Raw genomic sequence first — 55690 nt, 5'->3', positions numbered from 1 at the left:
TCGCACCGTGGCCTGGGCCTGCCCGGCGTCTCCGCCCGGGCGGTCGAAGGGCTGTTCGCCCCCAGCGTCGCTGGGAAAGCCGCCGGGAAGGTCACTCATGGTGGGTACCGCCTTGTTCATATGGATGTGATGGACAGGCCATTCTCCCCTGACCTGGCCTCATCACCCCGGCATCGGGCGCAGGTTGAAAAGGCGAGTGGTGGTCTTGGGGGGAATGGCCAAGGATCTGCGGGCACTGTTCAGTTCCAGCGACCGGCAGTTGGAGGCCGCGGAGGCATTCACCCACCGGCAGGGGCAGTGGACGGTGGTCCAAAAAGCGCTCAGCGAGCACATCGCCCGTGTGACGGCTTCTGCCATCGATGCATGGGACCTGGAGGCGCTGCGCCCCAACCTCCTGGTGTTCCAGCGTCGGCGGGATCGGGAAGAGCACGCTGTCACGCACGCTCGAAACCGCACTCAGCAAGGCGGGGCAGCGCCCGGCCCGGTGGGGTGAGCCCGCCTGGCCCGCCCGCCCGACGCTGCTGCTGCTGCCGGTCCGTATCGGCTTCACCCGCTCCGCCAGCACCGACTTCGAGCCCGTGATCCTGACCCTCCGCCTCGCCCTGGCCACCCACGCCAAACGGCCGCTGCCCGCTTCGACATTGCGCTGCACCGCTACTGGGAACACCAGCACCCGGGCGAACCACTGGAAGAGTATCTGCGCCGCGGCGGCCTCGCTGCGCGGTTCGGCCGGGCAATGCCGCAGCAGATGCAGTCCGTACTCGCCGGCGTCGCCCAGGCCCTCCTGCTGCCCGACACCGTCGGAACAGCCACCGGCCAGCTCACCGGCGTCCTGGCCGCCGCGCTACGCAAGCACCGTCAGACGATACGGGCCCTGGCCGGCTGCGCCCGCCTCGCCGACCTGCTGAAGGCCGAGCCCGACATCGACGCCCTGCCCTACTACCCGCACCTGCCGGCCCGGGAACTCGCCCGTCTCCCCTCCGACCAGGCCGTTGTCCGGCTCCCGCACCCACCGCAACCTGGAACACCTCCTGCAGCCGCTGGCGTGGCTGATGCCGAGGGTCTTCTTCATCATCACCGCCGCAACCGCCTGCAGTGGGCCGACCCGGAGGGCGACCGCTGCGGTGGCGGGGTCGGGTCCGTCACTTGATGCCTGTCGTGGCGATCCCCTGGACGATCTCCCGCTGGAAGACCAGGAAGACCGCGACGAGCGGGATGAAGCCGAGGACCGAGGAGGCCATGACCTCGGCGTACTGGGGACTAGTGGGGTCCACCAGTGAGGCGAGGCCCACAGGGATGGTCTGGGACTTGGTCTGGCTGAGGACCAGCAGCGGCCACAGGAACGAGTTCCAGGAGCCGATGAAGGTGAGAATCGCGACCGTGGACACCGCCGGGCGGCAGATCGGCATGCAGACGGTGGCGTAGACCCGCCACCAGCTCGCGCCGTCGATGCGGGCCGCCTCGATCAGCGCCGTGGGGATGCCGCGGAAGAAGGAGTGGAAGACGAACACCGAGATCGGTGCCGCGACTGACGGCAGGACCAGTGCCCAGAATGTGCCGAGCAGGTGGAACGACCGGTACTCGATGAACTGGGGCAGCACCAGCGCCTCGGTCGGCAGCATCAGTCCGGCCGTGACGACTGCCATGACCAGGCCCCGGCCGCGGAAGCGCAGGAAAGCCAGCGCGAATCCGGCCATCGAGCAGAAGGCCACCGTGAAGATCACGGCGAGCACCGAGATCACCAGGCTGTTGAGGTACCAGGTGCCGATCGGATGGTTGTCCCAGGCGGTCGAGTACGCGTCCAGCGACCAGCCGCCGGCGAAGATCGACGTGGGGCTCTGGGTGATGGACGCGTCGTCGCGCAGCGAGGTGATCAGTGCCCAGACGAAGGGCACCAGCCAGATCAGGGCGAACAGGGTCAGGCACACGGCGCAGAGCCGGTTGAAGAGCTTGGCGCCGTCGACCGCGCCCTTCGGCTCGGCGGGCTGCGGCTGGGTGATGGTGGTCATGGGTCCTCCGCTCAGGCCGCGCTGCTGGTCGCGCGACGGCGCCGCAGCCCGTACCAGGCCGCCGAGATGGCGACGATGATGACGAAATACACCATGGTGGCGGCAGCGCCGTAGCCACCCCGGTAGGCGGTGAAGCCGGTGTCGTAGATGTACTCGATGACCGGTCGGGTGGATTGGTTGGGTCCGCCGCCGAGCAACTGGTAGATCTGGTCGAACACCTTCAGCGAGGCGAGAATCTGAAGGATCAGCACCAGGCTGGTGGTCCGGCCGAGCAGCGGCACCGTGATGTGGCGGATCTGCTGCCAGGGGCTCGCGCCGTCGATCGCCGCCGCCTCGCAGACGTCCGCGGGGACGTCCTGGATCGCGGCGGTGTAAAGGACGAAGTTGAAGCCGAACGTCCACCACACGGTCATCAGCACGACGGCGGTCCAGCCGCCCGAGGTGCTGCCGATGAAGTCCGGCACCGGCAGTCCGACGGCATCGAAGACCTTCGGTATGAGGCCGATCTGCGGGGTGTACATCCACAGGAAGACCAGGGTGACCACAGAGGACGGCACGACGTACGGCACAAAGAAGGCGATGCGGTAGAAGAGACGGCCGCGGCGTATGCGCGAGGCCAGGATGGCGACGCCCAGCGCGAGGATCACCAGCGGGGGCGTGGTCAGCAGCGTGAAGAGCACCGAGTGCCACATGCTCTCCCAGAAGAGGGAGTCGGTGACCACCTCGCGATAGTTCGACAGGCCGACGAAGTCCCCGAGGCCGCTCTTGACGGTGGTGGTGTTGAAGAAGCTCAGCACCACGCCGACGAGCAGCGGCCCGACCAGGAACAGCAGGTAGATCACGAGGAAGGGGGCGGTTAGCAGCCTGCCTGCCCGGCGTTCGGAACGGGTAGGCCGGTCGGCGGCGAGGCCCGTGGGGGATGCGGCGGGTGCCGGTCGCGTCGAGACGACGGTCGTCATGGTGACTGCCTCCTACTTCATCGTGACCGGCGGTCGGGACGTGGTGTACCGCTTCAGAGCGGAGCGCATCGCGGCCACCATGCCCTTGGGCGTGATCCGCCCGGCGAGCGCCTCGATGACCGTCCCGCCGATCACGCCCTGGAAGTCCGATCCGGCGCCGGTGTACCAGGCCACCGGGTCGTACTGGGCGTCGAACGCCGCCTGCACGTAGTTGCGCTGCGGCGACTGGCCGAGGAACGCCTTGCTGTGCTGCGTCGGCAGCCAGGCCGGGATGTGCCCGCCCTCGGCCCACACCGCGCTGCTGTCGAGCAGGCTCTTGACGAACTTCGCCGCGTTGTGGGTGCGGGTCTCGTTGCCGCGGTCGTTGCGCGGCAGGATCAGCGCGTGCGAGTCGGCGTACGCCACCGGCTTCGAGCCGAGCAGCGCCGGGAACGGCACCACGTTGAACTTCAGGTTCTTGACCTGCCGGTACGCCGGGATCTGCCACTCGCCGTCGAAGAGGAAGCCGGCCTTGCCCGTGCTGAAGAGGGCGTTGGCGCCGGCACCGGTGAGGTTCTTCGGCATCAGGTTTGGACCGGTCAGGCTCTGCATGAAGGCGACCGTCTCCTGCATCGCCTCGTCGTCGATGGCGATCTTCGTCCCGGAGTCGGTGACGATCGGGCCAGCGAGGCCGGAGTAGATCATGCTGAAGAAGCGCCAGGCCGTGGACGGGTCGGCGGTGATCGACATGACCGCGCCGAACTGGGCGCCACCCGCGTCCTTCATCGCCTTCACCGCGTCGACGAAGTCCTCCTTGCCCTTGAGGGGCACGAGACCGTCGCCGGCGGAGTTCAGCAGGCCCGCCTTGCGGGCGATGTCCACGTTGTAATAGAGGACGAAGGGGTGCGTGTCCAGCGGGACCGCGTACGCCGTGCCGTCCACGGTGGCCTTCTTCCAGGCCGCCGGGGTGAACTTGTCCTGGGTGACACCCAGCTCCCCGAGGGGGGGTCCGCTCGATCGGCTCCAGCAGGCCGGAGGCGGCCAGCAGCGGAAGCCGTGAGAGGTGGGTGATGCCGACGTCCGGCGGCGTGCCGCTCGCGGTGGCCAGTGCCAGCTTCGTGTAGTACGGATTGCCCCAGCCCAGGATGGTCGCCTCGACGGTCGTTCCCGGGTTGGCCTTCTGGAACGCCTTCTCCATCAGAACCATGTTGGCGCCGTCACCACCGGTGAAGAGGTTCCAGAAGATGACATCCGCAGTGTTCGGCTGCGAGCCCGTCAGGCCGGACGCGAGCGGGGAGGAGCACGCCGCGAGCCCTCCGGTTAGGGCAAGGCCACCGCTGAGGGCAAGAAACCGTCGGCGCGCCATCGCTCCGCTCATAGGGGTATTCACCTCGTTAATTCGATGTGAACTCGATGGCGCAGACCTTCGCACACGTTTTGCAACGATGCAATAGATCGATGGGAAGAAGTCCGCCGGGCCACTGCCGCGACCCCGCCGACCCGTCTCCCGCGACCTCGCCGAGCCCGGTTCCGCAGTGGCGCAGGGCGTGGTTCCGGGGCGGCGCACGCGCCTCGCCACGCCGGTCAAGGCTGGGACCACACTGCCTCACACCCTCACAAATCAGGCACCCTCGGGACGCGTGCGCGCCGCGCCCGACGCGCCGGACCCACCCTGCACCTGCCGGGCCGTCGTCCACCGCGACAGGCGTCACATCGCGCGCCGGGCCCCGGCTTACTCCTGCGCGGGCGCACGGAGCGAGGACTCCCGGACGACCAGCCGGTACGGCGCGGCCTCCCGCGGGGCCGCCACAACCGCTCCCGCCTGCGCGTCCTCGCCCGACACGGCCTCCTCGGACCCTCCGGGGGGCTGCATCTGCTCCTCCAGCAGGGCCAGCGAACGCTCGGCGATGGCGTCAAGGTCAGGGGCGATGGAGGTGAGCGGCGGGTGGGTGTAGGCCGACTCCTGGATGGCGTCGATACCGACGACGGCGACGTCCTCGGGTACCCGCACCCCGGAGGCGTCCAGGGCCCGCAGCGCGCCGACGGCGAGCGCGTCGTTGAAGGCGAAGATGGCGTCGGGCAGCGGGCCGTCGCCCTCCAGCAGCTCCCGCACGGCCGCGTAGCCCTGGTCCCTGGTCCAGTTCTCGACCGGTACGACCAGCCAGTTCACCCGCCGCACCCGGGCAGCCGACATCGCCTGCTCGTACCCCTCGGTGCGCTGGCGGCCGTTCTCGCTGCCGTTGCGGCCGAGCGCGACGATCCAGCGGCAGCCTTGCTCCAGCAGGTGCTCGACCGCGGTGCGGGCGGCCTCCACGTTGTCGATGCCGACCCGCGGGAACTGGTCGCCGACACTGTGCTCACCCAGCATGACCAGCGGAAAGTCCGGCCTCTTGGCGGCGATGTCACTCGCCGGCAGGGTCAGGGCGCTCAGCAGCACACCGTCGGCGACATTGGTCAGGCCGCCCTCAAGGATCCGCCGCTCCACCTCACTGTCGCCCGCGGTCGACTCGACGAGCACCGTGATGCCGCGCCGGCCTGCGGCCCGGATCACGGCCTGGGCCAGCTCGGCGAAGTAGGGCTCGGCGACGAACGGAACCGCAAGGGCGATGAAGCCCGTGCGGCCCGAGCGCAGGCCGCGGGCCAGGTAGTCCATGCGGTAGGCCAGCTCGTCGAGCGAGCGCTGCACCTTGGCGCGGGTGTCGGGGCTCACATGCGAGTAGCCGTTGACCACGTTCGACACCGTCCGCACCGACACCCCGGCGTGCTCGGCCACGTCCCGCATCCGCACCTTGGCCACTGGGGCCTCCTTCCCGTCGTGTCGGCACTCAGAGCCTGCCGGGTGGCCTCGATCGGGCGCCCGACAGGCTCTCAGAGTCTGCCGCACCGGGGAGCCCCGGCTCACCGTCGCATCTCACCAGGACCTTGCATCGATGCAAACGATCACTCATGATGACAGGACTTCGATGTGGAAAAGCCTATGCCGGGAATTCCGGAAAAGGCAGGAGGAGGATCCGTGAGAGCGAGCAAGCAGGACGGGACGTATCCAAGGCCGATCCTGCAGCGGGAGCGGTGGCACAGCTTCGACGGTGTGTGGGAGTTCGGGTACGACGACGCCCGCGAGGGCGAGCGCGACGCGTGGTTCTCCGAGGAGGCGACGGGTGCGTTCGACCGGGAGATCACCGTCCCGTTCCCGCCCGAGGCCCCCGCCTCCGGCATCGGTGAGACCGCTCCGCACGCGGTGGTCTGGTATCGCCGCCGCATACCCCACGAGGTTCTCGCCGTCAGCGGCGGCGACCGGGCGCTGGTGCACTTCGGAGCCGTCGACCACCGGGCCAAGGTCTGGCTGGACGGCCGGCTGGTGGCCGAGCACGTGGGCGGCCAGACGCCGTTCACCGCCGATGTGACCGATGCGCTGCGCCCCGGCGCCGCTGAGCACGTGCTTGTCGTCCGCGCCGAGGACGACCCGGCCGACCTGGCACAGCCGCGCGGCAAGCAGGACTGGCAGGACCGGCCGCACGCGGTTTGGTACGAACGGACCACCGGCATCTGGCAGACCGTGTGGACCGAGACCGTCGCGGATCTGCACGTCACCGACCTGGCCTGGATCCCCGACCCGGCGCGTGGCGTCGAGGCCGAGATCACCCTGGCCTCGGTGCCGGCCGCTCCGGTGAGCGTGGAGATCGTGCTGAGCCATGACGGCGAGGTGCTCGCCGAGTCCACCTCCGCGGTACGCACCTCGCGCAGCCGCATCGACCTCGTCGTCCCCGCCCTGCGCAGCGGCATCGACCGCGAGGACCTGCTGTGGAGCCCCGAGCGGCCCACGCTGATCGACGCGCGGGTGACCGTCCGTGACGCCGCCACCTCCGAGGTGCTCGACACCGTCGTCAGCTACGTCGGCCTGCGCAGCGCCGGCGTCGGCCGGGGCGCCTTCCTGCTCAACGACCGCCCCTACTACGTGCGTTCGGTGCTCAACCAGGGCTACCGCCCCGACACCCTGATCGCGAACTCCGGCACCGCGGAGCTGCGCCGCGAGGTCGAGCTGATCAAGGCGATGGGCTTCAACGCGGTCCGTATCCACCAGAAGGCCGAGGACCCGCGCTTCCTGTACTGGGCCGACCGGCTCGGCCTGCTGGTGTGGGGCGAGACCGGGGCCGCGTACGAGTACGGCGCCGAGGCCGTGGAGCTGCTCACCCGTGAGTGGCTGGACATGGTGCGGCGCGACCGCAGCCACCCCTCGATCGTCACCTGGGTACCGGTCAATGAGAGCTGGGGCTGCTCCGACATCGCGAACGACCCGGCGCAGCATGCCTACACGGTCGCGCTCGCGAACCTCACCCGCGCCCTGGACCCGACCCGCCCGGTCATGTCCAACGAGGGCTGGGAGCACACCGACAGCGACATCATGGGTGTGCACGACTACTCCTCCGACCCCGAGCTGCTCGCCCGCCGCTACGGCGACGCCGCCGGGTTCGAGGCGCTGCTGGCCTCGCCGGGCCCGGCCGGGCGGACCCTCTCGCTCGACGCGCGGCAGACGGAGCGCTACCGCGCCGGTGAAGCCCCGCTGATGGTCACTGAGTTCGGCGGTCTGTCCGTGGGCGCCGAGGAGGACGAGTTCTCCTACACGCGGACCAGCTCCGACACGCAGTACGCCGCCCTGCTCGGCGACATCTTCGGGGTGCTGCACACGAGCCCGATCGTCGCGGGCTTCTGCTACACGCAGTTCATGGACACCGCCCAGGAGACCAACGGCCTCCTCTACACGGACGGTTCGCCGAAGCTCCCACTGGAGGCGATTCGCCGCATCGTCACCGGCACCGAGCCCGCCTCCGAGGAGAAGCCCGAGTCCCCTGCCCTGGCGGGAGTGTCATGAATTCATGGATCTGGCGCGTAGTCGGTGGTAGCTGTGGGTGAGGGCATGCCCTGATCGGGTGTGGCTGATGTGGTTCCCCTTGTCGGGATTGTGTTTTCGGGGTTGTCCGCGCTGGCGGTGGAAGATGTGGCGGACGGCGGTGATGTGGTCCTGGTGTCGGCGCGGACGCGGAGCGGCCCGGTGCCGTGCCCGGCGTGCGGGACGCCGACGGAGAAGATCCATGTTCCCGTGCACCGAGGTGATCCGCGCGGGCTGCGCGTACGGCACGTACGGCAGGAGCTTGGTCTTGTCCTCCCAGTAGTACACGGCCGGACCATCGACATCGCCCGCCATGTGGCCTGTGCGGGCGCCGAGCCGGCAGAGTTCGCCCGCGCCGTCTGTCCCTACTCGAACGCTGAACACAGCCCCTGGCCCCAGATGTACCGCCGCTACTACAGACTGGTCACTGACCACCTGTGCACAAGGGTGCGGGAACAAGCACGTCGCCAGCACGAAGTACACGGTGAACCGGGCAGACAGCAGACGCCGGCGTTTCTCTGAACGGCCGGCTCCCCCGACCACTCGGTCCACCAGTTCAGGCGGACACGACTGGGTCAGCACACCCAGGCCCAATCGCTCCAGACGGGGTATCAGCACACCGGATCAACCGGCTGGCAGCCTCAAGAGCAACGGCATCGCATGCGTACGACAGGGGGCGAACAGCCATACCGGACCCGGGGGCCAGGCGCCCCGTCGCGGGGCCACAAGAAAGGCGCAACGGGGACGCACAGTGCCCGCATGCGTTCACATCGGCTGCTTGCGTCCCCAGAGGAAGACGAACACCGTAAGGGCGGCGGAGAGGGCGAGGAGGATGCCGGCCCCGAGCCACTGCATGGTGGGCATCTGGGAGATCGGCAGATAGTCCGTGGCGTAGCCGACGACGTGCTTGGCCTCCAGGCACGAGGTGTGGGCGGGCCCCTCGGTCCTGCTGAGGCAGGTCGTCCAGTCCAGGCGCTGCCCGGAGCTCGTACGGAAGGAGGTTCCCTGGCCCATCTGCACCGCGGCTGCCGGCAGTTTGGGTTGGGGCGCGTCGGGGGCGACGCCCTGGTTAGTGGTGGCGGTCAGGACGTGTCCGAGGTTCAGCCGGAAGCGGTCCCACACGGCCAGGACGGCGGCGACGATGCCGAAGGTGACCACCATCGACACCAGAGTGCGGCGCAGCACCAGGCCCACCGCCGCGCCTACCGAGAAGGCGAGGAGGGTGAAGGCCACGGGGACGATGCCCGTGGTGTCGAAGAACGCGCTGCTTCCCCAGCTCAGCTCCTCCACGCGGCCTTTGACGGGGGCCCACCACCAGCCGAGCACGGCGGAGAGCGCGGCGGTGAGTGCGGTGAGCACGGCACCGGTCAGCCCGAGCTTGGCCGTGAGCCAGCGTGTCCGGCTGACGGATTGGGCGGTGACCAGCCGGGCGGTGCCGGTCTCCAGGTCGCCGGCCAGCAGCGGGGCGCCGACGAAGACGCCGATCAGCAGGGGAAGGTATCCGAGGTAGGTGCCGAACTGGAACATGTGGTCGGCGTGCGGCCCGATTCCGGACTGCCAGCCGGACCTCGGATGCGGCCAGCCCTGGGCGGTCAAGTAGTCCATCATCTGCCCGCGCCCATAGGTCACGGCGGCCACGGCGACGACAGTGACTGCGATGAGGGTCCGGAAGGCGGCCCGGTGCTGGCGCCAGACCAGCCAGAGCATCCCGCCGGGCCGGGCCGGGCCGCGCCGGACGGTCTGCCGGGCCTGCGGGGTGCCGTGCGTGACGTTGTAGGTGCTCATGCGGCCGTGTCCTTGTGGAAGGTGTTCGGGTGGGTCGGGTTGCCGGGGATGGTGTCGTGGATGTCGCCGACCCGGGCGCTGGGGCAGATCAGGGCCGGCGCCTCGGGTGAGCGCAGGTAGGCGAGCAGCAGGTCCTCCAGCGTGGGAATCTGGACCTGTCGGTCGCCGGTGACGGCGACCGGTTCGCTCAGCCGTACCAGTGCGGTGGCCCGGCCCGCGTCACGGCGGGACTCGATGACAAGGTGATTGCCGGCCGCCGGCGGGAGACCGCCTGGGCCGCCGGTGAGCAGGGCGTGCGCGGCCAGCAGTTCGCCGGTCTCGCCGGCCAGGCGGAGCGTGCCGCCCGCGATGGCGAGCAAGTAGTCGCAGAGGCTCTCCAACTCGGCGAGCATGTGCGAGGAGATCAGCACCGTGGTGCCGTGTGCGGCTGCCTCCTCGGCCAGTACGGTCGCCAACTGCTCGCGAACCAGGGGGTCGAGGTCGGACATCGGCTCGTCGAGGACGAGCAGGTCGGGGCGCTTGCCGAAGGCCAGGGCGAAGGCGACACGGGTGCGCTGCCCGCCGGAGAGCGTACCGGTCCGCGCGGTCAACGGGATGTCGCCGGCCCGGACGATGGCCTCGGCCGTCCGCTGGTCCCAGCTCGGGTTCAGGCTGGCGCCCAGGCGCAGGGTCTCGGCCACGGTAAAGCGGCGGAACAGCGGCTTGTCCTGTGAGAGGAAGGCAGTTCGCAGACTCCCGTCCGATGAATGCGGCGACGCGCCGAACACCCGCAGGTGCCCGGTGGTCGGGCGCGCCATGCCGGTCACGAGGCTCATCAGTGTGCTCTTTCCGGCGCCGTTGGGGCCGACGAGCCCGCAGATCCTTCCAGCCGGCAGTCGGAAGGAGCAGTCCGTCAGCACCCAGCCGCGCCGGTACTTCCGGCCCAGCCCACGGGCTTCGATCGCCGGCTCGTTCCACGCGCTCGGCTTGTTCGCACCAGTCAGCTCGGTCAACTCGTCTTTCCTGTTCATATGGGGGCCTGTTGGGGGGCGCCGGAGGGTCAGAAGACGGCAGTCGCCATACGCCCACCTGCGGCGGCCGACCCTGCGAGCGGGGGCCGGGCCACCCTCGGCTCGATGCCGAAGGGAACGCCGGTCATGAGATGCTCCTGGTCGTGATGGACAACGGAACCGGAACCCTCCCGGCAGATACGACTCTGCCCGGCCGCCCCGCGGCGCGGATCCGGCGAAAGGCAGATCCCGTGCGGCCCGCTATGACTTTCGGCCGAGCGGCGGCCTCTGCCTCCTGGTGGGCGGGCACGCGGCACCTGCTGCGCCGGCTCGGATGGCTGGTGTGGATGGCAGGGCTGTGCGCGGCCCTGGTTCTCGACCACCTGGGCGCATTGCTCGGCGATCAGGGACTCAAACTGGTCAAGCTGTGCTTCGCCCTGGTGGCTGTGGCCGCCGTCGTAGTGTCACCCCTGCTCAGCGCTCGGGTGTTGCCGGCGGTCGCGGGTCTGGTCGGGGCGGCGTCGCTGGCGTTCTCGCTCGCCATGCGCGTCTGCGCCTCGCCCGATTGGGTCGCCCAGTACGCCTACGGTTTCACCGAACCGGTCGCGCTGATGTGGCTGATGATGCTCGTCCCACTGCGCGGACAGCGGGGGCGGATGACGTGGACCGCGCCTCCGGTGCTGTGGACGGCGATCGTGCTTCGGCCGGTCTCGATCGGCTTCGGGAGCGTGCAGATGGCCATCATCCTCGCGCTGTTCCTGGCTGTGTGCTCGACGGCGATCCTCGGCGCCTCCGTCGCGTGGCGGCTGGTCATGGTGGATCGCCGACGCCGGGCGTCGACGCTGCGGCTGGAGCAGCGCACCGAGTTCGCCCGGGACCTGCACGACTTCGTCGCCCACCACGTGACCGGCATCGTGGTCCAGGCACAGGGCGCCCTGGCGATCGCGGATCGGCGGCCGGAGCTGGTACGGCCCGCGCTGGAACGGATCGAGCAGGCCGGGGCCGAGGCGGTGACCTCCATGCGGCACATGGTGGGCATGCTGCGCGACGCCGACGGGCAACCGGCTCTGGCACCGCTGGCCGGGATCGCCGAGGTCCATGCGCTGGTCGAGGGCTTCGCCGGGGTCGGCGGCGCGCAGGCCCGGCTCGACACCGAAGGCGCCTTCGACGACCTGCCGGTGGAGGTGACCACCACCGCCCACCGCGTGGTGATGGAGGCCCTCACCAACGTCCGCAGACACGCCCACCGCTGCACCCGGGTGACCGTGCACATGTCCCGGTCCGCCGATGCCGTCACCGTACGCGTCACCGACGACGGACGACCACGCCAGACCGGCGGCGGCGGCTTCGGCCTGCGCGGACTCGCCGAACGGGTCGGCCTGATCGGTGGCCGCGTCGAGGCGGGTCCGGTCACGGGCGGCGGCTGGGGTGTCGAGGCCACGCTTCCCGCCGCGCCCGCCGGAGCGGGCCGATGACCATCCGGGTACTGATAGCCGACGACCAGGCCATGGTCCGCGCCGGCTTGTCGATGATCCTCGCCGCCGAGGACGACATCGACGTCGTCGCCGAGGCCGCCGACGGCCTTCAGGCCGTGGAACTCGCCCGGCGCCACACTCCCGACGTCGTACTCATGGACATCCGGATGCCCCGCCTCGACGGCCTCGACGCGCTGCGTCGCCTTGTCCGCCCCGGCACCGTCAACCCGCCGAAAGTCGTCATCGCCACCACCTTCGACGACGACGAGTACGTCCACCGCGCTCTGGCCGACGGCGCCTGCGGATTCCTGATCAAGGACTCCGGCCCCGCCCTGCTGGTCGAGGCGATCCGGGCCGCCGCCTCCGGCGAGGCCCTGGTCAGTCCCTCCATCACGGTACGACTGCTGCGCCAGCTCCATGGCAACACGACCGCCGCGAGCGTCCGCCACAGGTCACGGCACAGCGCCCTGTCGGCCCGCGAGCTGGACCTCGTACGCCTTGTCGCCCGGGGACTGACCAACGCGGAGATCGCCGCCGAACTGTCCATCTCCGTGGGCACCGTCAAGACCCACCTCGGCAACGTGCAGACCAAACTACCCGCCCGCAACCGCGTCGAGATCGCCGCCTGGGCCTGGGAATCCGGCCTCCTCGACCGGACATGATGTCCCGGACATGATGTCAACGTCCTGGCCGTCCTCAGCGCGCAGCACGGCATGTCCCCGATCCAGTCCCCGATCCAGTCCGCGGTCCTCCCGCGGTGCATCGGTCGGCAGCGTGAAGGGTGGCTGCGCGCCACGCACCAGAAGATCACCGACAAGTTGGGCGTGGAGCGGTCGAACGTCACCCGGGCCATCAGCCGTCTGGAGCACTGGCACCTGATCCAGCGCGTCGACAATGGGCTGATCTTCGTGCACCCGATGCTCGGGTTCGAGGGCAACGGAGACGTCCGGCGCGAGATCGTGGACGCGCTGCGCGACAAGGAGACCGGGAAGCTGCCCGGGGACGTCTTCCCCGCTCAAGCGCAAGGCAGCAGGCACCGCGTGGCAGCCCGACGGGCACGTCTTCGCCACTGCGCAGGGTGGATCAATCGATCCGACCAACCTCACCCGCTGTCGGCGTACACGTGAACGTGGCTCTGGCAAGATTTTCGTAGCCGGAGATCATCTCAGTGACACGGTCGGCCGGTCCGCAAAGCGGGCAGCCTGTGACTGTGCTCTCTTGAACTGGCCAGTGTCTTACCGCAGTTGGCTGATGTACTGGTGATCTCGGTCGAGGTCTCCGATGCTGTGGTGGCGGTCGACGCCCGCACCAGATCAGCCGAGCCAGCGGGATGTCCGGGATGCGGTCGGCTCAGCACGTGGTGCCACAGCCGGTATGTACGGAGCCTCGCCGGCATCACTCTCGCAGGGCGACCGCTGCGCATCGACTCGTCCGTACGCCGTCCGTACCGCGAGAACACGACTTGCCCGAAGGTGACCTTCGCCGAACAGGTACCGGGTCTGACCGTGCACTGCGAAGATCCTGCATGAGGAACCCCAGACCAAGGGCTGCCCCGGCCACTACCAGCGCGTGAAAATGGCCGTCGCGCCTCTGCGGCGGGACCTGCCGCTGGACGAACCGTGCGAGCGGCCGCCCTCCAACGGCCGCCCTCCCCGCGCGAAGCCGCCCGCTGGATCACCACCCACCCGGGCCGTCGCAGCCCTCATATCAGCGACCGTCTGCCCCGGCTTCCCGACCAGTGCCCCGAGCACGAACCCAGCCCCCCCCACTCGGTCTTCGAGAAGCCCTCTGCGGGGCCTCAGCTGAACGCTCACTGCGACTCGGGCGGATCTGCCTCCGGCAGAAAGGCGGCGATCTGCTCGGGTGTATAGCCGATCTCGGCCAGCACCTGCGCGGTATCCTCGCCCAGTTCCGGGCAGTGCCGTCGCACGTTGCCGGGGGCCCCGGAGAAGCGTACGGGGTTGGCGATCACACGGTAGGGGCCCTCGTGCGGGTGCTCCTGGACGGTGAGGTTGTGGCCGGAAGCCCAGTAGGGGTGTTCGCCCATGCGGTCCAGGTTCATGACGGGCGAGAAGGGGATGCTGTGTTTGCTGCAGAATGCCTCCCACTCGGCGGTGGTGTGGCCGGCCGTGTACCGCCCGATCGCCTCGTACAGCTCGGGCAGCCGTTCTTGGAAGACCTCGGGGGTGAAACGGTCCTTCATCCCGGGATGGCCGACGTAGTCGAAGAAGTCGGCCGCGTTGCGCGGGGTGTAGGGGAGAATACAGGCGTAGCCGTCCTTGGTGGGGAAGGCGGTGTGTCCGGGCTCCAGTGAGCGGGGGAAACCCACCGGCCCGGCAGGGGGTTCGAAGGCGCGGCCGCCTATGTGCTCGACGAGGGTGAAGGCGAACATGGTGTCGGCCATGGGCACTTCCACATGTTGTCCCCGCCCGGTCCGCAGGCGTCCGATGTAGGCGGCCAGCACAGCGTAGGCGATGGTCAGTCCACACACCTTGTCGGCCATGGTGGTGGGGACGTAGCTGGGCTGGCCGGTGGTGCGTTGCATCAGGTCGACCATGCCGCTCGCCGCCTGGATGACCTCGTCGTAGGCGGCGTAGTCGGCGGCAGGCGAGTCGGAGCGGAAGCCCTGGGCGTTGCAGTAGACGAGTTGGGGATTGGCCTCTGCCAGATCCCCGTGGGTCAGACCAAGCTTGCGCAGCGCGCGCGGCCGCATGTTGGTGACGAGGATGTCCGCGGTGCCGATCAGATCCAGCGCGGCCTGCTTGCCGCGGTCGCTCTTGAGGTCCAGGACGATGCTGCGCTTGTTGCGGTTGATGTTGAGGGCCAGCGCGCCGATGCCGTCGGCATCCCGCCTGTGCACACGGCGCATGATGTCGCCCTCCGGGGACTCGATCTTGACCACGTCGGCGCCCAGGTCGCCGAGGATCTGGCAGGCGTAGGGCCCCATGATGACGCTGGCGAGGTCGATGACACGCACACCCTGTAGGACAGGCAGTCCTACGGGCGGCACGTTGGTGGTGGTCACGGCTGTCTCCTTGCGAGTGGCGGCGGCCGACGAGAAGGGCCCGTGCGGGACCGGCAGTGCACGGGCAGATGGTCAGACAAAGGCGCTGATACCGGTGACAGCGCGCCCGACGATCAGCGAGTTCATGTCGCGGGTGCCCTCGTAGGAGTAGAGGGCTTCGGCGTCGGCAAAGTAGCGGGCCACGTCGTACTCAAGCAGGATGCCGTTGCCGCCGAACAGTTCGCGTGCCCAGGCAACGGTCTCGCGCATGCGACTGGTGCAGAACATCTTCGCCAGCGCCGCGTGCGCGTCGCTGAGACGGCCCTCGGCCTGCAGCCCGGCCATGCGGACCAGCATCCCCTGGCAGGCGGTGATGTTGCCGAGCATGCGGGACAACAGGTCCTGCATGAGTTGGAAGCTGCCGATCGGCCTGCCGAACTGCTCTCGCCGCACCGCGTACGCGCGGGCCGCCTCGTAGGCTCCGATTGCGCACCCGGTGGCGCTCCAGGCCACACCACCCCGGGTAGCCTTCAGTACGCGGGCGGTGTCGCGGAAGGAGTTGGCACGCTGCAGGTGGTTCTCCTCTGGCACGTGGACGTCGTCCAGGATGATGTGGGCGTTCTGCACACCGCGCAGCGCGATCTTGCCCGCCAGCTTCTTCGGCGTGAACCCGGGGGTGCCTTTCTCCACGACGAAGCCCTTGACCTGCCCGTCGGCCTCGTCCCGGGCCCAGATGACCACCAGGTCGGCGAAGGTGGCGTTGCCGATCCACTTCTTCTCGCCGCTCAGGACCCAGCCGTCGCCCTCACGCCGGGCGGTCGTAGTCAGACCGCCCGCGGTGTCGGAGCCGGCCAGCGGCTCGGTCAGTCCGAACGCGCCGATCTTCTCCCACCGCACCATCGACGGCAGCCACCGCTCCTTCTGCTCGTCCGACCCGCACTCGCGGATAGAGCCCATGCCCAGGCCCCCGTGGACACCGACGAAAGTGGCGAACGACGGGTCCACCCGGGACATCTCCATGCCGATCAGACCGGTCAGCAGGTAGCTTCGGGGAGCCACGCTCTGGTCATCAGCCCAGGTGCCGGTGATGTCGAGGTCCCGGATGGCCTCCTTGAGGCCGAGAGGGCTCTCCGCCCGCTCCCACAACTCGTTGGCATGCGGCCGGACCGCCTCGGCCAGGAACTCCCTGACACGTTCCAGCTTCTTGCGCTCGTCCGCGTCAAGCAGATCCTTGACGTAGAAGAAGTCGCCTTCCACAGCGGCCGGTTCGATCTTCTGCGGGCGCATGGACACAGCAGTCTCCTTTGCGGGACGAGGAGAAGACCAGGCGGCGTCACGACTGATCCGGCGACTGAGGCCGTGCATGGCCAGGCGCACGGCCTACAGTGACTATGCGTGGCTTCGCGCATCCGCGACCGCGTCGGCACGATCACCTCAGCGTTGTGTAGCCGCCCGACGTCCATGGATCAACGCCCCCTATGGGGGCAACGAAACCAGTATCACCATTTTCCGGCACAGCCTTGAGCCGGGCAACCGCTTGTCCCAGCGGTGATCAGCGGCACCGCGTTTGCCTCGGGAGCCGGGGACTTTCCCACGGCTTTGTCGCCGAGTAGCCGAGGGGATTCGCACCCCTGCCCTCACAGATCCGTACGTGACGATCTCTCGTCATACGCCTCTTGTCGTTCTGGTCACCAGCCACGGGGCGCGTGGGTGGTCCAGACCCACTGAGGTCATTTCATCTTGAAGTCGCTGGTGGTGGGGCTGGTGTGGGGTTTGGCTGCGGTGCTCGTGCCGGTCGGAGGCGTGATCGGTAGGAGGTGGTCGTCTGTCAGCGGTGGCCCTCGGTGTTCGTCAGTACGAGGAACGCCCGCGGCAGCATGGTCGCGTGTCGGGCGTTCATGCGGACCTTGGTGAGGACCCGCAAGTTGTCGGGTCGGCGAAGCCGTGCTCGTTCGCCGCTCGCTCGCGGCTGACCAGCCGGTTCGCCTCCTTCTGGGCTGCGGTGAGCGGATGGCCGCGGGCCGCCCGCGGGCAGGTAGGAACGGCCTGGCCATACGGGCCGACGGCCAAGGCGACTTCGGATATTGACACCGGCGACGCCGCTGCCCATTACCTGGGTCACCGCGGATTCTGCGCCCCCGCGCAGCTCCCGGCGCCCAGTCAGAAGGTCACATCCAGGACACCCCGTCACATCCACGTGCACCAGCCGCTACAGAACCCGCAGCGATCAAGTCGACTGCCAACTTGGTTGAAACATCCGCGGGTTGGTCTGCGCACGTGATGAAGCTCCCGATAGGGCCAGCCTGCCCTCGACCTGTCTACCCGGCACCACCTGCGGCTCCTGACCGGCCGGCTGGCCGCGCGTCGGGCGGCGCACGGGACTCGGCAGCGTCGACTCTCCGCCAGCCGTCACGCGCCGCCTGGTACTGACACACTTGCGTCTCGGGCGCACCCACTGCTGGGTCCTCAATGGATGTACACGTAGCGGCGGCGTACATGCCTGGTGGGTGGTGCGGGCCTGCCCCAGATCCAGGGGCGGCGCGGGTGTTGAGCTGGTCGGTGGCGACGCGGGTCGCGTGGGTGATGTGGCCGGGGTCGCCGAAAGAGCGGCCGGCCGGGGCGGTCTTGCGGAAGGTGCGCCACGAGCCTTCCTGGAGGTTGAGCCAGCAGGCGCCGACCGGGATGAAGACGTGCTTGATGCGTGGGTGGTCCGCCAGCCAGGTGCGGGTGGACACACTGTTGTGCGAGGACAGGTTGTCCGTGACCACATAGATGTCCCCGATGGGGTCGGCTTCCTCGACCAGTTGAAGGAACTGCTGGTAGAAGGCACTGTTGCGGGAGGCGGCAGTCATCGGGACGGCTTGACCGTCACGGATGCGTAAGGTGCCGTAGACCCAGGTCTTCTCCGGTCCGCGGGAGTAGTCGATCTCGTTCTTGATGCGGTGTCCGTCCGGCGGCCGGCCCGGTGCCGGCGGGAAGGTACGCGGGATCACCGGGCCGGGCTCGTCGGCGCAGACCACCGTCGCGCCGTCGACGATCCGTGTCTTTTTCCCTCGAAGTCCGGATTCGAAGTCCGGATTCGAAGTCCGGATTCGAAGTCCGGATCCTTCGAGCGGGTCCACGAGCGCGTGCGCCGCCGGCGCACCCCCTCGGCCGGCAGGCTTCGCCGCACCTGGGAGCGGCTGACCTCGATGCCCAGGTCCCTGGCCGCGGCAGTCAGCGTGTCCAGGGTCCGCTCCGGGGGACCGGACTCGTCCGAAGCCCACATCCCGTTCGGCGGCTGCACCTCCAGCCGGCCCGGCGGCGTCAGTCTGACCAGGCCGACAGTCTTCGAGCGTTCGACCTCGGTGATCCGGCGTCCACGGCCCTGCCCGCCCAGATCCTCCAGCCCCTGCACACCCGACCGGTTGAAGCGGTGCAGCCAGCGGCGCACCGTCCTCTGACTGCACCGCAGTTCGCCGGCGATCTGTGGAACCAGCCACCCATCCCAGCTCAGCTCCACCATCCGGCACCGCTCCACCACAGCCTTCGGCGCCTTTCGCGCCGACGCCAGACGGTGGACCACCGCTTGATCGCCCTCGTCACAGCCCGGCCGTGCCCTCAGCGCCATGACCCAGCACCAGCCCCCGAGCACCCGCAACCACCCCGCTACCAGCACCTATACCCACCGAAACCGGAACCCAGCACTACCAGTCCGCCACCGAACCAGTCTGCGGGTGACGGTCTTCCCGGTCTCGCTCACGAGTTGCCGGCCTCACCCGGCAGGGCGTGAAGCGTCCGGCGCGGGCATCAGGCGGCGCAGCAGGGACTCCTCCAGCTCGATCAGGATCGCCTCGCTGCCGGCGAAGGGATGGGGCAGGGTCCGCCACAGGGCCAGTTGGCCGTGCAGGGCGGTCAACAGATGAATGCCCAGGACGTCGGCTTCGTCACGGTGATGGGGGCTGACCACGGTCAGGTAAGTGTCCACGGCGTCGGTCCACGCCTGGTACACCGTGTCGAGGGGATGGCCGGTAATGGTCCGGTCCTTGGGTTCGTATTCCAGGCTGAACATCAGCCGGTACCGGCTGGGCTTGTCGATCGCGAACCGTCGGTAGGCGGCAACGGTGGCGCGCAGCCGCTCCCAGGGGTCGGCATCGGCGGCTGCCGCGGCCGCCCCGGCCTCATGCATCGCCGTCGCCAGCGCACGGTAGGCGTCAGCGAGTACCGCCCAGACCAGGTCGGTCTTGTCCTTGAAGTGCAAGTAGACGCTGGGTGCGGCGATCCCGACCTCACGGGCGACTCCCCGCAGCGACAACGCCTTCTCGCGGCCGGTCTCCTCCAGGATGCGGGTGGCCGCATCGAGGATCTCCTGCCGCAGGCGGTCTCCCTCGCCCCGGGCATTGTGGACCCGCTGGGGCTGCCCCTGCCTTTCCACTGCCTCTCCCCTCTCGCTTTCTGCGCGTAGCCGCCTGGTCTCGGCCTGTCTGCTGCAGCCATTTTCGATCAGATCCGCAGGATCAGTCACCTCTTCATCGACTAACAATGTTAGGCTAACGCGCAATCACCTAACGGTGTTATGCGATGTGACGAGGAGCTGCCATGTCTTCATCTCTGCCGCCATACGTGCTCGGCCGCCCCGCAGACGCGCCTCTCGACCCCCCGCCCCTGTTTACGCAGCTGCGCGAGGGGCGCCCGGTCACCCGGGTCTCCCTGTGGGAGGGGAAGCTCAGCCCCTGGCTGGTGACCCGCTGGCAGGACGCCCGGGCGGTTCTGGGGAGCGACGCGTTCAGTTCCAACCCGGAGCTCCCTGGCGCGCCCAACTTCCGGGAGGGCGCCTCGCGGGGCCCCCGAGGCTTCTTCCTGAGCTACGACGATCCCATCCACGCGTCCATGCGGCGCACCTTGACCCGGGAGTTCATGGTCAGGCGGGTAGACGCGCTGCGCCCTGCGGTCGCCCGACTGACCGACGAGCTCCTGACCGACATGACCGATCTGGTCGGCTCCGTCGACTTCGTGGAACACTTCTCGCTGCCGCTGCCCTGGCTGGTCATCTGCGAACTCCTCGGCGTCCCCTACAGCGATCACCCGTTCTTCCAGGCGCAGTCGAAGATCTTCGTCGACTTGAAAGCCACGGCTGAGCAGACCGTCCAGGCCCGCCAGGCACTCACCGCCTACCTTCTGGAACTGGTGCGGGCCAAGCGCGTCACCCCCGGGGACGACGTGATCACCCGGCTCGCCCAGCAGGCCGACGCCGGTGTCATCACCGACCAGGACGCGGCCGACATGGGAGCTTTCCTGCTGTTGGCCGGGCACGAGACCACCGCCAACATGATCGCTCTCAGCGTGGTCACTCTGCTGCACCACCCCGACCAGATCCCGTACGTCCTCGGCGGACCGGACCAGGTTGCGGGCGCGGTGGAGGAACTCCTGCGCTACTTGTCCATCGTGCACGGCGGGCTGCGCCGCACAGCCGTCGAGGACGTCCCCATCGCGGGCGTCACCATTCGCGCGGGCGAGGGCGTGATCGTCCCCGTCCACGTCGCCAACCGCGACCCCGGGGTCTTCACCACCCCGGACGGCCTCGACCTGGAGCGCGCCAACGCCCGCCAGCACCTCGCCTTCGGCTACGGCGTCCATCAGTGCCTGGGCCAGCCCCTGGCCCGCGCCGAACTGCAGGTCGCCCTGCCGGAGATCTTCCGCCGGCTGCCCGACCTGAAGATCGCCGTGCCCATGAAGGACATCACCTTCAAGCAGGACACCGTCGTCTACGGCGTCCGCGAACTGCCCGTCACCTGGTGACCCGGGCCACCTAATCACCCGCCAAGAGCAGGAAAGAGGAACCGTTATGCAGGTAGAAGTCGACGTCCCCAAGTGCGTCGCCTCGGGCCAGTGCGTGCTGCTCGCCCCCGACGTGTTCGACCAGCGGGAGGAGGACGGCCTGGTCGTCCTCCTCGACGACACCCCGCCGGTGGAACTCCGCGACGCCGTCCGTGAATCCGCCACCGTATGCCCGGCGGCCGCGATCCGGCTGGTGGAGTCGTGAGCGCGACCGTGACCGGCGCACCGGAGCGCGTCGTGATCGTCGGCGCCTCCGCTGCCGGCCTCGCCGCCGCGGAGACGCTGCGCCGGTCGTGCCACACCGGCGCTATCACTCTCATCGGTGACGAACCCACCGCCCCCTACGACCGGCCGCCCCTGTCCAAGGAGATCCTCTCCGGCGCCTGGGATCCCGAACGGCTGCCCCTGCGAACCCCGGCCGACCTCGACGCCCTCGAACTGGAGACCCGCCTCGGCCGGAAGGCCGACCGACTGAACCTCGTCGAACGAACGGTACGGCTGTCGGATGGTGAGTTGGTGCCGTACGACGGGCTGATCGTGGCCACTGGGGTCCGCCCCCGGCGCCTGCCCGGCACACCGGCCCACGTACTGCGCACCCTGGATGACGCCTTGGCTCTCAGGGACCGGCTCGGGCGCGGGCGCAGGCTCGTCGTGGTCGGCGCCGGCTTCCTCGGCGCCGAAGCCACCGCCGTAGCAGCCGGCCTGGGCACTCACGTCACCCTCCTCGAACCAGCCCCGGTCCCCTTGGCCCACGCGGTCGGCGAGGACGTCGGCCGCGTCCTGGCCGAGGCCCACCTGGACCACGGCGTGGATCTGCGCACCGGGGCCAGGGTCACCGAGGTCGTTGCAGGCGGCGTACGGCTCGACGACGGCACTGTGGTCGAAGGCGACGCCGTTCTGGTGGCCATCGGCTCCCGGCCCAACGTTGACTGGCTGGCCGGCAGCGGGCTCACGGTGCAAGACGGTCTGGTCTGCGACGAGTTCTGCGCCGCCGCGCCAGGGGTCTACGGCGCCGGTGACGTCGCCCGCTGGCACAACCCCCTCTTCGACACCTCGATGCGGATCGAACACCGCACCAACGCCGCCGAGCAGGGCATGGCCGTCGCCCGCAACCTGCTCGGTGCACGCCAGCCGTTCGCACCCGCCCCCTACTTCTGGTCCGACCAGTGGGACATGAAAATCCGCGCCTACGGCTTCCTGCGCGGCCATGACGAGGTAAGGATCGTCGAAGGCAGCCTGAAAGAACGCCAGTTCACCGCCCTGTACCGAACCGGCGACCGACTCACCGGCGTCCTGTCCGTCGGCATGCCGCCCAAGACCATCCGCCCCTGGCAGCAGGCCATCACCGCCCGCGCCTCTTGGGGCAACGCCACTTCCACGCTCCACCCATCCGCCGCAGGAGCAGCGCCATGACCGGCGCCACCGGACTGGAAGGACAGCTCGATCACGGCAAGGAGAACGCGATGGACGAATCACAGCCTGCACCCCGTACCGGCACCGTCGTCGGCGTGCTGGCCCTCGCCAGCATTGTCGCCTCGCTGATGCAGACTCTGATCGTTCCGCTGATCGGCCAGCTGCCGACATTGCTGCACACCAGCGCGGGCAACGCCTCCTGGACCGTCACCGCCACGCTGCTGGCCGCCGCCGTCACCACACCCGCGATCGGGCGTCTGGCCGACCTCTACGGCAAGAAGCCGATGCTGCTCGTCAGCACGGTTCCCCTCGTCGCGGGCTCGGTCGTGTGCGCGACGGCGGGCTCACTGGCACCGATGATCATTGGTCGTGGCCTGCAGGGAATCGGCGCCGCCGTGGTCCCGATCGGCATCAGCACCCTGCGCGACCTGATGCCGCCCGAGAAGCTCGGCTCCGCGATCGCGCTGATCAGCTCCTCACTCGGCATCGGCGGCGCGCTCGGCCTGCCGATTTCCGCGGCCGTCGCCCAGCACACCGACTGGCACGTCCTGTTCTGGGTCGCCGGCGCGCTCAGCGTCCTGGTCTGCGCGCTGATCTGGGCCCTCATACCGTCCGTCCCGACCCGCGCCGGCGGCAGCTTCGACGTCCCCGGTGCGCTCGGCCTGGGCGCCGGCCTGGTCTGCCTGCTCGTGGCCATCTCCAAGGGCGCCGACTGGGGCTGGGGCAGCGGCACCATCCTCGGGCTGCTCGCCACCGCCGTGATCGTGCTGCTCGCCTGGTCCTGGTGGGAGCTGCGCTCGGCCTCCCCGCTGGTCGACCTGCGGGTCACCGCGCGCGGCCAGGTCCTGCTGACCAACGCCGCCTCCATCGTGGTCGGCTTCGCCATGTACGCCTCGGCTCTGATCTCCCCTCAGTTGCTCCAGTTGCCCAAGGCCACCGGCTACGGCCTCGGTCAGTCCATGCAGGCTGCCGGCCTGTGGATGGCCCCGGCGGGCCTGATGATGATGCTGGTTTCCCCACTCGGTGCGAAGCTCTCCGCGGCAAGGACCCCCAGAACGACGCTCGTCGTCGGCAGCCTCGTCATCGCCGCCGGATACGGCTCGTCGATCGCCCTGATGAACTCGGTCTGGGGCCTGCTGGCCGTCTCCGTCGTCATCAACAGCGGCGTGGCACTCGCCTACGGCGCGATGCCCGCACTGATCATGGGGGCCGTGCCGCTGTCCGACACAGGCTCTGCGAACAGCTTCAACACCCTGATGCGCTCCATCGGCTCCACACTGTCCGCGGCCGTCGTCGGCGTCGTCCTCTCGCACATGACGACCCGGTCGGGCTCGCACGTCCTCCCCTCTCTGAACGGATTCCGCACCGGCATGCTCATCGGCTGCGGCGTCGCCGTGGTGGCCGCGGCCGTCGCGGCCTGCATCCCCCTGCACAGGGCCACCACGAGCGCGGGCACCAACAAGGCCGCTGAGCCCAAGTCAGCCGACGCCCAGGTCGGCGAGGCCCACTGACGTCAGGGCACCACCAGCGCGATCAACACGAGGAGCACCACCGGATCCGACGGCAACCACCGTCGCTACAGGTCGGAGCCCCATCAATGTCGGTAACGGCGTGGTGCGATGCTCGGGGGAAATCCCAAGGACTTCCGTTCCATCCGGAAGTTCCCGGCAAGGGGAAGACCGGACGGGGGAAGGCAAGTGAACTCCCGATGAAGGCATAGGCGGCGCCCTCGGGGGCGGTGGTGCCGGCGGCCGCTGTCTGCAGGGCGGTGGTGCCGACGGCCGCGGTCTGCGGGGCGACCTGGCCGTCGTCGAACAACAGAGGCGGCAGCTGTGTACCGGGTTGCAGGCAGTAGCCGCTTGCAGGTTCCCTGACGGTCAGGATCGGGTAGTCGAGCGCGCGCAGCCGACCGGCGTCGCGATACACAGCCCGGGTGGTGGTGTCGAGGCGCTCGGCGAGGTCCTCGCCGGGCCAGTCGCGGCGGGTCTGCAGTAGGGAGAGGACCGCAAGCAGCCAGCAGAAAGCCGTCTGCGCCGAAGCACGGGAGGTAACCGCGCTCCTGGGCCAGGACACCCCGCACATCCACCTGCGCGCCGACAGCTGACGACCCAGCCAGCCGTCTCCGGCCTGACCGACGGGTGCTCCGCTCGGAAACTTGAGTGAGTAGTCACTCTCTTATAGGGTGGAGGGCATGGCCAGACCGCGCAGTGAAGAACGACGAAACACGATCCTGTCGGCGGCGACCCGGGTCATCGCATCCCAGGGCCTTGGTGCGTCGACGGCAGTGATGGCCAAGGAGGCCGGTGTCTCCAACGGCTCGCTGTTCGTCTACTTCGATACGAAAACAGCACTGCTGAACGAGCTCTATGTAGCGCTGAAGACCGAGATGGGACAGACGGCAGTCGCTGGACTGCCGACCGAAAGTGATCCCCGCGAGCAACTGCGCCACATGTGGACGCAGTGGGCACGCTGGGCGACAGCCCACCCGCACAAGCGGCGGGCGCTGGCCCAGCTTCAGGTGGCGGACGACATCACCGCCGAGAGCCATCAAGCGGCACACGCGGCCATGGCCGGCATCGCGCATTTGCTGGAGCAGTGCCGCGCCGACGGGCCGCGCAAGGACGTGCCGCTGGGCTTCCTGCTGCCTCTCATCAACGCGATAGCGGAGGCGACGATCGACGCGATGATCCGCGAGCCCGACTCGGCCGAAGCCCGCAGCCAGGTCACCTTCGACGCCATGTGGCAGATCCTGACCGGCTCCGGCGCCACGGATACGGCCTGATCAGGCAACCCCTCACGACAAGGAAACCGACACCATGAACAGCACCAGCCCCGCCGCCAAGGCGTGGATCGTCACCGGGCCGACCTCCGGCATCGGCCACCGCACCGCGCTCGAACTCGCCCAGCACGGCACCGTCGTGCTGGTCGGCCGCAGCCCGGACAAGCTCAGGGAGGTCGAAGCCGAGATAAACGCCCTCCCCCAGGGCCATGCGGTCACAGTCGTCTGCGACTTCTCCGATCTGGCGAGTGTGCGGCGCGCCGCCGCCCAGATCGCCACGCTCGACCTTCCGGTTGCCGGCCTGCTGAACAACGCAGGCATCTCACCGATGGGCCCCGCATCCACCGCGCAGGGCTGGGACCTGGCCTTCACCACCAACCACCTTGGCCCCTTCGCCCTCACGGAAGCCCTCATCCCGCACCTGCCCGACGGCGTAAACGTGGTCTTCACCTGCTCGGCCGTCGAGGACCCCAAACGCAAACCCGCGACCATGGCCGGCTTCCGCGGGGGACGCTACATCTCGGCCGAGGCGTGCCTGAGGGGTGAATGGCAACCCGGCGGAGCGACCCGCCCCGGCCTGGACGCGTACGCCACCTCCAAACAGTGCAACCTGGCCACCGTGCTGGCATTCGCCCGCGAGATGCCCCGGCTGCGCTTCAACGCGGTCGAACCGGGCCTCAACCCGGGCACCGGCCTGGCCCGGGACGCCGGGGCCGTCACGCGGTTCGCGGCGAAGTACGTGGCCCAGCCGCTGGCGCCGTTCATCAAGTACTGGAGCACCCCCAAGCGCGCCGCCCGGATGATCACCGGTGTCCTGACCGACGCCTCAGGCGCCACCGGCGTGTACTACGACGAGAACGGCAAGCCGATGCTCGGCTCCGACCAGGTCCGCGACGCTGCGTTCAGCGCCCGTGTCGTCGCCGAGACCCGCGCCCTGCTGGCCGAGCTCTCCCGCCAGCCCGCCTGAGCACTCCTCCCTCCAGCGCATCCGCAGGTGGTCGGCCGCCGAAGCTCAGTCACTCGGAGTTGCTGTGCCTCGCGGTCATGCAGGCGATGCTCTGCTCTGAAAGGCCAGCTCGACCTGGAACAACACGGGAGACGGCGGGAGCGGGACCGGCTGACTGTGCCGCAGGGGCTGGCCGCCCTGTCTCTGGACGCGCTCGCCTCGTCGCCTACGGGCCGGAGGCGATCGTGGTGGTGCTGGCGGTGGCCGGCGGCCAGGGCCTGGGTTTCACACTGCCGGTCACGCTGGCGATCGTGGTGCTGCTGGCGGCACTGACGTTCTCCTACCGGCAGGTGATCGCCGCGTTCCCGAACGGGGCCTTGCGTACGCGGTCGCGGGGCGCCATCTGGGCCAGCGGCTCAGCCTGGTCGCCGCGCCCTCGCTGATCATCGACTACCTGTTGAACGTGGCGGTGCCGGTCTCCGCCGGCGTGGCCGCGCTCACCTCTTCCTTCCCCGCCCTGTACGTGCCCGGGTGCCGCTGTGCGTGATCGTCTGGGTCTGATCACGGCGGTCGACCTCTACGGCGTCGCCGGGTCCGCCAAGGTGATGATCGCTCCCACGGCCGTGTTCATCATGGCGATCGCGGCCGTTGTCGTGGCCGGCCTGGTGCGTCCGACACCGACCGTGCCGCCCACCCATCAGACGGCCTCCGCGCCTCCACTGTCGGCGCCCTACTGCTGCACGCGTTCGCCTCGGGCTGCTCGGCCCTGACCGGTGTGGAGGCCATCGCCAACGCCGTCCCCACCCTCCGCACTCCGCGAGTCCAGCGAGTCCAGCGCACCGTGGGCGCTCTCGGCGCGCTGCTCGGGGCCATGCTCATCGGGCTGTCGCCGCTCATCGGCACGTTTCACGTCGGCCCGAACAGCACCAAGACCGTACTGGCACAGCTGACCGAGGCGTCCCTGGGCCACAACGCGGGCTTCTACGTGGTGCAGTTCGCCACCATGGTGCTGCTCGCGGTCGCGGCCGACACCTCCTTCGGCGGCATGCCGGTCCTGGCCTCCGTGCTGGCGCGCGACAACCGTCTGCCGCACATCTTCGGGCTGCGCGCCGACCGGAAGGTCTACCGCTACGGCGTCATCGTGCTGGCCGTCGCCGCCTTGGTCCTTCTGGTCGTGGCCGAGGGCGACACGCAGAAACCGGTACCGGTCTTCGCCATCGGCATGTTCATCGGCTTCACCCTCTCCCAGGCCGGCATGGTCCGGCACTGACACCTCGACCGGAGTCCGGGCTGGTACCGGCGCGCGGCCGTCAACGGACTGGGCGCGCTCCTGACCGCCGCCCGGGCCCTGGCAGCGACTGCTGCAGAACCAGCGCGGTGCCGTCCTCGACCGCGCCATCCGCCGCCACACCGACGCCGGCATCTGCCGCCTGCGCTTCCCCATCCACCTCAGCCACTGACCCCCAAGAAATGTTCATGAGCTGGGACAGCACCAGCGCCCACTTGCCGAGGTGGGGCGCGTTCCCGGACTCTGGCGGGCTGTGGGTTTCAGGTCGTTCTACTGGTCGTGATCTCCTTCATGGTCAGGTGAGATTCGAGGCGAAGTACGGCGGGCAGGCCGCTGAGCTTTCCGGTGATGAAGGCTTCATAGGCGGCGTGGTCGGCGACCGCGACGCGGATGAAGTAGTCGGGGCGCCCGTACATGCGGCGGAACTCGATGACTTCCTCGTAGGAGACCACGGTGTCCTCGAACTCCTGGAAGCTCTTGCGGTCCTGGGCGTAGATCTCGACGTCGATGAGGACCTCCAGGCCACGGCCCAGGGCCTGGGGGTTGATGACGGCCCGGTACCCGGTGATGACCCCGGCCTCTTCCAGCCGTTTGACCCGGCGCAGACAGGGCGGCGGGGTCAGACCAACCCGCTTGGCCAGATCGACGTTGGTCAGCCTCCCGTTCTGACTCAGATGAAACAGAATGTCACGATCAATGGAATCCAGAGTAATTTCATTGCCCATTGCTTGATCATATGCTGAAAAGTGGCAACCATATGAGACGCAATTCCTCCTAAAATTTCACGCATGGACATGACCCCCGCCGTCACCGAGGATCGGCCTCGGCCCGCGGCCGCCCCATCGCCCACGACACGTTCCGAGGCGCGCGCGGCGTTGAAGGACTCCGCCGGGGTGGGCCTGGGATTCCTCCCGCTCGGGCTCGCCTACGGCACGCTGGTGACGCAGTCGGGCCTGGACTGGTGGTGGGCGGGGCTGTCCGCGGCGCTCGTCTTCGGCGGCTCGTTCGAGTTCCTGCTCATCGGCATGGTCACCGCCTCCGCCCCGCTCGCGGCCATCGCGGTCTCCGCGCTCCTGGTGAACGTCCGGCATGTCTTCTACACGCTGTCCTTCCCCCTGCACCGCGTACGCGGCCGTCTCGGCAAGGCGTACAGCACCTACGCGATGTGCGACGAGGCATACGCGCTGACCACCGGCGAGCAGGCCCGCACCTGGTCCAGCCGCCGCGTCCTGTGGCTGCAGTTCCACCTGCACCTGTACTGGGCCGGCAGCTCCACCGCCGGAGCGCTTCTCGGCTCCCTCGTCCCCGACAGCGTCACCGGCCTGGACTTCGCTCTGACCGCCCTGTTCACCGTCCTCGCCCTCGACGCCGTCCGGGACCTGCGAGGCGACATACCCACCCCCGTCCTGGCTTTGCTCAGCGCCCTGGCTGCTCGGCTCCTTTTCCCCGGCCAGGTGCTCTTGACCGCCTTCGCCCTGTTCACCGCGGCCCTCCTGGCCCGCCACCTCACTGCGTCCCGAAAGTCCCGCCATGCCTGACACCAGCTACACCATCGCCGCCGTCCTCGTCGCCGCCGCCGTCACCTGGGCCCTGCGCGCCCTGCCCTTCGCCGCCCTCACGCCTCTGCGCGAAAGCGGCACCGTCCAGTACCTCAGCACCCGGATGCCCGCCGGCGTCATGGTGATCCTGGTCGTCTACTGCCTCCGCGACCTGCCGGTGACCGAGGCCCGCGCCACAGCGCCGCTCGCGGCCCTGGCCGTCACCATCGGCCTGCACCTGTGGCGCCGCAACGCGCTGCTGAGCATCCTCGGCGGCACCGCCACCCACGTGATCCTCGCCAGCACGCTCTTCGCCCGCTGAACCTGCCTGACGCCGAGCCGGACACTGTCGGTTCTCGTGACCAAAGCCACCCGGCCCCGCCCCGCCTCGATGTCCTCGCCAAGCGATGCTGGTCGCGGCCACCATCACCTACAACGTCACCGAGGCGATCGTCGCGATCACCGCCGGGACGACCGCCTCCTCCACCCCCTGACCGGCTTCGGCCTGGACTCCCAGCTTCGATGGGCCTCAGCCGGGGGGTGCAGGGTAGTGGGGCCGGCGGACCGCATTGTTCCTCCGGCCCGTGTCACCGCTGGGCGGTATGCGGTCGGCCACGTGGGCGAGGCCGCGACCGGGGGTATGAGGGCGACTACCTGGACCGGCGTCTGATCGAGGAGTTCAGCGGGCCACCGGTGTCTGTCCTGGCACGGCTCGGGCAGTCAGTGCGCGTCCGCGGGGACGGGCGCGAGCCGGTAGGTGCCCTGATGGGTGAGGACATGGCCGGCTGTGGGCGGTGCGAAGTGGGTGCCCAGGACGAGAGTGTCCGTGTCGGCGAGTGAGCCGAGCAGTGTGCGGCGCGAGGCCTCGGACTGCTGCGGGTCGATGTCGACGCATGCACCGATGGCGGGGTGGGCGAGCTGAACGGGGTGGTGGATGCAGTCGCCGGTGATCAGAGCTCTCCGGCCGCCGCTGGTCAGCACGACGGCGACGTGGCCCGGAGTGTGGCCGGGTGTGGGGAGCAGGCGCAGGCCCGGGGCGAGGTCGACGCCTGCGGCGGGGACGTCGAGGAGATCGAGCAGCCCCGCCTCCTCGACCGGTATCACGGAGTCCCGGAACATCTGCTCGCGCGCCTCCTCCATGTCGTACCCGGCCCAGAACTCCCTCTCAGTGCGGGAGGTGAGGTAGCGGGCCCGGGGGAAGGTGGGAACCCATTCGCCCTCCACCTTCTGTGTGTTCCAGCCGGCGTGGTCGGCGTGCAGGTGGGTGAGGATGACCAGGTCGACCTCGTCCGGGGGGAATCCGGCGGCGGTGAGGCGCTGGAGGTAGTCGGTGTCCAGGTCGTGCCAGGCGGGGTTGGCGCGCTGCTTGCCGTTGCCGATGCCGGTGTCCACCAGGACGCGCAGTCCGTCGAGGGTGAAGGCGAAGCTGTGGCTGTCGAGGTGCAGGATGCCGGAGTCGTCGGCGAATTGGGGGCGCAGCCAGTCCTGCCGGGTGACGAGGTCCGGGGTCGCGTCGGGCAGCAGCCACGCTCCGGTCGCGGGCGGGAGCGGAACCTCGTCGATGCGGTGGACGGTGACGTCGCCCACGGTCCAGGAAGGGGCGGCGGTCGGGTCGGTGGCCGGTGCGGTGTTCATGATCAGTCGTTCCCTCGGGTCCCGTTACGGAAGGTCATGGTGTGCACTGTGGGCTGCCCGGCGCCGCGACGCGGCGAGTGCCGGCAGGGCCGCGACGGCGAGCAGCGCGGTGGCGACGGCATAGGCGTGGGCTGCGGTGCGCAGCCCGTAGTGCTGGGTGGCGGCGCCCGCGGCGATGGCGGGCAGACTCATGGAGAGGTAGCTGAGGACGTAGTAGGCGGCCAAGGTCGCGGCACGGTCCTGCGCGTCGAGTGAGGCGAGTGTCATGCGCAGCGCCCCTTGGGAGACGGCGCCGAAGGCGATCCCGGCCAGGGCCGCGCCGCCGTAGACAGCAGGCAGGCCGGCTCCGTGCAGACCGCTCAGCGTCAAGGCCGTGGCGGGGACGACGGCCAGGCTGCCGCCGCCGGCGGCAGCGTGCGGCGCTGTGCGCCGCAGAGTCCACACGGTGAGCGCGGCCGCGGCGGTGAGCGTGAAGAAGACCATTCCGCCGGCTGCTTGCGGGGCGCCGGGGGCCACGAGGCGTACGAGCGCCGGCCCGAGGGAGGAGTAGAAGCCGCCCAGGGCCCAGATGGCGACGACGCCGGTGCCGGCCGCCAGCAGGGCGCGGCGTGCCGATGGTGGCACGGCGAGTTGAGGGCGCAGGGAGCGCAGGCCGCCGGGGTGCGGGTGCGCCGTCTCCGTGGTGAACGTGACCGCGGCCGCCTGGGCTGCGAAGAGGACCGCGAGCACGACGTAGACGGTGACCGTGGGGGCGGGTGCGAAGCGGACGAATAGGGTGGCGGTCAGGACGCCCGCGGCCATGCCCGCCACCGGGGCGATGGTGTTCGTCAGGGCGGCTCGGTCTGGCCGCCGGGGGTCGGCCAGGTCGAGGAGGGCCGCGCCCGCGGCGCTGGTGGCCGCGCCGGTGGCCGCACCCTGAAGGACCCGGGCGGCGATCAGCACACCGGCGCCGCCCGCCGAGGCCAGCAGCACCATGGCGGCGGCCTCCATCAGCAGGGCGCCCACCAGGACCGGGCGTCGCCCCAGGTGGTCGGAGAGCGCTCCGGTGGTGAGCAGGGCCAGCAGCAGCGTCAGGGAGTAGGCGCTGAAGACCACGGTGATGGTGAGCGCGTTCAGATGCCAGGCGTCCTGGTAGTGGGCGTAGAGCGGTGTGGGTGCACTGGATGCCGCGAGGAGGGCGGCCAGGACAGAGGCGTGCAGGACGAAGGGCGCCGCGCGGTCGGACGTGGAGGCGCGGACTGCTTGGGAGGAGCACTGCGCGGGTGCTCGTGGTGTGACGGCGGGCATGGGGCTCCTCATGCGCTAAACGCTACGGGTTTGCTTTAATTCACCGTAGCCCTTGCAGTGCGCTAACGCAAACCTTTAGCTTTTGAGGCTGGTGGGTGCACCTCGCCGCTTCCGTTCGAGGAGAGAAGCCCACATGTCCGCCGCAGAACTCACCCCGCCGGAGGCGGCCCGCTGGGCCGCCCGCGCCGGGCTTCAACTGCCTGCCGACCGCCACGCCGCGGTCGCGGCCGTCGCCCATCACATCCACTCCGTCGTCGCGGTCCTGCGGGAGCTGGACTTCGGCGACACCTCGCCCGCCCCCGCCTACCGCGCCGGACAGGACAAGCACGATGCAGCCGTATGAACTGACCCTGACCGCAGCCGCCGACGCGATCCGGGAACGGCAGCTGTCCCCCGTCGAGCTGGCGGACTCCGTGCTTCAGCGCATCACTCAGGTGGAGCCGCATCTTCAGGCCTACGTCACCGTCACCGCCGAGCGCACCCACCGGGCCGCGCGTGAAGCCGAACACGACATCGCGAACGATCACTACCGCGGCCCGTTGCACGGCATCCCCATGGGCCTGAAGGACCTGATAGATGTCGCCGGCACAGCCACATCGGCCAGCTCCCGGTCAGGGCCGACCACCGCGCGCAGACCCATCGACCAGCTCCAGCCCTCGGCGCACACCTCGCAGAGGTCGAGATCCCGATGACGCGCTACATCCAAGCCACCCAGTGGGGCCTGATGGTGGCCGAGGCCACCGCCTACCATCAGGGCACCCTGCGCGCGGTCCCCGAGCTCTACCAGGACGACGTCCGCATCCCCCTGGAGGCCGGCCGATCGGCATGCAACTCCTCGGGCGACCGCTTGAGGAGAACGTCCTCCTACGGGTCGGCCACGCCTACGAGCAGACCCAGCCGGCCCGCGGCCTCGCGCACGCGACGTGAACGAATTACGGGACCCGGCCGCATCACTGCGGCAGGGTCGACGCCCGACGGCTCTGACGCAGCCGTCGGGCACTGGCTCGCGGCGTCTTCGGGGCCGAGGGGACAGAACGGGGCAGCGTCATGGAGGTCTCGTCCTTGCGAGCGTGTACCGAAGCGACGCTGAAGTGGACGCCGCGCGAAGAGAAGGCCGTCGGGTGGTGCCCCGTTGGGCACACCATGGTGTACGGATCACCAGACGCAATGATTTTGCTTTAAGCTGGGTGCCATGAGCAGGCAGATGGTACGCCCCGGCGGGCGAAGCGCCCGGGTCCAGGCATCGGTGCACGCCGCCGTACGCGAACTCGCCTCGGAGGTCGGCCGGGACGCGCTGACGGTACCGATGATCGCCCTACGTGCGGGCGTGACACCATCGACGGTCTACCGCCGCTGGGGTGATCTGCAGGAGCTGCTGTCGGACGTAGCGGTCGAACGTCTGCGGCCCGAGACCGCGCCCGGGGACCACGGTGCCCTGCCACCCGACCTGACGGCCTGGGCCGAGCAGTTCCTCGACGAGATGTCCTCCTCCGCCGGCCGCGCCTACATCCGCGACGCCCTGCTCGGCGACCCCGACGGCGGCAACGCCGGGCAGTGCTCCGCCTACGCCGCCGAACAGATCGACGTCATCCTCACCCGCGCAACCGAACGCGGGGAGGAGACGCCCGGCGTCGAGACGGTCATGGATCACGTCGTCGCTCCCCTGATGTACCGCATCCTCTTTCGCCCGGACGGACTCGACGCCGCGTACGCGCGTCGGCTCGTGAAAGGAATCCTCGGCCCGACCGGCCGATAGCCACGAGAAGCCGCACGATCGGTGACCAGACGAGTCGGTCGTTGAGCAGGTAGTGCGGCACGGCGTTGGCGAGATCGGGACAGGGGACAGCGCAGCGCGCCGACGGAGCCGCACGCGGAAGGTACGCGACACCGCCATCGGCCCGTCGTCGAGAGGACGGACGTCGCGACCGCCCTCAGGGCAGCGGCAGGATCTCCGGCCCCGGGCGCTTTCCTCGGGTGTACTCCGGAATCAGCACCGGTACGGCGCTTCGGGCGCCCCTGATTCACGCTCGGCCCCAGCATGTTGATGCCTCACCATCCTGGCCTTTGGCCTGGATGGTGACCCGCCCGGCTCCCGGGCCGGTGTGGCCGGTCTGGCGGCCGGATTGCGTCAGCTGTCCGCCGCGGCGTCAGCTCCCTCGGGACCGGTGGAGAGCCGGTAGAAAGCAGCGGCGTTGCCCCAGAGCACGGCGTCGAGGTGTTCCTCGCCGACAGTCTCGGCGACGAGGTTGAAGTCCTCGTCCACGAAGGGACGGCGAGCGCGGGTAGAGGGCAGGTCGGTGCCGACCATCAGCGCGGCGGGGTTGGTCTTCACGATGGCGGTCATGACTTCGGCAGGGTCGAGGTCGACGCGCCCGAACCCCGTGGCCTTGACTTTCACGCCTTTCTCCACCAGCCGCAGCAGGTTCCGGAGTCCGTCGCGGTGCAGGCCGAGGTGATCGATGCTGACCGCGGGCAGCGCCGCCAGGGTGCTCGCCAGGTCGGGAAGAGTCCGTGCGTCGATATAGAGCTCGATGTGCCACCCGGCCACGTCGTGGACACGGCGCGCGAGACGGTCCAGTTCGTCCAGGGTGGCCGATCCGCCGCGGCGCACGTTGAAACGGACAGCCCTCACCCCTGCGGCATCGAGTTCGGTGATCTCCTCGTCCGTGACGGTGGCCGGCACCTGCGTGACCCCGGCGTAGGTGGGGCCAAGCCGGGCCAGGGCGTCTCGCAGATAGCTCTGGTCGAAGCCCTGGAAAGAGCCCGAGACCACCGCTCCGCCGCGGATGCCGAGGCCGGTGACACGCTCGCGGTACTGGTCGACGGAGAACGCGGCGGGCCGGTAGCCATCGTTCTCGATCAGCGGGAACCGTGGGTCAATGATGTGCAGGTGGGCATCGAAGACAGGGTGCTGAGGGGCGCGGTTGCTCATGCCTGTCCCTCCCTGCCGGCCGTGCGGGCGGACATCTTCGTCTTGGACCGGTCATGGTCGGTCCTCGCGTGCTGGTGCGGTCGCATTCAGTGCTCCGTGTTCTCGTCGTCTTCTGGTGTGCTGGTGCCGGGTGGGGAAGTGGTGCGGCCGGGTGGCCACGTCGAGCCGGGCCGCGGCCGATCTGGTGCCGCGCTCGACGTCGCGGTCACCGCTGACGACTACGCGGGCGTTCGCGCCGTCAATCGCCAAAGCAGGTCCGAGCCTAGTTCTTCGGCGTCGGCGAGGCCGTCGACCTCCCGCCCAGCGCAGCCACGGCGAACTACTCGCCGCTTGGCGCGCGGTGGCTTCGGAAGAAGGCGGTGGCCGCAGCCGAGGCCCGAGCGAACTCGGTGGTGTACGGGGCGAAGTGTCCGCCGGGTATCGTCACCGGCTGCTTCGGTTCCAGCGCCCGATTGCAGGCAGCGCGCGATGTCGGTAAGGGCGACGGTGTCCCGCTCACCGACGATCATCAGCAGCGGTGTCGGGGAGATGCGGTCGATGAAGACGCCCGGCTCGTACATGCGTGCGTTACGGGCGAAGCGGACGGTGACGTAGTTCCCACACCTTCCTCACCGAACAGCGGCTGGCCCCAATAGCTCACACACCGGCCTCACCCTTTACCAGACCCTCGACGCCCTACAAGACGTTCTGAACTGCCGGACCGGCCTGTGCACAACATGCCACCAGCCCCTGCCCCGCCCCCGGGCAATTGCTAGACGTCTTAGATATAGGGACTGGTCACGCCCGCAGCCCGTCCACCGCCGTGTCGATCGCAGCCAGCGCCGCGCTCCGATCAAGACCCGCCCTCGATACAAGCGACAGGCCCTGGACGATGTAGAGCAGGAGCTGTGCCTGGGCCTCGGGGGAGGAGTCGGCCGTGACCTCGCCGGCGGCCTGGGCACGGCGGAGCGCGTCGGTGACGATCTCGATGAACCGGCGGTACGAGCGGGTCACGACCTCCGTGGCCTCACTGTCCTGGGGGACGAGTTCGGCGGTGGTGTTGCCAACCAGGCAGCCGTGCGGCACGCCCACGTCGGAGATCAGTTCGTCCAGCCGCGCCGGGTGGGTCAGGATCTCACGCAGGGCCGGCAGGAGCGGGGCGGTGTCGAGCGCGGTGGTCAGGTGCCGCTCGTACACCTCCCAGTAGAGCCTGACGGCGTCCAGGTAGAAGCGGCGCTTGTCACCGAACGTTCCATAGAGGCTGCCGCGCTCGACGGCCAGCGCGTCGACCAGGTCTTGGACCGACGTCGCCCCGTATCCCCGCGACCAGAACAGTTCGAGTGCGCGCGCCAGCGTCTGTTCCTTGTCGAACTCGCGGGGGCGTCCGGTTCGTGCCACGCGACCAAGAATACGACTTCTTGACTCAACGTTCAAGAAGTCATAGCTTCTGTCGCGTTACTTCTTGAACGAACGCACAGAAGTCGCTCGGCCAACAGCCGGCGTGAAGGGCGAAGATATGGAATTCGCAGGCAAGACGGCGCTCGTCACCGGGTCCGGCGCGTTCGGCGGGCTGATGGCCGCGGGCGGCGGCGGCAGCATCAGCTCCACCGCGGCCGGCCTCGGCATGCCGGGCATGGCCGTCTACGGCGCCACCAAGGCGGCGCTCGAATCACTGACCCGCACCTGGGCGGCGGAGTTCGCCGAGTCGAACGTGCGGGTCAACGCCGTGGCCCCAGGACCGATGCGCTCCTCCAAGGTGGTCGCGACGATGGGCCCGGACATGGGCGGCATGGGTCTGACCACCGCGCTCAAGCGCGCGTCGGACCCGGCCGAAGTGGCTCAGGTGGTCGCCTTCCTCGCCGGTGACCGCGCAAGCTACGTAACCGGAGCGATCGTGGCCGCCGATGGCGGCCGGACCGCGATCTGAGGAGATCAGAACAGTGAATCGTCTTGCAGGCAAGCACGCACTGATCACCGGAGGAACGAGCGGCATCGGCCTGGAAACGGCCCGCCAGTTCCTCGCCGAAGGCGCGACCGTCGCCATCACCGGCCGCTCCCGGGAAAGGCTGGACGAGGCAGCCCGGCAACTGGAAGGCCCTCTGCTGACCATCGCCAGCGACGCCGGCGACGTACCGGGCCAGGCAGCACTCGCGGCACGGCTGCGGGCGGAGTGGCCGAAGCTCGACGTCCTGATGAGCAACGCCGCCGACGTCACCCACCTACCGCTCGACGCATGGACCGAGGAGGCGTTCGACAGGCTCGTCGCGACCAATCTCAAGTCGCCGTTCTTCCTGATCAGGGACCTGCTGCCGCTCTTCTCGCAGCAGTCCTCGGTCATCCTCGTCGGTTCGGTCTCCGCGTACATAGGACACGAGAACGCGACGGTCTACGGCGCGGCCAAGGCGGGGCTGCTCTCCTACACGCGCGGCCTGACCTACGAGCTGAAGGACCGGGGCATCCGCGTCAACGGACTGAGCCCAGGCCCGACCGTCACCAACGCGTTCGCCCCTCTCGGCCCCGAACGCCAGGCCGCCCTCTATGAGGAACTCCGGCAGACCGTACCCCTCCACCGCCTGGGAACCGCCACGGAGCTGGCGAAAGCGGCCGTATACCTCGCCTCGGACGAGTCCGCTTACACTGCGGGCACGGTGCTGCGAGTTGATGGGGGGATCGGGGAGCTGGCGTACTAGGGTGCGTTTCAGAAGTGGATCTTGATGTGTCGAGATCCGCTTTGTGGGGAGGCACGATCTGGCGTATGCGCAGTGGGCGAAGCTGGAACCGCTGCTCCCGGTCGGGAGGAAGCACAAGCGGCGGACCGTTCGGCCGTACGGTTCTCACTCAGGCTGCCGGATGACGGCCGTACGTTCCGGCTCGCCGCGGCGCCCACCGTCCGTCCGCCGGTTCTCGCAGCCATCGCGGCAGTCGGTGCTCCGGACCTGTCGGGCCGCGTGCGCCTCGTGTACAAACGGCAGGGGACCGGACCAGAACACGGGGAGGGCGACATCATGCCGGAGGTTCACTTAGCGGCTCGTAGCGACCGTTTCGACGAGGACGACGACCGCTGGCAGAGTCAGGTGCTGCTGCTGTACAGAGCGCTCGACGACGCGGCCGGACCGGTGGAGCGCCGCTCCGAGCCGATCCCGGGGGCCAAGGGGGCGCTCTCCGAGGCGGTGCTTCACCTCACCGGTCCCGGGATCGCCGCGGGCGTCGTGACGGCGCTCGCCGCGTGGTTGAGGCGTGACCGGGGACGGAGCGTGTGTCTCACCTGGACCGTGGACGGCCGTCGTGGCGAGTTCACCGTGACGGGTGCCTCCATCGACAACGACGTCCTCCGCGGCGCGCTGGAGCACGGCCTGCGCGCGGCAGCGGGGGAGGGCATGGAGCCCGCCGAGTCCGCCGAGTCCGCCGAGTCCGCCGAGCGCACCGAATCCGCAGGTTCCGGGGAGTCCGCAGAGGTCGTGGGGTCCGCTGGGGCTCCGGGGTCCGCAGGTGGCGCGGTCATCGGTGAGCAGGCCGGACGGAACGGTGTCCTGGGTGGCTGAACCGGGGAGGGCCTATCGCGCGCTACTGATCGGGAACTCCGAGTTCCCCGGCGACCCCGGCCTACTGCGCACCCTCCTGGGACCGCCGACGGACGTCCCCCTGCTGGCCGCGGCTCTTACCGACCCCGACACCGGCCTGCACCGGGCCGATGCCGTGCGGACGGTCCTGGAGGAGGACGCCCAGCACATCCGGGACGTACTGGAGGAGTTCTTCGACAGCGCGCTCGCGCACGAGCAACTCTTCCTCTACTACAGCGGGCACGGTCTCCTGGACCTCCGCAACAGGCTGCGCCTGTGCGCGCGCGACACCACGGCCGGACGTCTCCAGTCCCGTGCGGTGGGCCTTGAGTTCGTCGACGGCCTGATCGAGGGATGCGCGGCACGGTCGATCGTCGTCATCCTGGACTGCTGTTTCAGCGGTGCCGCCGCCGTGAAGGGGCAGGACCCGGCGGCCCAGTTGGCGGGGCACGGCCGGTTCGTGATGACGAGTTCCAGCCATGGGGACACCTCCGCCGACGCCGAGACGGCGGGTACGGCGAGCCCCTTCACCCGGCAACTGGTCGCCGGGCTGAGAACCGGCGCCCCGGGCCGGGACGGCCTGGTCACGGCGTACGACATCTACCGGTACGTCCACGGCCGGCTGCGGTCCTCCGGGCAGGTTCCGCACATGAAGACGGAGGGCGGGGTCGGTGCCATTCCGCTCGCGCGGCGTCCGCCGCGCCCGGCGGCGGACGCCGCGGGCGATCAGGCGGGCGATCAGGCGGGCGCGGGCGACGGCACCGCCCTCCTCGACGTACGGCCCGTCTTCACGACCGTCGACGGACGGCAGGACCGGCTCGCCACCTACACCGACTTCAGCGGCGTCCTGTACGTCCGCCTCCCCTGGCGCAACGCGCTCCTGACCACCCATCGCGAGGACATCGCCGCGGCGGGCGAGCACACACCCGTGGTCGCCGAGCTGTACCGGTACGCAGACGTCACCTGGCGTGACATCCACGCCCGGGCATCGGGCCGCAAGGAGGCGGAGCTGCGGGCCGACACCTCGGGCGGCGGCGTATCGTTCACCCTGCCCGACGAGCTGGGCACCGTGGAGTGGCAGGAGCCGCAGGTACGCGCCTTCGGGCGGGCCAGTGCCCAGGGGCGCTGGCCGGGCACACCGCGCGCGCAGAGCCCCACCCCCGAGGAGTACCGGGCCGACAGCGGCTACCGGCGTCTGAGAGCGTCCGCCCGACGGGGCCTGCTGTGGTCGGTGGCGCTCATCCCCGAGACGCTGGCGAACAACGCCCTGGACGGCCTGGCCTGGTACGAACGCGTCGGCGGGGGAGCCCTCACGCTGACCATGGTCGTCTCGGTCGTCCTGGCGCTCTGGTATCTCCGGAACGCCTGGAGGTTTCTCCGGATACGCGGCATGCTGCGCAGCTCAGGGCTGTACGCCATCCCGATGGTGATGGAAACGGGGATGGTGGCGGAGGACGTCGCCGACGGCTTCAGCGTGACGACTGTGCACAAGCCGTGGGCCTGGCTGCGGTACGAAAGCACATCCCTGGAGCCGTTGCGGACCAGGGACGAACTCGGCCGGGCCCCGCACCAGGAGGAAGCGACCGAGTGGCCCGCGCTCGCGGTACTTCTCCAGTCCTTCCACGGCCAGGACATCACCCGGCGGGCCAAGGGCGCAGACGCGCCGGACGGGTCGGCCATCGAACACGTCAAGGTCATCGGCACTCCGAGACCCGGACGCTGGGTGGTCATCCACACCGCGAACGGCATGCTCTGGCCACGCGCCAAAGCCCGGTGAACTCCTCCCGCGACGCGCCATGACGGCGTGGGCGTGCGGGGTTCCTGTTCTCCGCGGATCCGTCCCTGCCAGGGACGGCCACGGAACTGACCCCACGTCATGGGAACCCTGCACATCCTGGACGCCCTGCTGAACCTCGACGGCGGGGTGAAGCCGGAGATGGTGGCGACCGACAACGCCTCGTACTCCGACATGGTGTTCGGCCTGTTCAAGATCCTCGGCTACAACTTCAGCCCACGGTTCCGCGACCTGGACGACCAGCGGTTCTGGCGGGCCACCATGCCCGGCGTCGAGACCGGCACGTACGGCCCGGTGGAGGACCCGGCCCGCAACCGAGTGAACCTGAACAAGGTGATCACGCACTGGCCGGACATGCTGAAGGTCGCCGGTTCCCTGGTCACCAACCAGGTCCGCGCCTACGACCTGCTGCGCATGTTCGGCCGCGACAGCCGCCCGACCCCGCTCGGGGCGGCGTTCGCGGAGTACGGGCGGATCGCGAAGACCGAGCACCTGCTGCGGGTCGTCGACCCGGTGGACGACACCTACCGGCGGCAGATGAACCGGCAGCTCACCGTGCAGGAGTCCCGCCGCAAGCTGGCGAGGGACGTGTGCCACGGCAAGCGCGGCACCATCCACCAGGCGTACCGCGATGGCATGGAGGACCAGCTCGGCGCGCTCGGCCTGGTCCTCAACGCCATCGTGCTCTGGACCACCCGCTACATCGACGCCGCCATCGCCCAGCTGAAAGTCGAGGGCCACGAGATCCGGGACGAGGACATCGCCCGGCTCTCCCCCGCTCAAGCACCGCAACCTGAACCGGCTCGGCCGCTACAGCTTCACCGCCTCGACCCCGGCCGTCGGCGCCCTGCGCCCACTGCGCGACCCGGATGCCCCAGAGCTGGACGAGGACGAGACCGGCGCGGAATGAATCCGGCTCGGCCCGGGACAGGCTCGCCCGGTCGGTCAGAGGAGGACGCCGCCGGAGACCTCGATGCGCTGGGCCGTCATCCAGCGCAGGCCCTCCGACGCCAGCGTGGCGATGGCGTCGCCGATCTCCTCGGGTTCGCCGACACGGCCGAGCGCGGTCTGCCCGGCCAGACCCTGGCGCATACCGACGTCATCCCGCATGGCACCGCCGTTGAAGTCGGTGGCGGTCGGCCCCGGGGCAATGGAGTTGACCCGGATACCTCGGGGGCCAAGCTCTGCGGCCAGAGTGCGGCTCAGAGCCTCGACGGCGGCCTTCGAAGCGGAGTAGACCGACGTCGCGGGACTGGTGTGGCGAGTCAACGACGACGAGACGTTGATGACCCGGGCGCCCTGCGCCAGCAGCGGCACAAGCGACTGGATGAGGAAGAACGTGCCCCGCACGTTCGTGCCGAACACCGTGTCGAAGTCGTCGGCCGTGACAGCTTCCAGCGGACCGAAAACGCCAACCCCCGCGTTGTTGACCACGATATCGAGCCGCGAGGCCCCCCAGCGTTCAAGCAGTGCGCTCAGCTCGGAAGTGAGGGCTCCGAAAGAGGAGATGTCGCTGATATCGAGACGCATGACAGCGGCAGTCCCACCCGCGGCGTGCACGTGCCGTGCCGTCTCCTCGACCCCAGCCACATCACCGCGATGAGTGACCACGACCCGCACCCCGCGCGCCGCCAGCGCGAGAGCTGTACTCCGGCCCAGGCCACGGTTCGCACCGGTCACCAAAGCGATCCTGTCGGCTGTCATCAGCTGCTCCCTCATCGCACGGCACCAGAGAGACATCGGGCACCACCATCAGATGCGAGTCGACTGACTCGCCTTTCCATCGCAGCGTAGGCACACCAAAAGAGGCGAGTCAAGTGACTCGCCTCAGATCTGGTGCATACTGCACGCATGGCAGCAGAGCTCTCCGCACACCACCGCCGTCTCGCCCAGCAGAAGCGTGAGGCGATCATCTCCGCAGCCACGGACCTCTTCCTGAACCGCGGCTACGACGGAACCTCTCTCGCCCGCATCGCCGAAGGGGCGGCCGTCTCGAAGTCCACCCTGTTCAAGCAGTTCCCCACCAAGGCAGCCCTCTTCGAGGCCATCGTCACCGAGTCCTGGCAGCGTGACACCGCGGACACTGTCGCGCGGCCTCAGGCCGGAGACCTGCGTTGCGGCCTGACCTCCATCGGCCACCGCTACGCCGACCTGATCGGCCGGCCCGGTATGACGGCCCTGTTCCGCATCGTCATTGCCGAGCTGCCCCGCTTCCCCGAACTGGGGCAGATGCAGTTCCAGCTCGGCAAGCTGCCCTACTTCACCTCGGTCCAGCACTACCTGGAGTCGGAGCACGAGGCCGGCAACGCCGACGTCCCGGACGCCGAGAGCGCCGCCAACCAGTTCCTCGGGATGATCGCCAACTACGTCCTGTGGCCCCGCATGCTGCTGACCGACTGGGACCCCTCAGCCTCTGACATCCGCTACGCCGTCGAGCAGGCGGTGGAGACCACGCTCGCCCGGTACGCCTCCGATCGACCAGCCTGATCCAAGGGCTGGAATTCGTACGCCGCCGCCCAGCGCTGGAGGGGGTTCGCGGAGCCGCGAGCGTGCAGGGCCCCGTAGCCGTCGTCAAACGATCGTTTGACGACAGGCAGGCGGCGCGTCCCCGGTCGTCTTCGAGGAAGACCCGGGCACCTCCAGCCGCCTCCACCCGCTCCAGCGGCCGAAGTTCGGCGAACTGCTCACCTACGCGCGGCCGGACGACACCGTGCACATCTCCGAGATGTTCCGCCTCGTGCGCGGCAACCAGCACATCCTCGACGTGCTCGACGTCCTGCACCGCGACCGTCTCGCCCGCGCATCCACGACGGCGCGTTCTCCGCGATGGACCTCACCGCCCGCCACCCGCGCACCGGCGAGCTGCTGTCCACCGTGAAGTTCATGGTGCAGACCCTCGCCGCCGTCAGCGAACTCCAGCGCGACCTCCAGCGCGAGCTGACCTACGACGGGCTGCGGGCCGCCGAGGCCAAGGGTGCGAAGGGCGGGCGCCGCCCCGCCGTGGCGGCGGGGAAGACCGACGACGTACGCACTGCGCACCTGGAAGGCCGCTCCATCGCGGCCCTCGCCCGCGACCACGGGGTCAGCCGCGGCGCGATCCGTACCACCGTCGCCTGGGATACGGCTTCCGTTCACTCCCGCCGCCAACCCCAGCAGACCCGCAGCACGAACCTGCGGATTCCGCCCCTTACCCACACCATCAGGCGACCACAGAACAAATCAAAGACTCACGAACTGCCCACGCAGAGGGGTGCGATTGCGGTCCATGTTCATGCCCCTGTAGTGGAGCCGGGACGGACGACCATCAAGACGGTGACCGCCGCCCACAACAGGTTGAAAAAGCCCGTATACATGGCCAGTTGCGCAGTGTGTGATCGCTCGATCGTGGCGTTGGTACTGATGTGGCCGAGGAGCTTTTCCTGGCTGGGCAGTACGAGGACGACGAGGAGGCCGGCCGCCACCGCGGTCAAGATGATCGATGCGATCAACCATCCGCTCCCGAGTATGCCCATGTACGAGGCAGTGGCGAACCCCAGTACCGGGACAGCCAGCCCGAGACCGGCGTAGACCCGGCAGATGCGGTGAAGGAGTTGGGCTGTAGCCGCTGCGGAAGCGACCGACTCACCAGCCCCGGCGCGGCGGGCAGTTGGCGGGAACATACTGGCAGCAACGGATACGGGGCCGATCGCGATGATGGCAGCCAGGACATGGAGGGAAAGAAGGGTCTTGGTCATGATTCGACGCGCCTTGCGGATCGAACGTTGCGCACGATGAACATTGCCGCTCCTATTACTCAGACCACCGAAATTTCCGCGGGAAGTCGGTTTCCGGTGTGAAGTGAGAAACGCTTGCCGTACTCCGGGGGTTGACCCGATGAGGCTGACCGCAAGGGATGACGGCGTTCCCGATGCTCAGGCGCCACCCCTGCGCAACTTGCAGCCCGCCTGAAACATAGCACCTCCCGCAGCACCGGAGGCCACCCAGAGGGATACTTTCAGGCATGCTGTAGGTTGACGTCCGGACGCAGGCACACCTGAGGCGCCTGCTTCCCGTCCTCCCGCTGCGCGCGCCTCGAAGTGGTACCGCCAGAGACCACCGCCGACACCGGGCAGCCGGCGCCCCCTCACCTGGACTAAGGAGATTCTCGTGAGCGACAACGAAACAGCTGGGCCCGCCTTCACACTGTGGAACGTCTACAGCGTCGGGGACGACCGCCCCGTGGTTGACGAGAGGGCGATTGGCAGCCTTTCGTCTGTCCTGGACGCCGTCTCCTCGGACGGCGTGGTCCTGCGAGGCATGTATGACGTATCAGGTCTGCGAGCTGGAGCCGACTTGATGATCTGGCTGCACGGGGCAGACCCGGAACGACTGCAGTCGGCTGCGCGCGTACTGCGGCACGAGCGGGTGTTCACGGGACTGAAGCCGGTATGGCACGCGATGGGGGTCCATCGCGAGGCCGAGTTCAATCCGAACCATGTACCAGCCTTCATAAGGGGTGTCGCGCCCGCCAAGTGGCTCACTGTGTACCCGTTCAACCGGAGTTACGAGTGGTACTTGCTTCCTGAGGAAGAGCGACGTGACCTCCTTGCCGAGCATGGTCGTGCCGGGGCGGCGTACCGCTCGGTTCTGACGAACACGGTCTCGGCGTTTGCCCTCGGCGACTACGAGTGGATCCTTCCGCTTGAAGCTGACGATCCGATTGACCTCGTGGACATGATGCGGACACTCCGCGCCACACGGGCACGGTTGCATGTGCGTGAAGAAACACCGTTCTTTACAGGTCGGCGAATTGAGCTCTACGAGCTGTACGAGCTACTTGGCGCGTGAGCGACCTGAGCAGCTCCGCACCGTGCCGTCAGCGTCGTCAGATCCACAGGCAGCGGGCTGAAGACGTCGTTTCACTTGGTGGGTCGACGATGGGTGGCGAGGGTTGCGACCATGCCGACGAAGGCCAGAAAGCGCTCGGCCCTGCGTTCGTAGCGGCGGAGCAGACGGCTGTATCCCGCCAGCCAGGACACCCTCCGTTCGACGACCCAGCGGTGGCGGCCGAGCCGAGTGGACGACTCGATGCCGTTGCGGGCTATGCGGTGACGGATGCGACGCTCACGAAGCCATTTCCGCAGGTGGTCGTAGTCGTAGCCCTTGTCGGCATGGAGCTTGGCCGTACGTCGACGGCTGCGTCCGCGGCGGAGCGGACGGGCGGGATCCCGCACACGAGCGGCTGCGGGCCGAGACTGTCGTACATGTCGGCTCCGGAGATGCCCAGGGACAGCGGCACGCTATTCCGATCGGTGTGAAGTGGATTTTCGATCCTGGCTCGCCACGGTCGGTCGGATTCGGTCCGGTCAGTGACCCCCTTCTGTCGCCCGGAGGCTGACGGAGTCGATCGCGCAGCCCGACCAGTCCAGCTCACTCCATGCGACACCCGATGGCCTACTGAAGCAGCGTCCGGACTTGGCGCCCTGGGCGCCCGTGGATCGGGATTGCACCGCTCCTGAGCGACGCTGAACTGGTCACCCTCGCCATGGTGCAGGCCGTGCTCGGCTTCCCATCCCAGGCCAAGTGGTTCCGGCATGCACGTTCCCGTCTGCGGCATCTGCTCCCCTACCTGCCGCAGCAGCCGGACTACAACAAGCGACTCACCTACAGCTAGACTGCAAGTGGCGCAGATCGAGAGCCGATGCGGGAGCAGCCGCGAGGCTTACTGCCCTACGCCGGAAAGGTAGGCCGTTGTGAGCGGCGGAGAGACTCGACAAAATGGTGTGCCAACGGAGGTCAGGAAAGCAGAAGACCGGGGCAAACCACTCGCATCCCATCTCGCCCGCGATGCGTCAGCCGCAATTGCATACAGGATATTTCTACGCGTCCGTGCCTACGTTGTCATGACAAAGCCGCGAGTTATGGAACTCCTGCTTGTCGCGACTGCGCCGACCATGGTTCTGGCTCATGGCGGCTTGCCAAATTTGTCGCTCGTCGTGGTGACGCTCATCGGTGGAGCGGCGAGCTCAGGCAGCGCCTCGGCCTTCAATATGTACCTGGACCGCGACATGGATGCCCGGATGAAACGCACATCTGGCCGCCCTTTGGTAACCGGAGAGGTGACACCGCGATCCGGCCTGATCTTCGCCTGGCTCCTGGCAGTCGCCTCGACGGTCTGGTTCTGTTGCCTGGTGAATTACCTGGCCGCCGCACTGTCTGTCTGCGCGATCCTATGGTATGTCGTCGTGTACACAATGATCCTCAAGCGCCGCACCGAGCAAAACATCGTGTGGGGCGGAATCGCCGGCTGCTTCCCCGTAGTCATTGGCTGGGCATCAGAGACAGGGACCGTGTCGTGGGCGGCGGTAACGCTTTTTCTCGTGATTTTCTTTTGGACCCCGGCACACTATTGGCCTCTGTCCGTCAAGTACGGCGAGGACTACCGTCGTGTCAACGTCCCAATGCTCGGTGCGATACGAGGAATCGAGCACGTGGCCAGGAGAGTAACTGCATACGCTGCCGCGACCACCATAACCTCCGTTCTCCTCATCCCCATTGCCGGAATGAATTGGATTTATTCAACAATAGCCGTAGCCGGTGGGGGATGGTTCGTATGGGAGGCCCTTCGGTTTCAGATTGCCGCCCGTAGAGCGGCAGCCTCGCCTCGACCCATGCGAATGTTTGCAGCATCAAATACGTATCTCGCATTGCTGTTCGCCGCAGTAGCTGTCGATCCACTCCTTAGACTCTGAGGCTCCCGAAATGGCCAGCCCTTCGTCCAACTCACGACTGTTTCCATGGAAACATATTGCGTGGCGATTCTCGGCCACTTTTACCGACGGCGCGTCCCCGGCTGCTGGTGCCGGCGTTGACGCAGGCCAATTGGGTACTCTACCCAAATCCCCCAGCGGTAACGTCGTTACCTACCACGGCTGGCCGCTCTACCGATACGCTGCCGATACGACAGCTGGCGAACACAGCGGACAGGACGTCTTTCTGAACGACGGCAATTGGTACGTCATGAAACCTGACGGTGAACCCCTCATCCCATCCCATGAAGTGCCAAGCCGATAGCCGGTAACCCGTCACCGGCGAGCAGACACACGGGGCGTTCCGGTTCGCCGGTTCTCGGTTTCCCCATCAACCCGCGGACCGGCGCGGTCTGTGTTCCACACCCCCTGCGACGCCCTCTCGTCCAGCTCGACGGCGACGCCCTGGACCGGGCGATCGGAGCGTTCCCTGCCGCCCGCGCGGCCCCGGACCGCAGGCGATCGCGGTCGACGGCAAAGCCCTGCGCGGTTCGCGCACCGCCACCACCACGTACGTCACCCCGCTCGCCGCGATGGACCACACCGGCACCGGCCTCGCCCAGCGCCAGGCCGCCGACAAAAGCAACGAGATCCCCGCCTTCGCCCCCCTCCTGGACACCATCGACCTCACCGGCGCTGTGGTCACCGCCGATGCCCTGCACCCACGGCACTGTCCCTGAGATGACTCTGAGCAGCCCGAGTGCTTCGCCTCAACCACAAAGCGCCATGGTGACGGCTCGCCGCCTGTCGCGCGCAGGGTCAGTCGGCGCGAGCGGAGAGCGCCTGGAGCAGCAGAGCGGTGAGATCGCGGCAGGCGTCAGGACCGAGTACGTCCTGTAGGCCCGCGTCGGCCGCGGCGTAGGCGTCCTGGCCGGCGGCGAGCAGTCGCATGCCGTGTTCGGTGACGTGGAGTTCGGCGGTGCGGCCGCGACCTGCTTCGGTGCGCCGCTCGACGGCCCCCCTTTCCTCAAGGTGACGGACGGTGGCCTGAGCGCTCTGGGCGGTGATCCCTGCCCGGCGCCCCAACTCGCTGTAGGACAGGCCGGGTTCGCGACGCAGATGCCCGAGCGCGGCGAGGTGGCGCAGGGTGTAGCCGGTCGGTTTCAGTGCGTGTTCGACGTCGCTGCGCACGCGCCTGCCGAGGGCTGCGAGCAGGAAGGCGGTGCTGGCGGGCTGGGGCGGGACGGTCACGGTATCTCATTCGATCACGAGGGTTTCAGTTTGACTGTAACTTGCGGATGAGGCAGGCTCCAGTTGTCGGCGGACGACGCGGTGGATCGAACCCGCGTGGGGAGTACGCCAGCCCGGGGACCTCACAGCGTCACGGCAGAAACGCTACAAGCGTTTGAATCTCGGAGGCTTCACAATGACGGACCACGCGACGGACTGGCCTGCTCACCTGACAGGCGATGCGCAGCCACTGGAAGTCGGCATCCTTCTCTACGAGGGGCACACCGCACTCGACCTTGTTGGCCCGTACACCACTTTTGTACTGGCGGGCATGAAGGTCCACCTCGTGGCCGAGACCCTCGACCCTGTCGTCTCGGACGACGGCGGCATGACCATCGCTCCCACGACCACCTTCGATGACTGCCCTGAGCGGCTCGACATCCTGTTCGTTCCGGGTGGCGGGATGGTGTACAAGCCGATGCTCGACCCGGCCACCATCGCATGGCTGTCGGATCGCGGTGCGACTGCCTCGTACATCACGGCGGTGTGCAATGGCCCGCTCGTCCTTGCGGCAGCCGGACTCCTCGACGGTTACCGCGTGGCCACGCACTGGGCGTCCAGGGACCAGCTGGCACGGATGGGCGTCGAAGTGTCGACGGAACGTGTGTGCATCGACCGCAACAGGTTCTCAGGTGGCGGTGTGACCGCAGGAATCGATTTCGGGCTCACCATCGTCGCTCACACCCTGGGCGAGAAGGCCGCCGAGTTCGCGCAGCTCGTCATGGAATACGACCCCGAGCCGCCGCTCAACGCCGGATCGCCCGAGAGCGCCGGCCCCGAAATCGTGGCCCTGCGCACACGCTTCATGGCCGAGCCCGACACCGAGCTCCGAAACGCGGTGTCCCACCTGTTGGAGCAGCGTGCAGCATCGAGCTCGCAGGCGGGATCGGACGAGAACGCCCGCCCCGGCGTCGGCGTCATCAACACCTGACCGCTGCCTGGCTCCGCATGTCGAACCTCCCTGGCTCCGCATGTCGAGCCTGACAACGCCACGCTGTCAGGCTCGACGTGCGTAGGCGGCGTGGGCCTTCGGCGACGGCTCGCTGGTCGCGGGCAGGGCCTGCTCGCACCAGATGGTCTTGCCGGTGGTGGTCTGCCGGGTGCCCCACCGTTGGGTCAGTTGGGCGATGAGCAGCAGTCCGCGGCCGTTCTCGTCGAAGATCCGCGCCCGCCGCAGGTGCGGTGCGGTGCTGTTGCTGTCGGAGACCTCGCAGATCAGCGTGCGGTCGTGGATCAGCCGCAGCTGGATCGGTGGGCTGCCGTAGCGGATCGCGTTGGTGACCAGCTCGCTCACCACCAGCTCGGTGACGAACTCAAGCTCCTCAAGACCCCATGCCACGAGCGTTCGGACGGCCTCGGTACGGATTCCGGCCACTGCGGCCGGATCTGCGGGCACGTCCCAGCTGGCGACCCGTTCGTCGTCCAGAGTGTGGGACCGGACCAGCAACAGAGCCGCGTCGTCGGCAGGTGGATCGGGCAGCAGCGCCTGTACGGTGCGGTCGCACAACCGTTCCAGTGAGTCGACGGGCTCGGTCAGCACACCGCGCAGGATTTCCAGCCCGACGTCCAGGTCGCGCTCCCGGGACTCCACCAGCCCATCGGTGTAGAGGGCGAGCAGGCTGCCTTCCGGCAGCTCCACGTCGACCGACTCGAAGGGCAGGCCGCCGAGGCCGAGTGGCGGTCCGGCCGGCAGATCGAGGAAGGCGGCGGTTCCGTCCGGGGCGACGAAGAAGGGTGGCGGATGCCCGGCGCGGGCCATCGAGCAGCGCCCGGACACCGGGTCGTAAACCGCGTACAGACAGGTGGCACCGACGTTCGCCTCGACATCGCGCCCCGCGTCGACGGTTTCGAGGCCGGCCCGCGATATCGCCGACGATGCGCTCGCCCTCTGGTCGGGTGCGTCGGCACCGGACTCCGCGGACATCTGGATGACCATGTCGTCGAGCCGGGTGAGCAGTTCGTCGGGGGTGGGATCGACATCGGCGAGGGTGCGTATGGCTGTCCGCAGCCTCCCCATGGCCGCGGAAGCGTGTATGCCGTGCCCGACCACGTCGCCGACCACCAGCGCGACCCGGCCGCCGGACAAACCGATCACGTCGAACCAGTCACCGCCCACCCCGGCCCGGGATGTCGCGGGCAGATAGCGCGAGGCGAACGCCACCGCCGACTGCTTCGGAAGGCTTCGCGGCAGCAGATTCCGCTGGAGGGTGCGGGCGATCTCATACTGGCTCTCCAGGTTGGCAGCCCGCTCGATACTCGCGGACGCCAGTTGGGCGAGCTGGGTGAGGACCGCCTCGTCGTCGGCAGTGAACTCGCCGCCGTCCTCCTTGTCGGAGAGCTGGATCAGACCGAGGTTCTGACCGTCGGAAGCGATCAGCGGCACGGCCAGCCAGCCGCGCATCGGCAGGTGTTTCCCCGCATACGAACCGAAGCCGCGCCAGGCCGGATGGGCTTCAAGCTCTTCTTGAGTCATCCGCATCGCACGGTTGTTCTGACACACCAGGAGAAAGATCCCCTCTCCCTGCGCGGGGACCTTCGTATGGCGCCAAGCGGCGTACTTGTCCGAGAGCGACAGGGCGGACATCGCATAGTTGCGAACCGGGTCGGTGGTGAAGCTGGTCAGGGACTGATGCGCACCGACCAGCTCCCGGGCATGGTCGGTGACCGCCTGCAGCGCCTGCTCCAGCGAGGGCGCGGCGTTGATCTGCACGCTGGCGCGGGCCTGGTCCTGCAACTGCCGCGAGCGTCGGCGCTCAGCCGCGGCAGCCGCTGCGGCCTGCTCGTACAGCCGGTTGCGTTCGGTTATGTACAGCTGCAGCCGAATCTCGTTCATCAGCGATACGGCAAGCCGTTCGAGGGAGCGCCACTCCTCCTGGTCCCAGATCCGGGGTCGGATGTCGACGACCCACAGCGCGCCGATCGGCTGCTCGCCCAGCAGCAGCGGCGCCCCCAGGCAAGCTCTCACACCGCTGCCGGCGACCGCGGGGTCGGCATGTGCGGGATGGTCGTGCATGTCGTCGATCACGACTGGACGCCCCGAGACCACTGCCTCGGCACACAGCTTCGAGCCGACGGCGCGCTCCCAGCCCCTTTCCCCGAGCCCGGCCTGTACGGCCCGGTACCTGAGCGTCTGGCCGCCGTCACCGACCACACTGATCAGCGCTCCTGCGCCGTCCAGCAGCCGGAGGGCCAGCCGCGCCGTCCGGTCGAAGGCATCCTCGGCCAGGCCGTCGACCGCACGAACCGACTCCACGGCCGCGAGCCGCCCCGGATCTCGCAGAACTTCTTCGCTGCTCAGCCGGCTCACTGTCCACCCCGAGACCCCGACACAGAAACCCTCTTCCTAGCGCCGATCACCCTTTGTGAAATTAAATTATGAATCACTCTTTTTACTCCATTATCGTACTAAGCGCCTGGTGCCATCGAGCGGAGCTGCGCCGAGGCAGGCGACACAGCGGTTCGAGCAGGGCAGGGCGCCGCGACCGTCGGGCGAGGTCCTCACCGGGATCGCAGGTGAGGTGAGGGTCCCTTCGTACCGGAGTCCGTGATAGCGGGGGAAGCAGAGGTTCATGGGGTGCAAGCAGCAGAAGTACGACGCCGAGTTCCATGAGGGTGCTGTGCGTACCATGATCAAGCTGCCGCGGACCCGGCCCGGCTGGCCGGGGTGATCAGCGACTGCAAGGCCGAGCAGGACATTGCGCACACCGTGTCCTGCCGCGTCCTGGGCGTGAGCGAGTCGGGGTTCTATGAGTGGAAGGGCAAGCCTGTCACCGCTCGCGAGGTGCGGCGCGGACAGCCTGCCGAGGCCATCAGGCGCATCTTCGACGCATGTCTCCCGGCGCTTCAAGCGAGCCTGCCGCCGCCTCGGCGTGACCCAGTCCACGGGACGCGTCGGCTCGTGCTTCGACATCGCTCTCAGCGAGGCGTTCAACAGCGTCCTCAGGGTCGAATACGTCCACCGGCACACCTTCGCCACCCGTACCGAGGCCCGGCTGAAGGTCGCCACGTGGATCACCGGACTTTACAACACCCGCCGACTGCACAGCGTGTACGGGTGCCGCAGCCCGATCGACCACGAACACGACCACCCGGCCAACTCCGCTCTGGAGCCGGCCACTTAAGGGGCGGCCGGCCGAGGCACGGGCCGTCGCCTTCGCGGTACATCGGCGAGAATGGCGACTTCGGATCGATCGTGACTCCCGTACAGGGTCGATCGGTCCTCAGGCATTCTCGGCCGCCGGGCGCGCGCCCGCCACGGACAGGTCGAGCGCGTCCGCCGCCGTCGCGTTCCGCCTTCCGTATCGCCGCTGCCACACCAGCAGCGGCCCGGCGACGGCGAGCACCAGCACGCTCGACATCCGCCACCCCAGGGTGTCGAACGCGGTGGCCGACAGCAGGGACGCGACGACGGACGCGGCGCCGGTGGCGCCCTCCACGACCGCCTGGAGGCGCGAGCCCCGGCCGGTCGCGTAGCTGCGCACCAGGAACGCCGTTCCGGCCAGGTACGTGAAGTTCCAGCCCACGCCCGCGCAGATCATCGCCGTCATCATGGCGGTCGCGCCGTCGCCGGAGGCCCCCGCGACCCCGCCGAGCAGCGTGATCCCGATGCCGGTGAGCGCGGTGTGCCAGGGGCCGATCCTGCGCATCAGCTCGCCACTGATCAGTGCCGGGGCGAACATCCCGACCAGGTGCCACTGGATCAATGCGGCCCCCAGCTCCGCCGAGTGGTGGGCGTGCGCGTTGGCCAGCGGCCCGATCGCCATGACCAGCGTCATCAGGGCGCCTGAAAGCGGCAGCAGGACGAGCGCCGCCACGAAGTTCGGGTTGCCCCGGCCCTCGCGGAAGGTGGCCGGCCCGGCTGCGTCGTCCCCTCCCCCGGCGTTCGCACCGGCCGGGGCCGCGGCCCTGGGCTCGCGTGAGACGGTGAGCGCCAGCGGCACCGCCACCAGTCCGAGGAGCGCGACCAGCGCGTACGACCCGATGAACTCGACCGCGAAGGCACGCGAGGCTGCCAGCGCGGCGAACGGTCCGAGGAACGCCGCGATGAGGCCGCCGTACATGACGATCGACAGCGAGCGCTCCTTGCGGCCGTCGGGCGCGAGGTCGGCTGCCAGGTAGCGGATGTAGCCACCGGTGGAGCGGTACGCGCCGAGCAGCGACGTGGCGAGGCACAGCAGCCAGAAGGCGTCCGTGTACACGGCCATCATCGACAGCAGCCCGCCGACGACCGCACAGCCGCCGCCCATCGCCATCACCGCGCGGTAGCCGTAGCGGGCCGTCAGGAGCCCCGCCGCGACCGAGGCGAGCAGGCCGAAGCCGGTGATCAAGGTGAGCGGCAGGGTGGCCAGGAGCGGAGTGGGCGCCAGACGGAGTCCGGCGAGAGAGGTGAGGGTCAGGTCGACGCTCACCGCTCCGTAGTAGACCGTCTGCGACGCGACCAGCCGGGCCAGGTCGGCGGCCGAGCGCGAGGGGCGGGGGGACACGCGGATGCTCTCCTCGAACGGGCGGGAGTGGATGTGCTCCACCCTGGCCGAGCGGGGCCGCCCCCCACGAGAGGCAGGAATGCCATCATTCGCCAGCATTCTGCCATGTCCGCCACGACGACTCCCACGGCGGTACGACCACACCGCATCGTCGTCCGGCTCCTCGACTCCGTCCTGCCGCTGGACGCGGGGATTCTGCTCCAGGTGTTCGGGCGGCCACCCTGCCCGGGTACGAGGTGACCACCGCGTCGCTCGGCGGGCGGCCGGACCGCGCGGCGGGCGGCCGGACCGCGCGGCGGGCGGCCGGACCGCGCGGCGGGCGGCCACGTGTGACTGCTGTCTGTACTGCACGAGCCGCTGACCGTGGCCCGGATGGCGCAGCACGCGCGCATGTCGGAGCGCGGCTTCACCCGCCGCTTCCCGACCCGGACAGGTCTGCCGCCCCTGCGCCGACTGCGGTGCCAACGCGTCGAGTACGCACAGCAGTTGCGGGAGTCGACGGATCTTCCGTTGGACGAAGGGCGCGGCCGGCTCGGGGCTGGGCTCCACCACGCCCTGACCCACCTGCGCGCCCTGCACAGCGACCTGACGGAAGGACACCAGCAATGCCCCTCACCCCCGCCCACCTGCCCATGCAGCCGGTCAGCCCCTTCTACGGCCACGACCGCGGCACCCCCGAGACCGCGTCCGCATCGAGGCGTTCCTGGCCCGACACGCTCACCTGATCACCGGCCACGCCGCCAAGATCAAGGACCCCACCTGTATCCGTCGCTGCGGCCGAGGCGTCACCGCCACCACCGTCATCGACATCGACATCGACAACTCCACCCCCCACGCCAATGCGGCTTCGGCCGGCGTAGTTGCTGTTGTTCGGGGTGCCCGTAGGCGATGGGGCTGTGGTGTCCGAGGGGAAGTGGCGTCGGACGATGAGGGGCCTACTTGTTTCCTGATCGAGACGACGCGACGCGCTGACGCCACAGTGCCTCTGCGAGCCGAGTCAGGGCACCACCGAGATCCTTCCACTCGTCCTCGGCGAACACGTCACGGTCGTACTCGGCGAGGAGCTGGTTCGCGCGTTCTATCGCTTCGACGCCTTGGTCCGTCAACTCAATCACCGCCGCACGACCTTGGCCCACTCCGCCGACCGTGTCGACATAGCCCTCGGCGATCAGCGCTTCGACAATCGGGTGCAGGCTCTGCACTTTGATGCCTGCACGCCGTGCCAGCGCGCTGAACGAAATTCCTGGATCCGCCCGCAGATGCCCGAGGAGACCCAGTCGGCGCAGGGACAGGCCCATCGCCTTCAGCCCCTCCTCGACTCGCACTTCCAAAGATCGCGCCTGTAGGATCATGATCATCGTTGGACTCGTCGGATACCCCGTCGGGCCGCTGTCTCGCGCTTCTGCCATCCACGCCTCCTTATGGGCCTCCCTGGCCCCACCGTGCCAGAACCTGCAGCTAGACTGTATATTGTCGTTGGCATATCGGCTCTCCTCCAACCTTCCGCTCGGCTTCGTCGCTGCTCTCGCCGACTACTCGGACGAGGAGCTGCGGGACCCGAGTGCGGTGCATGCCGCGCCGGGACGGCGCCCCCTGTGTGGTGGATCTGTACGGTCTTCGGTGTAACTCTCGATCATGGAAGTAGCACCTGATGAGCGACATGACTGTCGCGGCTGAGACGGTTGAAGATGTCCGGCCGGCCGAGTTGGCGGGATGAGCTGGACGAGCAGTTTTGATCGGGCAGTTGGTCGACGGGGCCCGCGCGAGCGAGTGGCAGCAGACAGGCGAGGGCGGGCTGCTCCCGCATGTGACGGAACGCGTGCCGGAGTCCGCCCTCGAAGGCGAGATCACCGACCACCCACCTCGGCTACGAGAAGCAAGACCCGGTCGGTGCCCTTCGACGGCCGATTCTCCGTCGGCCGCCGATAACTCACACCACCCGAGTCACACCGTTGACCGGGCCCACCACCGACTCCGGGACGGAGCCGTCAAATTGACGCACCGACACGCCCTCCTGCCAGGCCGCCGCCTCCCCCCCCCCGTTACCTTTCTCGTGGCCCCGCAATGGGGCGCCTGGCCTCCGGGCCCGGTATGGCTGTCTGCCCCCTGTCGAAGGGATGACCTGGGGGGTG

General features: G+C 68.9%; 54 protein-coding genes and 4 pseudogenes. 32 read left to right on the top strand and 26 right to left on the bottom strand.

The features are described 5' to 3' along the window. The first annotated feature begins 214 nt into the window (after positions 1-214). Entirely contained in the window at positions 215-493 is a 279-nt protein-coding gene (locus tag ACFC09_RS35275; RefSeq protein ID WP_376535194.1) for a hypothetical protein, read from the top strand. 243 nt (positions 494-736) lie between these two features. Continuing rightward, positions 737-1150 (top strand): hypothetical protein, encoded by a 414-nt coding sequence (locus ACFC09_RS35270; RefSeq protein WP_376535192.1) that lies wholly within the window; start codon positions 737-739, stop codon positions 1148-1150. On the opposite strand, the gene ACFC09_RS35265 is transcribed toward ACFC09_RS35270, so the two are convergent. From ACFC09_RS35265 to ACFC09_RS35245, 5 genes and pseudogenes are all read right to left on the bottom strand, one after another. Beyond that, positions 1143-2009, bottom strand: coding sequence for a carbohydrate ABC transporter permease (locus ACFC09_RS35265; protein WP_376535214.1), 867 nt, complete (start codon positions 2007-2009; stop codon positions 1143-1145). The two genes, ACFC09_RS35270 and ACFC09_RS35265, sit on opposite strands and share 8 nt — an antisense overlap. An 11-nt stretch (positions 2010-2020) precedes the next feature. After that, entirely contained in the window at positions 2021-2968 is a 948-nt protein-coding gene (locus ACFC09_RS35260) for a carbohydrate ABC transporter permease (protein WP_376535190.1), read from the bottom strand. 12 nt (positions 2969-2980) lie between these two features. After that, complete coding sequence (locus ACFC09_RS35255; protein WP_376535188.1) at positions 2981-3889, bottom strand: extracellular solute-binding protein; 909 nt, start codon at positions 3887-3889, stop codon at positions 2981-2983. 133 nt (positions 3890-4022) lie between these two features. Then, positions 4023-4145: pseudogene (locus ACFC09_RS35250) on the bottom strand (hypothetical protein); the annotation flags it as partial. Positions 4146-4679: 534 nt separating this feature from the next. Further along, a complete protein-coding gene (locus ACFC09_RS35245; protein WP_376535186.1) occupies positions 4680-5744 on the bottom strand; it encodes a LacI family DNA-binding transcriptional regulator in 1065 nt (354 codons plus the stop codon). Between the two features lie 216 nt (positions 5745-5960). Between ACFC09_RS35245 and ACFC09_RS35240 the strand changes: the two genes are divergently transcribed. Then, the gene (locus ACFC09_RS35240; RefSeq protein WP_376535184.1) at positions 5961-7817 is read left to right on the top strand and encodes a glycoside hydrolase family 2 protein; all 1857 of its coding nucleotides are present in this window, start codon (positions 5961-5963) and stop codon (positions 7815-7817) included. Here ACFC09_RS35240 and ACFC09_RS35235 read toward each other — a convergent pair. From ACFC09_RS35235 to ACFC09_RS35225, 3 genes are all read right to left on the bottom strand, one after another. Next, positions 7812-8417, bottom strand: a complete 606-nt coding sequence (locus tag ACFC09_RS35235; protein WP_376535212.1) for a transposase domain-containing protein — start codon at positions 8415-8417, stop codon at positions 7812-7814. The genes ACFC09_RS35240 and ACFC09_RS35235 overlap by 6 nt on opposite strands. Positions 8418-8600: 183 nt before the next feature. Next, on the bottom strand, positions 8601-9620 hold the full coding sequence (locus tag ACFC09_RS35230) for an ABC transporter permease (RefSeq protein WP_376535182.1): 1020 nt from the start codon (positions 9618-9620) through the stop codon (positions 8601-8603). Continuing rightward, entirely contained in the window at positions 9617-10612 is a 996-nt protein-coding gene (locus ACFC09_RS35225) for an ABC transporter ATP-binding protein (protein ID WP_376535180.1), read from the bottom strand. The genes ACFC09_RS35230 and ACFC09_RS35225 overlap by 4 nt, the downstream gene beginning before the upstream one ends. A gap of 260 nt (positions 10613-10872) precedes the next feature. On the opposite strand from ACFC09_RS35225, the gene ACFC09_RS35220 reads away from it, so the two are divergent. Genes ACFC09_RS35220 through ACFC09_RS35210 form a run of 3 tightly spaced genes read left to right on the top strand, consistent with a single transcriptional unit; the run spans position 10873 to position 13211 of the window. Continuing rightward, positions 10873-12084 carry a sensor histidine kinase gene (locus tag ACFC09_RS35220; RefSeq protein ID WP_376535178.1) on the top strand — a complete coding sequence of 404 codons (1212 nt, stop codon included), beginning with the start codon at positions 10873-10875 and terminating at the stop codon, positions 12082-12084. Next, a complete protein-coding gene (locus ACFC09_RS35215) occupies positions 12081-12746 on the top strand; it encodes a response regulator (RefSeq protein ID WP_376535176.1) in 666 nt (221 codons plus the stop codon). Before ACFC09_RS35220 ends, ACFC09_RS35215 begins: the two co-directional genes overlap by 4 nt. 51 nt (positions 12747-12797) lie before the next feature. Further along, complete coding sequence (locus tag ACFC09_RS35210) at positions 12798-13211, top strand: hypothetical protein (protein ID WP_376535174.1); 414 nt, start codon at positions 12798-12800, stop codon at positions 13209-13211. Between the two features lie 683 nt (positions 13212-13894). Here ACFC09_RS35210 and ACFC09_RS35205 read toward each other — a convergent pair. The 5 genes from ACFC09_RS35205 to ACFC09_RS35185 all read right to left on the bottom strand — a co-directional run bounded on the left by ACFC09_RS35205 (position 13895) and on the right by ACFC09_RS35185 (position 19502). Continuing rightward, positions 13895-15109: a CaiB/BaiF CoA transferase family protein gene (locus ACFC09_RS35205; RefSeq protein WP_376535172.1), complete on the bottom strand. Its 1215-nt coding sequence runs from the start codon at positions 15107-15109 to the stop codon at positions 13895-13897. 72 nt (positions 15110-15181) lie between these two features. Then, a complete protein-coding gene (locus ACFC09_RS35200; protein WP_376535170.1) occupies positions 15182-16375 on the bottom strand; it encodes an acyl-CoA dehydrogenase family protein in 1194 nt (397 codons plus the stop codon). A gap of 1031 nt (positions 16376-17406) precedes the next feature. Beyond that, positions 17407-18081, bottom strand: a complete 675-nt coding sequence (locus tag ACFC09_RS35195) for a transposase (protein WP_376535168.1) — start codon at positions 18079-18081, stop codon at positions 17407-17409. Further along, the gene (locus tag ACFC09_RS35190; protein WP_376535166.1) at positions 18078-18698 is read right to left on the bottom strand and encodes a helix-turn-helix domain-containing protein; all 621 of its coding nucleotides are present in this window, start codon (positions 18696-18698) and stop codon (positions 18078-18080) included. The genes ACFC09_RS35195 and ACFC09_RS35190 overlap by 4 nt, the downstream gene beginning before the upstream one ends. 144 nt (positions 18699-18842) lie before the next feature. Continuing rightward, positions 18843-19502, bottom strand: coding sequence for a TetR/AcrR family transcriptional regulator (locus ACFC09_RS35185; protein WP_376535164.1), 660 nt, complete (start codon positions 19500-19502; stop codon positions 18843-18845). 164 nt (positions 19503-19666) lie between these two features. On the opposite strand from ACFC09_RS35185, the gene ACFC09_RS35180 reads away from it, so the two are divergent. The 4 genes from ACFC09_RS35180 to ACFC09_RS35165 are packed head-to-tail and all read left to right on the top strand — an operon-like array spanning position 19667 to position 23829. Continuing rightward, positions 19667-20866, top strand: coding sequence for a cytochrome P450 (locus tag ACFC09_RS35180; RefSeq protein WP_376535162.1), 1200 nt, complete (start codon positions 19667-19669; stop codon positions 20864-20866). A gap of 46 nt (positions 20867-20912) precedes the next feature. Further along, positions 20913-21110 (top strand): ferredoxin, encoded by a 198-nt coding sequence (locus ACFC09_RS35175; RefSeq protein ID WP_376535160.1) that lies wholly within the window; start codon positions 20913-20915, stop codon positions 21108-21110. Further along, positions 21107-22318, top strand: a complete 1212-nt coding sequence (locus ACFC09_RS35170) for an NAD(P)/FAD-dependent oxidoreductase (RefSeq protein WP_376535158.1) — start codon at positions 21107-21109, stop codon at positions 22316-22318. The genes ACFC09_RS35175 and ACFC09_RS35170 overlap by 4 nt, the downstream gene beginning before the upstream one ends. Positions 22319-22368: 50 nt before the next feature. After that, the gene (locus tag ACFC09_RS35165; protein ID WP_376535210.1) at positions 22369-23829 is read left to right on the top strand and encodes an MFS transporter; all 1461 of its coding nucleotides are present in this window, start codon (positions 22369-22371) and stop codon (positions 23827-23829) included. Positions 23830-23851: 22 nt separating this feature from the next. Here the strand turns inward: ACFC09_RS35165 and ACFC09_RS35160 are convergent, their stop codons facing one another. Further along, complete coding sequence (locus ACFC09_RS35160; RefSeq protein WP_376535156.1) at positions 23852-24400, bottom strand: helix-turn-helix transcriptional regulator; 549 nt, start codon at positions 24398-24400, stop codon at positions 23852-23854. Between the two features lie 109 nt (positions 24401-24509). On the opposite strand from ACFC09_RS35160, the gene ACFC09_RS35155 reads away from it, so the two are divergent. The 3 genes and pseudogenes from ACFC09_RS35155 to ACFC09_RS35145 form a co-directional block, all read left to right on the top strand. Then, the gene (locus ACFC09_RS35155; protein WP_376535154.1) at positions 24510-25100 is read left to right on the top strand and encodes a TetR/AcrR family transcriptional regulator; all 591 of its coding nucleotides are present in this window, start codon (positions 24510-24512) and stop codon (positions 25098-25100) included. 34 nt (positions 25101-25134) lie between these two features. Further along, positions 25135-26064: an SDR family NAD(P)-dependent oxidoreductase gene (locus tag ACFC09_RS35150; RefSeq protein WP_376535152.1), complete on the top strand. Its 930-nt coding sequence runs from the start codon at positions 25135-25137 to the stop codon at positions 26062-26064. Between the two features lie 96 nt (positions 26065-26160). Beyond that, a pseudogene (locus ACFC09_RS35145) lies at positions 26161-27412 on the top strand (APC family permease); the annotation flags it as partial. A 179-nt stretch (positions 27413-27591) separates the two neighbouring features. Here the strand turns inward: ACFC09_RS35145 and ACFC09_RS35140 are convergent. Further along, a complete protein-coding gene (locus ACFC09_RS35140; RefSeq protein ID WP_376535150.1) occupies positions 27592-28056 on the bottom strand; it encodes an Lrp/AsnC family transcriptional regulator in 465 nt (154 codons plus the stop codon). A 69-nt stretch (positions 28057-28125) separates the two neighbouring features. Here ACFC09_RS35140 and ACFC09_RS35135 point away from each other — a divergent pair, with 69 nt between their 5' ends. Continuing rightward, positions 28126-28869: an AzlC family ABC transporter permease gene (locus tag ACFC09_RS35135; protein WP_376535208.1), complete on the top strand. Its 744-nt coding sequence runs from the start codon at positions 28126-28128 to the stop codon at positions 28867-28869. Beyond that, a complete protein-coding gene (locus ACFC09_RS35130; protein WP_376535148.1) occupies positions 28862-29191 on the top strand; it encodes a branched-chain amino acid transporter permease in 330 nt (109 codons plus the stop codon). The genes ACFC09_RS35135 and ACFC09_RS35130 overlap by 8 nt, the downstream gene beginning before the upstream one ends. 398 nt (positions 29192-29589) lie before the next feature. On the opposite strand, the gene ACFC09_RS35125 is transcribed toward ACFC09_RS35130, so the two are convergent. After that, positions 29590-30504, bottom strand: coding sequence for an MBL fold metallo-hydrolase (locus ACFC09_RS35125; protein ID WP_376535146.1), 915 nt, complete (start codon positions 30502-30504; stop codon positions 29590-29592). A 24-nt stretch (positions 30505-30528) separates the two neighbouring features. Beyond that, a complete protein-coding gene (locus tag ACFC09_RS35120) occupies positions 30529-31803 on the bottom strand; it encodes an MFS transporter (RefSeq protein ID WP_376535144.1) in 1275 nt (424 codons plus the stop codon). Between the two features lie 121 nt (positions 31804-31924). On the opposite strand from ACFC09_RS35120, the gene ACFC09_RS35115 reads away from it, so the two are divergent. From ACFC09_RS35115 to ACFC09_RS35105, 3 genes are all read left to right on the top strand, one after another. After that, complete coding sequence (locus ACFC09_RS35115; protein WP_376535142.1) at positions 31925-32134, top strand: hypothetical protein; 210 nt, start codon at positions 31925-31927, stop codon at positions 32132-32134. Next, positions 32121-32483: an amidase family protein gene (locus ACFC09_RS35110; RefSeq protein WP_376535140.1), complete on the top strand. Its 363-nt coding sequence runs from the start codon at positions 32121-32123 to the stop codon at positions 32481-32483. Before ACFC09_RS35115 ends, ACFC09_RS35110 begins: the two co-directional genes overlap by 14 nt. Positions 32484-32983: 500 nt before the next feature. Further along, the gene (locus ACFC09_RS35105) at positions 32984-33547 is read left to right on the top strand and encodes a TetR/AcrR family transcriptional regulator (RefSeq protein WP_376535138.1); all 564 of its coding nucleotides are present in this window, start codon (positions 32984-32986) and stop codon (positions 33545-33547) included. Between the two features lie 372 nt (positions 33548-33919). Here ACFC09_RS35105 and ACFC09_RS35100 read toward each other — a convergent pair whose 3' ends face one another. Together ACFC09_RS35100 and ACFC09_RS35095 are read right to left on the bottom strand one after the other, a co-directional pair. Next, positions 33920-34723: an amidohydrolase family protein gene (locus ACFC09_RS35100; protein WP_376535136.1), complete on the bottom strand. Its 804-nt coding sequence runs from the start codon at positions 34721-34723 to the stop codon at positions 33920-33922. A 777-nt stretch (positions 34724-35500) separates the two neighbouring features. Continuing rightward, positions 35501-36100, bottom strand: a complete 600-nt coding sequence (locus ACFC09_RS35095; RefSeq protein ID WP_376535134.1) for a TetR/AcrR family transcriptional regulator — start codon at positions 36098-36100, stop codon at positions 35501-35503. A 118-nt stretch (positions 36101-36218) separates the two neighbouring features. On the opposite strand from ACFC09_RS35095, the gene ACFC09_RS35090 reads away from it, so the two are divergent. From ACFC09_RS35090 to ACFC09_RS35070, 5 genes and pseudogenes are all read left to right on the top strand, one after another. Beyond that, positions 36219-36629: an SDR family oxidoreductase gene (locus ACFC09_RS35090; protein ID WP_376535132.1), complete on the top strand. Its 411-nt coding sequence runs from the start codon at positions 36219-36221 to the stop codon at positions 36627-36629. 13 nt (positions 36630-36642) lie between these two features. Further along, positions 36643-37392, top strand: a complete 750-nt coding sequence (locus ACFC09_RS35085; RefSeq protein WP_376535130.1) for an SDR family oxidoreductase — start codon at positions 36643-36645, stop codon at positions 37390-37392. 315 nt (positions 37393-37707) lie between these two features. Further along, positions 37708-38244, top strand: a complete 537-nt coding sequence (locus ACFC09_RS35080) for a hypothetical protein (protein WP_376535128.1) — start codon at positions 37708-37710, stop codon at positions 38242-38244. Beyond that, a complete protein-coding gene (locus tag ACFC09_RS35075) occupies positions 38237-40039 on the top strand; it encodes a caspase domain-containing protein (RefSeq protein WP_376535126.1) in 1803 nt (600 codons plus the stop codon). The genes ACFC09_RS35080 and ACFC09_RS35075 overlap by 8 nt, the downstream gene beginning before the upstream one ends. 96 nt (positions 40040-40135) lie before the next feature. Next, a pseudogene (locus tag ACFC09_RS35070) lies at positions 40136-40967 on the top strand (Tn3 family transposase); the annotation flags it as partial. 35 nt (positions 40968-41002) lie between these two features. Here the strand turns inward: ACFC09_RS35070 and ACFC09_RS35065 are convergent. Beyond that, positions 41003-41761: an SDR family NAD(P)-dependent oxidoreductase gene (locus tag ACFC09_RS35065; RefSeq protein WP_376535124.1), complete on the bottom strand. Its 759-nt coding sequence runs from the start codon at positions 41759-41761 to the stop codon at positions 41003-41005. A gap of 147 nt (positions 41762-41908) precedes the next feature. Here ACFC09_RS35065 and ACFC09_RS35060 point away from each other — a divergent pair, with 147 nt between their 5' ends. Both ACFC09_RS35060 and ACFC09_RS35055 read left to right on the top strand, forming a co-directional pair. Further along, positions 41909-42544 carry a TetR/AcrR family transcriptional regulator gene (locus ACFC09_RS35060; protein WP_094792715.1) on the top strand — a complete coding sequence of 212 codons (636 nt, stop codon included), beginning with the start codon at positions 41909-41911 and terminating at the stop codon, positions 42542-42544. 193 nt (positions 42545-42737) lie between these two features. Then, entirely contained in the window at positions 42738-42935 is a 198-nt protein-coding gene (locus ACFC09_RS35055; protein WP_376535206.1) for a hypothetical protein, read from the top strand. Positions 42936-43326: 391 nt separating this feature from the next. On the opposite strand, the gene ACFC09_RS35050 is transcribed toward ACFC09_RS35055, so the two are convergent. Continuing rightward, positions 43327-43791 carry a DUF2269 family protein gene (locus ACFC09_RS35050; protein ID WP_376535121.1) on the bottom strand — a complete coding sequence of 155 codons (465 nt, stop codon included), beginning with the start codon at positions 43789-43791 and terminating at the stop codon, positions 43327-43329. 412 nt (positions 43792-44203) lie between these two features. Between ACFC09_RS35050 and hemQ the strand changes: the two genes are divergently transcribed. Next, positions 44204-44884 carry a hydrogen peroxide-dependent heme synthase gene (hemQ, locus tag ACFC09_RS35045; protein ID WP_376535119.1) on the top strand — a complete coding sequence of 227 codons (681 nt, stop codon included), beginning with the start codon at positions 44204-44206 and terminating at the stop codon, positions 44882-44884. A gap of 71 nt (positions 44885-44955) precedes the next feature. On the opposite strand, the pseudogene ACFC09_RS35040 reads toward hemQ, so the two are convergent. Next, positions 44956-45477, bottom strand: a pseudogene (locus ACFC09_RS35040) (IS5 family transposase); the annotation flags it as partial. Between the two features lie 312 nt (positions 45478-45789). Here ACFC09_RS35040 and ACFC09_RS35035 point away from each other — a divergent pair. The 3 genes from ACFC09_RS35035 to ACFC09_RS35025 all read left to right on the top strand — a co-directional run bounded on the left by ACFC09_RS35035 (position 45790) and on the right by ACFC09_RS35025 (position 47525). Beyond that, positions 45790-46788, top strand: coding sequence for a heme o synthase (locus ACFC09_RS35035; RefSeq protein ID WP_376535117.1), 999 nt, complete (start codon positions 45790-45792; stop codon positions 46786-46788). Between the two features lie 10 nt (positions 46789-46798). Next, the gene (locus ACFC09_RS35030; protein ID WP_376535115.1) at positions 46799-47110 is read left to right on the top strand and encodes a hypothetical protein; all 312 of its coding nucleotides are present in this window, start codon (positions 46799-46801) and stop codon (positions 47108-47110) included. A gap of 268 nt (positions 47111-47378) precedes the next feature. Further along, positions 47379-47525, top strand: coding sequence for a hypothetical protein (locus tag ACFC09_RS35025; protein ID WP_376535113.1), 147 nt, complete (start codon positions 47379-47381; stop codon positions 47523-47525). Positions 47526-47604: 79 nt separating this feature from the next. Here ACFC09_RS35025 and ACFC09_RS35020 read toward each other — a convergent pair whose 3' ends face one another. Beyond that, a complete protein-coding gene (locus tag ACFC09_RS35020; RefSeq protein ID WP_376535111.1) occupies positions 47605-48036 on the bottom strand; it encodes a MarR family winged helix-turn-helix transcriptional regulator in 432 nt (143 codons plus the stop codon). 175 nt (positions 48037-48211) lie between these two features. On the opposite strand from ACFC09_RS35020, the gene ACFC09_RS35015 reads away from it, so the two are divergent. Beyond that, on the top strand, positions 48212-49006 hold the full coding sequence (locus tag ACFC09_RS35015; protein WP_376535109.1) for a DJ-1/PfpI family protein: 795 nt from the start codon (positions 48212-48214) through the stop codon (positions 49004-49006). Between the two features lie 66 nt (positions 49007-49072). Here ACFC09_RS35015 and ACFC09_RS35010 read toward each other — a convergent pair whose 3' ends face one another. Further along, positions 49073-51328: a SpoIIE family protein phosphatase gene (locus ACFC09_RS35010; protein WP_376535107.1), complete on the bottom strand. Its 2256-nt coding sequence runs from the start codon at positions 51326-51328 to the stop codon at positions 49073-49075. A 616-nt stretch (positions 51329-51944) separates the two neighbouring features. On the opposite strand from ACFC09_RS35010, the gene ACFC09_RS35005 reads away from it, so the two are divergent. Next, positions 51945-52196, top strand: coding sequence for an integrase core domain-containing protein (locus tag ACFC09_RS35005; protein ID WP_376535105.1), 252 nt, complete (start codon positions 51945-51947; stop codon positions 52194-52196). 99 nt (positions 52197-52295) lie between these two features. On the opposite strand, the gene ACFC09_RS35000 is transcribed toward ACFC09_RS35005, so the two are convergent. Further along, positions 52296-53558: an MFS transporter gene (locus ACFC09_RS35000; protein WP_376535103.1), complete on the bottom strand. Its 1263-nt coding sequence runs from the start codon at positions 53556-53558 to the stop codon at positions 52296-52298. Between the two features lie 105 nt (positions 53559-53663). Here ACFC09_RS35000 and ACFC09_RS34995 point away from each other — a divergent pair, with 105 nt between their 5' ends. After that, a complete protein-coding gene (locus ACFC09_RS34995; protein ID WP_376535101.1) occupies positions 53664-53798 on the top strand; it encodes a hypothetical protein in 135 nt (44 codons plus the stop codon). Positions 53799-54493: 695 nt separating this feature from the next. Here ACFC09_RS34995 and ACFC09_RS34990 read toward each other — a convergent pair. Then, positions 54494-54967, bottom strand: coding sequence for a MarR family winged helix-turn-helix transcriptional regulator (locus tag ACFC09_RS34990; protein ID WP_376535099.1), 474 nt, complete (start codon positions 54965-54967; stop codon positions 54494-54496). Positions 54968-55690 lie beyond the last annotated feature (723 nt).

This window comes from Streptomyces sp. NPDC056161, from assembly GCF_042268025.1.
Classification (GTDB): domain Bacteria; phylum Actinomycetota; class Actinomycetes; order Streptomycetales; family Streptomycetaceae; genus Streptomyces.
The sequence above is the reverse complement of the archived record's forward strand: the minus strand, read 5'-3'. Positions and strand labels throughout refer to the sequence as shown.

What these genes read in the sequence shown, in the direction of transcription:
- ACFC09_RS35275 (WP_376535194.1), top strand. Translation starts at nt 215, where the DNA reads ATGGCCAAGGATCTGCGGGCACTGTTCAGTTCCAGCGACCGGCAGTTG.
- ACFC09_RS35270 (WP_376535192.1), top strand. Translation starts at nt 737, where the DNA reads ATGCCGCAGCAGATGCAGTCCGTACTCGCCGGCGTCGCCCAGGCCCTC.
- ACFC09_RS35265 (WP_376535214.1), bottom strand. Translation starts at nt 2,009, where the DNA reads ATGACCACCATCACCCAGCCGCAGCCCGCCGAGCCGAAGGGCGCGGTC.
- ACFC09_RS35260 (WP_376535190.1), bottom strand. Translation starts at nt 2,968, where the DNA reads ATGACGACCGTCGTCTCGACGCGACCGGCACCCGCCGCATCCCCCACG.
- ACFC09_RS35230 (WP_376535182.1), bottom strand. Translation starts at nt 9,620, where the DNA reads ATGAGCACCTACAACGTCACGCACGGCACCCCGCAGGCCCGGCAGACC.
- ACFC09_RS35220 (WP_376535178.1), top strand. Translation starts at nt 10,873, where the DNA reads ATGACTTTCGGCCGAGCGGCGGCCTCTGCCTCCTGGTGGGCGGGCACG.
- ACFC09_RS35215 (WP_376535176.1), top strand. Translation starts at nt 12,081, where the DNA reads ATGACCATCCGGGTACTGATAGCCGACGACCAGGCCATGGTCCGCGCC.
- ACFC09_RS35210 (WP_376535174.1), top strand. Translation starts at nt 12,798, where the DNA reads ATGTCCCCGATCCAGTCCCCGATCCAGTCCGCGGTCCTCCCGCGGTGC.
- ACFC09_RS35200 (WP_376535170.1), bottom strand. Translation starts at nt 16,375, where the DNA reads ATGCGCCCGCAGAAGATCGAACCGGCCGCTGTGGAAGGCGACTTCTTC.
- ACFC09_RS35190 (WP_376535166.1), bottom strand. Translation starts at nt 18,698, where the DNA reads ATGGCGCTGAGGGCACGGCCGGGCTGTGACGAGGGCGATCAAGCGGTG.
- ACFC09_RS35180 (WP_376535162.1), top strand. Translation starts at nt 19,667, where the DNA reads ATGTCTTCATCTCTGCCGCCATACGTGCTCGGCCGCCCCGCAGACGCG.
- ACFC09_RS35175 (WP_376535160.1), top strand. Translation starts at nt 20,913, where the DNA reads ATGCAGGTAGAAGTCGACGTCCCCAAGTGCGTCGCCTCGGGCCAGTGC.
- ACFC09_RS35165 (WP_376535210.1), top strand. Translation starts at nt 22,369, where the DNA reads ATGGACGAATCACAGCCTGCACCCCGTACCGGCACCGTCGTCGGCGTG.
- ACFC09_RS35160 (WP_376535156.1), bottom strand. Translation starts at nt 24,400, where the DNA reads ATGTGCGGGGTGTCCTGGCCCAGGAGCGCGGTTACCTCCCGTGCTTCG.
- ACFC09_RS35155 (WP_376535154.1), top strand. Translation starts at nt 24,510, where the DNA reads ATGGCCAGACCGCGCAGTGAAGAACGACGAAACACGATCCTGTCGGCG.
- ACFC09_RS35150 (WP_376535152.1), top strand. Translation starts at nt 25,135, where the DNA reads ATGAACAGCACCAGCCCCGCCGCCAAGGCGTGGATCGTCACCGGGCCG.
- ACFC09_RS35140 (WP_376535150.1), bottom strand. Translation starts at nt 28,056, where the DNA reads ATGGGCAATGAAATTACTCTGGATTCCATTGATCGTGACATTCTGTTT.
- ACFC09_RS35135 (WP_376535208.1), top strand. Translation starts at nt 28,126, where the DNA reads ATGACCCCCGCCGTCACCGAGGATCGGCCTCGGCCCGCGGCCGCCCCA.
- ACFC09_RS35130 (WP_376535148.1), top strand. Translation starts at nt 28,862, where the DNA reads ATGCCTGACACCAGCTACACCATCGCCGCCGTCCTCGTCGCCGCCGCC.
- ACFC09_RS35125 (WP_376535146.1), bottom strand. Translation starts at nt 30,504, where the DNA reads ATGAACACCGCACCGGCCACCGACCCGACCGCCGCCCCTTCCTGGACC.
- ACFC09_RS35120 (WP_376535144.1), bottom strand. Translation starts at nt 31,803, where the DNA reads ATGAGGAGCCCCATGCCCGCCGTCACACCACGAGCACCCGCGCAGTGC.
- ACFC09_RS35115 (WP_376535142.1), top strand. Translation starts at nt 31,925, where the DNA reads ATGTCCGCCGCAGAACTCACCCCGCCGGAGGCGGCCCGCTGGGCCGCC.
- ACFC09_RS35110 (WP_376535140.1), top strand. Translation starts at nt 32,121, where the DNA reads ATGCAGCCGTATGAACTGACCCTGACCGCAGCCGCCGACGCGATCCGG.
- ACFC09_RS35105 (WP_376535138.1), top strand. Translation starts at nt 32,984, where the DNA reads ATGAGCAGGCAGATGGTACGCCCCGGCGGGCGAAGCGCCCGGGTCCAG.
- ACFC09_RS35100 (WP_376535136.1), bottom strand. Translation starts at nt 34,723, where the DNA reads ATGAGCAACCGCGCCCCTCAGCACCCTGTCTTCGATGCCCACCTGCAC.
- ACFC09_RS35090 (WP_376535132.1), top strand. Translation starts at nt 36,219, where the DNA reads ATGGAATTCGCAGGCAAGACGGCGCTCGTCACCGGGTCCGGCGCGTTC.
- ACFC09_RS35080 (WP_376535128.1), top strand. Translation starts at nt 37,708, where the DNA reads ATGCCGGAGGTTCACTTAGCGGCTCGTAGCGACCGTTTCGACGAGGAC.
- ACFC09_RS35065 (WP_376535124.1), bottom strand. Translation starts at nt 41,761, where the DNA reads ATGACAGCCGACAGGATCGCTTTGGTGACCGGTGCGAACCGTGGCCTG.
- ACFC09_RS35060 (WP_094792715.1), top strand. Translation starts at nt 41,909, where the DNA reads ATGGCAGCAGAGCTCTCCGCACACCACCGCCGTCTCGCCCAGCAGAAG.
- ACFC09_RS35050 (WP_376535121.1), bottom strand. Translation starts at nt 43,791, where the DNA reads ATGACCAAGACCCTTCTTTCCCTCCATGTCCTGGCTGCCATCATCGCG.
- ACFC09_RS35030 (WP_376535115.1), top strand. Translation starts at nt 46,799, where the DNA reads ATGGCCAGCCCTTCGTCCAACTCACGACTGTTTCCATGGAAACATATT.
- ACFC09_RS35025 (WP_376535113.1), top strand. Translation starts at nt 47,379, where the DNA reads ATGGACCACACCGGCACCGGCCTCGCCCAGCGCCAGGCCGCCGACAAA.
- ACFC09_RS35015 (WP_376535109.1), top strand. Translation starts at nt 48,212, where the DNA reads ATGACGGACCACGCGACGGACTGGCCTGCTCACCTGACAGGCGATGCG.
- ACFC09_RS34995 (WP_376535101.1), top strand. Translation starts at nt 53,664, where the DNA reads ATGTCCGCCACGACGACTCCCACGGCGGTACGACCACACCGCATCGTC.
- ACFC09_RS34990 (WP_376535099.1), bottom strand. Translation starts at nt 54,967, where the DNA reads ATGGCAGAAGCGCGAGACAGCGGCCCGACGGGGTATCCGACGAGTCCA.